Raw genomic sequence first — 45,059 nt, forward strand, 5'->3', positions numbered from 1 at the left:
CGGTACCCTTGCCAGCAGGAACGGCAAGGCCAGCTGTGACGCAGGCACAGTCAGCAGACCGCGCAGGTGCTGGAGCATCTTGATCGGCTGCCAGAGGGTGCCGGGAAGAACGCTTCCACCAGGCTCACCTGTCCCACCGCCCTGCGCACCATGATGGCCTCCCGCTCCACGCCACCAGGATCGAATCACAGCAACACGGCCAAGGCCAGGGTTTCGCGGCAGTTTCCAAGGGCTGCACAGCAAGGTCGCCAAGTCCCGATGTGCTACGAACACCTACCCCCAGATCTGCCGACTGTAGCCCCGGCACCATGGAGAACAGTCACACGGTCCGTGGCGTGCCAGGTTCATCGGTGGGCGCCAGCTGGAAGCGGGCGAAGTCCACCTGATCCACCTCGCCAGGAGACAATCGCACCTCGAACCGCCCGCCCACCGCATCTCCCGTAGAAAGCTCGTCACCGCGGTATCGCCGCCTGCCAGCCGCGCTTCCGGGAGCTTGCCCAGCAGGCAGTCGCCTCCGAGGGACAGGCCTTCGCCCGCTCAGCACGGGTAGCCCATGGAGGGATCCAGCAGGGTCGGCCCAAGCTGGCGGGGACCATCGCCCGGCGGCTCCAGACCGTGCGCGATGTAGCGGCGCACCGTCTTGCCATCGAGCCCGTACTGTCGCGTGATCGCTGACAGCCCCAGCCGGGGCAATCCAGACGTTGCCGCCACCTCTCCCAGCTCGACCACCGACGCACGCCCATCCAGCCAGAAGAGTATCGGCAAATTGCCACCGCCGGGCTTCCCGGCGCCCTCCGGAACCCCGGCAGCACGACCAACCGGAGAGATCCGCTCTGGCATCAACAGGCGCTGTCGTTCGAACGTCCCAAGTCGCCGCCATCAACGTCGCGGCCGTGGAGAGCGAAGCTGGGCGGAAGATCATCGGCCTGCACCTCGGGCCTTCCAAGGCGGAGACGTTCTGGTCGACCTTCCTCACGGGCCTTGTCGATGCGGCTTGAAGGTTGTGGAGTGGTAATCTCCATACCTATGAAGGGGGCCCTCGAAGAGGCGATCCGGCGGATGTCCGGCGACACGTGGCAACGCTGCCGCGTCCCTCTCGCCGTTCTCCTGGGCGGCATTCCTGCAGAAGCTGGACCATCGTTCCGCAGACGGAACATGGATGCGCTACGTGTTGGTACCCGTTCCCAAAGGCAGAAACATTGGCCGCAGCGGCACGGCGTCAGGCCTACCTACAGGTCGAACCGGAGGCAGCGCAGCAGACTCGGAGGCAGACCGCCCGACCAGCACCGCTGCATGCGAGTTGAGGCCATGGCCGGGCTGACGGTGGCAGCTACCGTGCCCAAAAACAGCGTGGCAGCATGCTGCCACGCTCGACCCACGCCTGTCGTGGCCGATGGAATGGAAGCCGTTGCTCGGTCATGCGTGACGTGCTGCCGCCTGCCAGAAGATGTTGCCAGATGTCACCGCTTCTTCAGGGCAAATCAGCGGTGCCGGGTTTATCGCCGAACAATGGGAAAGCGTGGGCGGCGCGGACAAGCATGCCTTCAATGTCAAGCGGCGAGTCTCCGGACATGATGCGCGTGCGCAGCCGCCAACCTGAAACGTCATAAAACACGTCCGGCTTTAGCTTGTTGTCCTCCCGACGGAGTGCCAGCCCAATTCCGCCCGCCTTGATCGCCAGTTCTGGGCGCTCGCCTGCGAGGATTTCCTGGTGAAGGCCAGTTGCAGTTCCAAGCGCCCGCTCGATAGGCCCCGGTTCTGACCGGATGTCGGCACTGGGCTGGATGCTCAGATCCAGAACACGCTGCTCTGAAGCCGCCACGCCGGCTGCCGCGCAGGTTGCGATCATCGGCACCATGAGCAACAGGGCGCATAGCCTCGACCGTCCTCCGGCGGCTGCTATCTGCCCAGGCTGCTGAAGATAGTCGTAGCGGAGCACCAACATCGAGATCTCCCGATCCGATCAGTCTCTCCGGCCTAACCCAGTACGCCTACACGTCAAGCGCTAGTCCAAAACTGCAAATCCGGCATGCGCATTCAGCTAACGATGTGACCGTAAGATCTCCATGTTCTGCCGGTCCATTCGGCCATCACTCCTTTGCCAGCTGTTCACTGAGCGCCGTTGCTTGCTCGGGTTCCATCTGCTGCATGGCAGCAGCAGCCTTGTCGTTCCGCATCAGTCGCGTGATCTGGGCTGCCTCCTCGGCGGGCAGCCCGTCGAGGATGGAAGCTGCCTTCTTCGGCTTCATTGCTTCGTACAAGCGGGCCAGTCGTTCCGTTCGCTCCGCCTGCTCCTGGTCGCGCCGCTGCTTCTCCTGGTCATGCTGAGCACGCAGATCCGCCAGTGCGGCCAGTTCCGCTTTCAGGGCCTTGGCCAGAGCGTGCAACGCGTCCTCGCTTGCCGCTACCTCCCGCTCGCGGGCCGCCAGGGCTGCTTGGCGCTCCTCTATCTCGCGTGTAGCGAGTGCGAGCAGATCAGGTGCCTGCGCTGAAGGAGAAGCTCTAAGCTCCACCTCACGTTCACCTGCACCCGGCTCGACTGAAGCCAGTTGTTCGACGACTGCAAGCTGGCCAGCATCCTCGGGCTGGCCGATGAGCAAGCCGCCCAGCGCCAGCGCCGACAGCAGAGCGAATGGCCAGAAAGGCCGGGCGAATATACCTCGAGAGCTACCTGTGCCAGTCGCCGCAGCCAGGACAGGGGTGGGCGCCATGTTGCCGAGGCGGAACGTTGCTGGAACGGCCGCGAGATTACTCTCTCCCCTTCTTGCAGGCATCACCGAAGATCCTTGATAGCTCTGCGGATCTGCTCGTGCCGACTCGCAGGCTGGACTGCCGCGGAGGGTGATTCAGCCACTGCCCTGGCCTCGAAGGCCGTTCCACGACCCGAGTCCTGCCCATCTACAACCTGCCGTGCGGATGCCAGCCTATCGTGGAGTTCCCGAAGATACATGTCGGCCTCCGCAGCGGCACGACGCAGGTCGGCGGCCAGCTGTTCACCGTCGACCCGCTGCCGTTGCCAATGACGCATCGTATCAGCAGAAGCTTCGCGCATCTGACGGATCGCGTTCTCGGCACGGGTGGTGGCGCCCGCCAGGTCGACGACGAACTTGCCGATCTCACCTCCATCCCTGCGCAAGGCCACCAACCGCCGATGCACAAGTGCACTCCAGCCAATCGAGCAGAGCAACAGAACCACCAGAACGCACTGGAGCGAGAGCTCAAGCAAGAGGATCCTCCCTCGTACGTTCGATCCTGTCCTGGACGCGAACGGCGAGGCGCTCTCCTTGCCGGCCCATGCGCCCGCTGAGCATCGGCACCGTCCCGCAGCGTAGAACGACATCGCTGTCGGGCTTGGCTGTCAGGAGCAAGAGCGAGCCTACCTTGAGCTGCATGACGTCCTGCAGGCTCATCACCTGCCCGTCGAGGACCGCGGAAAGTTCGACATTGGTCTGGCGCATCTCCCGGGCCAGATGGTTCTCCCAGATCGAATCCCGGCCGAACTTCTCACCCATGAACATCTGGAGAAGCTTGTCCCGGACCGGCTCCAACGTCGCATACGGGAGGAGGAACTCGATCATCCCGCCCCGGCTCTCCATGTCGATCCGCATCCGCACGACCACACAGGCATTGCCCGGGCGCGCGATCGCCGCAAAGCGAGGGTTGGTCTCGATCCGGTCGAACTGCATGTCGATCCTGGTCACCGGTGCGAAAGTGACCGACAGGTCCGCGAGAACCAGGCGAATGAGCCGCTCGACGAGCGTCGCTTCAATGGTAGTGTACGGTCGCCCCTCGATGCGCATGGAGGTAGCCCCTCGGCGGCCGCCCAGCAGCACGTCGACGATGCTGTAGATCATCGGACTGTCGACCGTCACCAGACCGTAATTGTCCCAGTCCACGGCGCGGAAAACCGCCAGCATCGCAGGTAGTGGTACGCTGTCGAGATAGTCTCCAAACCGGCGCGCGTAGATATTCTCGATATTGATGTCGACGTTCTCCGCGGTGAAGTTGCGAATGCTCGTGGTGAGCATCCGCTCGAGGCGATCGAAGACGATCTCCAGCATCGGCAACCGTTCATAGGTCACCTCGTCCGCGTTCAGGAGCGCGTGGATTCCCCGCCGTGCGACAGACTCCTTGGTGCTGGCAAAGCCAAGCAGATTGTCGATTTCGTCCTGATTGAGGATACGTTCCTCTCCTGGCGCAGCCCCACCGACCTCTCCGGCCTCGTCCGGGTCATCCGCGTCAGCCATCGCCGCCCAGGCGGCGGCCATGTCGTCCTCGTCCGTATCGTTCATGGAACTGGCTCCTTCGCCCAGGCGATCACTGCACCAGCATTTCCTTGAACAGCACGTCGTCGATCCGGCTCGGCTCCAAGGCCAGGTTGATGCGGGCCAGCATCTCCTGCTTCAGGCGATGCAGGGCAGCCGGGCCGCTCAGGTCGTCGACGGTCAGACCCCTCAGATAAAGTTGAAAGCTGTCCATGATGCGCGGGGTCAGTTGAACCACGGTGTCCGCCACTGGCTGGGCAGATACCTCGACCGCCAGCCTCAACTTGAGAAAGCGCATGCGTTTGCTGTCGGAGCTGAGGTTGACCAGGACGTCAGGAAGATCCACGAAGATGACCTTGGGCCCAACCGGCCCGCTCGGTAGTGCATGCCCGTCCTCGCCCGCAGGCGCATCGGCAGGCGTCTGGTGCTCTTCCGGCGACGCTGCTGCCGCCTCGGGTGCGAGCTGCTCGGATGCCTGCTCGACAGGCGGAGCGCTGCCGAACAGGCCGAGCATATAGGCGGCGGCACCTCCACCACCACCCAGCACGATCAAGCCGACCAGTGCCAAGAGGATGACCTTCTTCTTCCCGCCGGCAGGTTTCTCGGCTGCTTCAGGCCCCTTCGTCTTGTCCGCCATCCGCTGCTGTTCCCGTCATGTGCACCACGGTCCCGGTCGGACCTCGCTGTCTCGATTTCTAGCTAAACCGGGTTAACAAAGCGTTTCCCCCGCGGGCCCAAGATGGTTTGGTCGGCCCCGAGCGATGGCTTGGACGGCGCAGGGAAGGAGCCAGGATCGTGCGTGTTCAGACCGTCGAGATGCACACCGGGGGCGAGCCCGTACGAATCGTGGTCGGCGGGGCGAGCCTTCCGAGCGGGCGAACGATTCTGGACAAGCGGCGGGTTGCCCAGCAGGAACTGGACCCGTTGCGCCGGTTCCTGATGCACGAGCCTCGCGGGCACGCCGACATGTATGGCGTGCTGCTGGTGGAGCCTGATCTTCCCGATGCCGATCTGGCCGTGCTGTTCATGCACAACCAGGGCTGGTCGACCATGTGCGGCCATGCCGTGATCGCGTTGGGACGGTTCGCCGTGGACAGGGGTCTCGTGCCGCGCACCGAGCCCGAAGCCCGTCTCACCATCCAGTGTCCCTGTGGGCTGGTCGAGCTGTGGGTCGAGGTCCGGGGCGACAGGACAGGTCAGGTGCGCTTTTTGTCCGTGCCGGCCTTTGCGCATGGCCTCGACAAGGTGCTGGACGTGGCCGGAATCGGCCCGGTCGCCGTCGATGTCGGCTATGGAGGTGCATTCTATGCGGTCGCCGACGCCGGGCAGTTCGGGCTCGACATCCGTCGTTCACGCCTTCGCGAGCTGGTCGACGTGGCCGACGCGATCACCCTGGCCGGGAAGGCACAACTGGCGTTGGACCATCCGGACGATCCCGATCTTGCATTCCTGTATGGTACGATCCTGACCGACGACGGCGATGGTGAGGATGTGCCATCAGCCAATGTCTGCGTCTTCGCCGAGCGCGAGGTGGACCGGAGCCCGACCGGCTCGGGCGTCACCGCCCGGATGGCGGTCCTCCATCGTCGCCGCAAGGTCGCCCAGGGGCAGCGGCGGCAGTTTGCCAGCGTGACGGGCGCCGTGTTCAAGGCGGAGATCGTGACCACCGAACGGGTCGGTCTCCGGCCGGCGGTGCGGGTCCAGGTCAGTGGACGAGCCCATTACAGTGGCGAGAGCATATTCACGCTGGAGGACGACGACCTGATCGGCCGTGGCTTCCTGCTCACCTGATCGCCGCTTCCATCTGCCAAGTCACCGATGAACGATGCCGCTCCAGCCGCCGGCGATGAGTGCAGTGATGTCTGGCAGCACCCGGCCCAGGGAAATGCCCGGATACAGGAGATAGGCCGGCCTCCAGGTCGGATGGAACTTCGCCTTGAAGGCACGCAGGCCCTGGAAGTTGTAGAGCCGCCCGCCGTGACGGACGGCCATCCGGCCGAACTTGGACCATAGCGAGGCCAGGCGATGCTCCGGCAGGCCCGCGAGCGGTGCCATCCCCAGATCGAACCACTCGAAGCCTTCCGCCTTCGCCCATAGAAGAGTCTCGACGATCAGATAGTCCATCGTGCCGGGCGGGGCCTCGGGCACGAACCGCATCAGGTCGATGCCGACTTCCCTTCCCTTGCCGGCCTGCCAGATGTTGGCGAATGCCACGATCCGCTCACCTTGACGTACAACAGCGCAAGGTGATGTCGACAGATAGGCGGGATCGAAGCGGCCCAGCGAGAAGCGCTTCTCCCGGGTCTTGCGCTCGGCAAGCCAGGCGTCCGAGACCAGCCCCAGCTGGTCCAGATGCTCGTGGACCTGTGCCGGCGGCAATACCGCGAAGGTCAGGCCGGATCGTGGCGCCTTGTTGCGGACGTTCCGCAGCTCACCCCGCTGCTTCCCGGTCAGGTCGAAGGCAGCGAGACGTACCCTCGCATTCTCGCCGATCTTGATCGGACGCAGCCCCAGGTCGAGCAGCCAAGGCAGCGCGTCGGGACCGACCTGGTAGAACACGGTCCGTCCGCCATGGCGGTCCACCTGCGCGTGGAAGTCCCAGAGCAGCTCGGCCCAGCGCTCCTTGGGTCCTACCGGCTCGCCCATCACGACCCATGAGCGGCCCTGGACAGCATACATCAAGAACGCCTCGCCGGTCCGGTCGAAGAAGAGCGCCTTGTCGCCAGTGAACGCGAGCATCGCGGTGGCCGAGCCATGGCGTGCGATGATCGGCCGGGCGCGCTCCAGTTCCTCGGGCGTCGCTGGATGAGGCGTGGCAGGCGGCGGGCGCAGGAGCTGGGCCAGCGCCACGACAGCAGCCAGAACAAGTGCCACGGTGGCGCCGCGCAGCGATCGCGACACGTCCCCCTCGAGGGTGAAGGACGTCCACAGATGCTGATCGAAGTCCACGAAGCGGTAGGCGAAGAACAGGATCCAGATGGTTGCCGCCAGGGCCGTCGCGACCGCGATCATCCAGCTGATCGACAGGCGCTCGTCCAGCAGGGAACTCTTGCGGTAGAACTCGGACCGGCAGGGCAGCAGCAGCACCAGAACCAGCATGAGGTAGCTGGCTTCCTCGTAATCCAGACCCTTTAGCAAGGACGCCACGGCGGCAGTGGCAAGACCCAGCGCCGCCAAGAGCCAGGCGCCATAGACGCGCCGATACAGGCCGCGTGCGATGAGCAGCAGGGCCGCGCCGACCATGCTTGCCCATAGATGGGACGCCTCGATCACCGCGAGCGGCACATAGGCCTGCAGCAGATCGAGCCGCAGCTGGCGGGCCGGCGTCGCGATGGACAGCAGCAGGATGACGCCCGCGATCCCCGTGAGGATGGCGAACAGGGTCGGCGCCATCGGCCCCACCGCCCGCAGGGTGACTTGGCCGACGGCGCCGAGCCAGCCGCGGATCCGCGCCACCTCCAGCGCACCCATGATGATGGCGCCAAGCAGCAAGGGGACGAGATAGTAGCAGATCCGGAAGAGAACGAGCGCCCCCAATACGCCGACGACCATGTCCGGTGGCGGCTGCAGGAGCACCAGTACGGCTCCCTCGAACACGCCCAGGCTGCCTGGGACATGGCTCACCACGCCCACCATGATGGCTGCCGTGAAAATGGTGATCGCAGCGGGCAGCGAGAGATCGAGCTCCGGCGGGAGCAGCACCCAGAACGCCATGGCGGCAGCGCCCAGGTCGGCCAGGCCCAGGCAGATCTGGATGATCGTCACGCCCGGCGTGGGAGCGTCGATGCGATGGCCGCGGACCTCGATGCCGCGAGGCTTCAACCAGCCCCAGATGATGTAGCTGCCCACTGCCAGCAGCAGAAGGCAGCCCAGCGTGAACCACAGCGAGGTCGGGACTTGCGTGGCGTTCCCGAGCGTTTCCGGAGAGAAGACCAGCACGAGCCCGGAAAGAGTGGCCACGCCGATCGAGAAGGTGAAGGTAAAGAACGCCTGGACCTTGGCGACATCCAGCGCGCCCAAGCCCTGACCCACATAGAAGCGGTAGCGCACGCCGGCGCCCACGAACGGCGCAAAGCCGGTACAATGGGCGATCGACTGGGTCACGAAGCTGGCCGTGGCGATGTGGAGCAGGGGCAATTTCTTGCCCGCCCATCGCAGCCCGTAGATCTCGTAGCCGACCAGGGTGATGAAGCTGAAGGCGGTGAGGGCCTCGGCCAGCAGCACGCGGTCCCAGCCGATCCGGGCGATCTCATAGGTGACGTCTCGCCAGTGGAACGAGCCCACCATGCGGTGCAACACCGTCACGGCGATGATGAACAGGCAGGCACCCAGGAGGTAGGGAAGGACCGACTTCACATGGGAAAGCCAAGTCCCCTGCTTGCTCGCCGCCACCGGCTTGCCGGTCGCTGCGTCGGCCACCTGTGGTGCCCTCACCAAGCTCCTCCACTGCGTCTTGCCAATCCTGCGAGGATCGTGTCGGCGATCACCGCATAATTCCCATCGAAGTGATGCCCACCGGGCCGCTCCACCTGCTCGAATCCGGCCGCTTCGGCAGCGCGGCAGCCGGTCTGGTCGGCTTTCTCGTCCGCCCCGAAGAAGCACTGGACCCGGTCGCTGTCCATGTTGGCGAGGTCCGGCGGGATCGGCCGGCTGTCGCTTCCCTTCAGGCCGACCCAGCCAGCGACGTGGAATTCGAATGCGGCCGTGCGTCCAAGGGCCAGAAGACTGACCTGGACGACCGCCGCCCGTGTCTCCGTTGCCAGGAGCGGCCAGACCGCCGGCAGGACGTCCGCCCCGAAGCTATAGCCGACCAGGACCAGTTGATGGGCACCCCACTGTTCCCAATAGTGCCTGAAGATCCGGTCCAGGTCGTGGGCCACCTCGGAGGGAGGACGCTTGGTCCAGAAATAGCGCAGCGAATCCAGGCCGATGGTCGGCAGGCCGCGCTCCACGAACACGGAAGCCAGCCTCTTGTCGATGTCACGCCAGCCGCCGTCGCCCGACAGGATCAGAGCGACGCTGGGTGACGCCTTGTCGGTAGGCAGTTCAACGAGCGGCAGATCGGACAGGGGTCGGCCGTCCTCCGCCTGATCGATGGCGAAGGCCCGGCTGGCCGCGACGGCGTCGATCAGGGCAGCCGGCAGGTCCTGAACCGGGCCAAGGTCGATCGACTTCGTGTTCGCCAACTGCTGTGACCAGGGAAAGGCAGGGTTGTGCCGCCGCCAGCGGGCATCCACGAACCAGCCGGCCAGAGCGTCCGCACGTCCATAGGCATAGGCATAGGCATAGGCACCCGCCCCCGACGCTGTTCCGGCGCCGGGCGGGCACAGGGACCGCTTGCTGTGGACGATCTCGGTGCCGTCCAGGGAGATTGCGCCCGCGAAGGTCTCGGCCGGCGCATTGGCCAATGCCAGCATGGCGACGGTGCCACCCTCGCCAACGCCCAGGAGGATCGGGTGGCGGTAGTGCTTCGAGTTCCAGGCGCGCTGCACGATCTTTCCGGCCTCTTCCAGATCACCCGCCACATAGTGGCAGTCGCCGGAGCCGGTGGCCGACGCGTCCATCCAGACCTTCAGGTCGATGCCGGCCACGGCGTAGCCCGCTTCGGCCAGGCCATCGGCCGACCGGTCCAGTTGGCTGGTCCAGCCGCTCGTGTCCGATATCAGGAAGACGAGGTCGCGGGGCTCTCCTGCCGGTCTTGCCACATGAAGCCGGGTCAGTCCTGCGCCTGCCGACAGGTCGAATTGCTCGGCAGCCGATGCCGCAGGCCACCAGCCGGCGAACGGCAGGAGCATCAGGGCGACAGCTCTGATCAACCTCTTCATGCTTGCCCTCTGGAGCGGTGGTGCGGAACTAGCGGCATGAGAGCTTCCTGCGCAACATCCTGTGCATCTGTGCGCAGATCATCATGACGAAAGCCTTAACGACGATCCTGGATCGATCAATCGGGCGAATGGCACAAGCCCGGCCGGGCTCCGATGAACAGTCGCTCGGCTCCGCGTCTTCACCTTGCCCGCTTCTCACGCCATATGGCGGGCATGAGCGATCATGTACCAGCACGTTCACGCACTGGCGACGTCGCCGCGTTCGTGGCCCAGGCGCGGGCTGTTGCCGAGAAGGCGGCATCCGCGCCGCAACGCGCGCGGCTGATGTTCGCCATCGACGCCACGCGCTCGCGCGAGCCGACCTGGGACCTGGCCTCCGGCCTGCAGATGCAGATGTTCCAGGCTGCGGAAGCCCATGGAGGGCTGCGTGTCCAGCTGGTCTATTTCCGGGGCACCGACGAGTGCCGCGCCTCCCGATGGCATGATCAGGCGAGACCGCTGACGGATGCGATGGAACGGGTGACCTGTCGGGCGGGCCATACCCAGATCGCGCGGGTCTTCCGCCATGCGCTGCGCGAGCAGGCCGCCGGTCGGATCTCGGCCCTGGTGTTGGTGGGCGATGCCTGCGAGGAAGCCGCGGACGAGGTGATGGGGCTGGCGGGGCAGCTTGCCATGGTTTCCCTTCCCGTGTTCGCCTTTCACGAAGGTGGCGACCGACTGGCGGAAGATCTGTTTCGGGAGATTGCGCGGGTGACGCGCGGCGCGTTCCACCGCTTCGACCATCACGCGCCCAGGCTCCTGGCGGACGCCTTGCGGGCGGTTGCCGTCTACGCGTCCGGTGGACGGGAAGCCCTGCTGCGCCTGGCGGAGCGGGAAGGCGGCACCACCCGGCTGATCGCGAACCAGGTAGGCCGATGATCCTGGTCGTCTGGTTGCTGGCGGCCGCGGCCGCGGTCGCGTTCGTCTGGTGGTTGCTTCGCAGCTTCGCCAATGCGAGGCCTCATCAGATCATCAGTGCAGGCAAGCTGTTCGCCGCGAGCTTCGTCGCCATGGCAGGGATGGGCCTGCTGGCGTTCGGTCGTCTCGGGGTCGTTGGTGCCCTCATCGGTGCTTCCGTGCTGACGGCCACCCGGATGCGTGCGCAACACCGGCCGCCGGATCCCTTGCCAGGCGACGCAGCGGACGAGGGCGACCGATCGGTGGTCGAGACGCCATGGCTGTCGATGAGCCTCGACCGTGCCACCGGAGAGATGAGCGGCCAGGTCAAGCAGGGCAGGCTCGTCGGGCAGTCGCTCGCCGCCCTGTCGCTCGACCAGCTCCTGGCATTGCGCCAGGAGATCGCGGCCGCTGAACCGAGTTCGCTGCCACTTGTCGATACCTGGCTGGATCGGGCCGCACCCGACTGGCGCGAGCGGGATCGAGACCAGCGTGGCGACGAGGCCACGTTCCACAGCGGGAACATGGACGAGGCTCAGGCACTGGACATCTTGGGGTTGCGCCCCGGTGCCGGGCGGGCAGAGATCGAGGCTGCCTACCGGCGTGTCATGGCCCAGGTCCATCCGGACAAGGGGGGCTCCAACCGCTTGGCGAGCCTGGTGAATGCAGCCAGAGCGTTCCTGCTGAACCGGGGATGACGGCCTGTCGCTCGGCCGGTGGCACGGCAGAGCGCGCCGGGCGCATGCCGACACGCGAACGAGGCCAGCATGCCGGTAAACGCGGCGATCCAGTTCCATGACGACAGCTTCCGGACGGACCAGCCCAAGCTGATGGGTCGTCAGGCTGCGACCGAGAGCTTCTTTCATGCTTGGCTGGCTCATGCGGATGTCGACGTCGCGGTCGCCTATGTCGAACGTGCGGCGGACCGTGCGGCCTTCGCCGAAGCGGTTCGCAGGTTCGATGGACATGATCGGCGCCTGCTGGCGGTAGCGACGCCAGCCGACAGCACGGCCGTCCAGGCGACCGGCGCGCTGTTCCGGCCTGACCCCCAGCTGGCCGAGCTCGCTTTCCGCCGACGTCGCGGCGACACGCGCCGCTGGTCCCTGATCGGCGTGACCCACACCACCGCCTCGCTCAACGCCATGAAAGCGTTGAGCGACCTCGTTCTTGGCCCCCTGGAGCCGTGGGATGCGCTGATCTGCACCTCGAGCAGCGTCCGTGCCATGGTCAAGCGCCAGATCGACGGCATGTTCGCCTATCTGCAGGAACGTCTGGGGGCCAGCCGCCGGCCGAAACTCAACATGCCGGTCATCCCGCTCGGGATCGATACGGCGACCTTCGATCCCGCCACGGCGCAGGCGCAGGCGACGCGCGTCCGGCTGCGGGCGGAACTCGGGATTGCCGAGGACGATGTGGCCGTCCTCTATCTCGGCCGGCTCAGTGCCTATGTGAAGGCGCATCCGCTGCCGATGTTCGTGGGCCTCGAGGAAGCCGTGGCGGCGGCCGGTGGACGCTTGCACGGCAAGGTCCACCTCATCCAGGCCGGCTGGTTCACGGATGACAAGCGCGAGGCCCACTGGCGAGAAGGCCAAGAGATCCTGGCGCCATCGATCCGGCATCATGTGCTGGATGGAAGGCAGCCGGAGGTGCGCGCCGGCATCCGCTTCGCGGCGGACCTGTTTGCAAGTTTTGCCGACAACATCCAGGAGACCTTCGGCCTGACGCCGGTCGAAGCCATGGCGGCAGGACTGCCCGTCATCGCCTCGGACTGGGATGGCTACCGGGAAACCGTCACCTCGGACTGCGGCATCCTTGTGCCCACCATGATGCCTGATCCGCATGCCGGCCTCTGGCTGGCGCAGCGCTTCGAAGACAATCTGGAGACCTACGACACCTATTGCGCGACGGCAGCGCTTGCGACGTCGGTCGACGTGTCGGCTGCGCGGGAAGCCTTCACCTCTCTCCTCACGGACCGGGAACGGCGTGGCGCTATGGGCCAGGCCGGACGGGCACGGGCGCGTCAACATTACGACTGGGCACGGGTTGTCCATGCCTATCAGGAGCTGTTCAGCGACCTGCAGAAGCAGCGGAGGAAGGCCGCGGCCCAGACCATTCGTGCTGCCGTCAATCCGTGGCGGCCCAACCCCTTCGACCTGTTTCGCGGCTACTCGACCCGTACGATGCAAAAGGGCATCCGCCTGCGGGCGACGCTGCGTGCGTCGTCCGGCAGTGGGAATGGAGCAGCACTCCGCCTGATGGAACTGGACCTGAACCAGCTGCGCGGGCGCGCGCCCGGCGATGGGCCGCAGGCCCGCGCCCTGCTGGAGGAGATCATGGCCAGCGGGCCGGCCGGCGTGCCGTACGAGACATTGCTTCGCCCGGAGATCGGCGGATCCGCCTCGATGATCTGCTTTCACATCGGATGGCTGATGAAACTCGGGCTGGTCGAGCCGGTGGCCTGATCGGCCTCATCCCGGGCCTGTGCTTGCCCTGGCTGGAACGTTGCTCTTGCGCCGGGCACTCCGCATAGATGACCGGCACGCCCTGGTGATGCATCCGTTCCCACTTCGCCGACAAATGTGAGACATGCACCACGCGCCCTTGCTCGCTACGATCTGCATTGGTCTCGTCCTGGCGTTCTGCTGTGGTGCGCTGGCCCATCGGCTGAAGATCTCGCCTCTGGTCGGCTACCTCGTCGCCGGTGCCGCCATCGGCCCGTTCACGCCCGGTTTCGTGGCGGATCAGGCCCTGGCCAACCAGCTGGCGGAGATCGGCGTCATCCTGTTGATGTTCGGCGTGGGGCTGCATTTCTCGCTCAAGGATCTGCTATCGGTCCGCCTGATCGCCGTCCCGGGGGCCATCGTCCAGATCGCGGTCGCGACGCTGATGGGCCTGGGACTGGCCACATCCCTCGGCTGGACGGTCGCGGCCGGCCTGGTGTTCGGCCTGGCCTTGTCCGTCGCCAGCACGGTGGTGCTGCTGCGCGCGATGCAGGAGCGGCGACTGGTCGAGACGGAGCGCGGCCGGATCGCCGTAGGCTGGCTGATCGTGGAGGACCTGGCGATGGTGTTCGCGCTCGTCCTGATCCCCGTGATCGCCCACGCCGCGCAGGGCGGCCCGGGTGTGGAACGCGTGGAGGTCGGCGCCGGACCGCTGGTCACCCGCCTGGACCTAGGCCTCTGGGGCATGGTGCTGCTGACCCTGGGCAAGGTCACGGCCTTCGTCGCCCTGATGCTGCTGGTCGGCCGCCGCCTGATCCCCCGGCTCCTTCACTGGGTGGCCCATACCGGCTCGCGCGAACTGTTCAGGCTGTCGGTGCTCGCGATCGCGCTGGGAGTGGCGTATGGGGCGACGACGCTGTTCGACGTGTCCTTCGCACTCGGCGCCTTCCTGGCCGGCATGATCTTGAACGAGTCGCCGCTCAGCCAGCAGGCAGCGCAGGAAACGCTGCCGTTGCGCGACGCGTTCGCGGTCCTTTTCTTCATCTCGGTCGGCATGCTGTTCGACCCGGCGATCCTGATGGAGGAGCCGGCCGGGCTTCTCGGAACGCTGCTCATCATCGTGCTGGGCAAATCGATCGCCGCCTACCTGATTGTCCGCGCGTTCGGCCGGTCGGCCGGCACCGCCTGTACGATCGCCGCCAGCCTCGCCCAGATCGGCGAGTTCTCGTTCATTCTTGCCACGCTTGGCGTATCCACGGGTCTGCTGCCGGAAGCCGGCCGGGACCTGATCCTGGCTGGAGCCATCATCTCCATCCTGCTCAACCCAGTGGTTTTCGCGCTGGCGGACCGACTGGCTCCGGCCAGGCCCGACGAGCGGAAGGAGCAGGGTGGGCGCCAGGTGGACGAGGAGGAGCGCGATGCACCGGTCCCGACATCACTGTCGGGCCACACGGTGCTCGTCGGCTACGGCAGGGTCGGCAGGGTCGTGGGTGCAGGCCTGCGTGATGCCGGCGAACCGTTCCTCGTGATCGAGGACCGTGACGGACCCGCGGATGCCGCACGCGCGAACGGTGCCGAGGTCATGAGCGGCAATGCCGCCGATCCGCTGGTGCTGAAAGCCGCCAATCTCGCCAACGCACGGCGCCTGTTCGTGGCCATCGCCCAGAGCTTCGAGGCAGGACAGGTGGTGGAGCAGGCACGGGCGGCGAATCCCACCTTGGAGATCCTGGCCCGGGCCCACTCGGACGCCGAGCAGGAATACCTCCACCGTCTGGGCGCCACGCAAACCATCCTCGGCGAGAGCGAGATCGCTCGCGCGATGCTGCGGCACGCCGGCGTCGATCCCGACGCGATGGCGCCAAGCGGCGCTGCCTGACCGGCGGCATATGCCGCCTATTGATCAGAGGACGTCGGACAGGAGCTGCCGGTAGTCGTCGGCCGAGGCCGACCTCGGATTCGTCGCATGGCTGTGGTCGGCCAGTGCGCGTTCGATCACGACGTCGAAGACGTGCCGGCCGACACCCAGGTCGCTCAACCGTTGGGGGATCTTCAGCGTCCCGTTCAGCCGCGCGAAGGCCTCGCCCAGATCCTCGGACGAACCAAGTCCAAGGGCGTCCTTCAGCCGCTCGATCTTGTCGCCGACATGCTCTGCGTTGAAGCGGACCACGCCCGGCAGAAGGATGGCGTTGAGCGTTCCGTGATGGAGGTGATGGTTCTTCAGGCCACCCAGCGCATGCGACAGGGCATGGACGGCGCCCAGCCCCTTCTGGAAGCACAGTCCACCTTGCAGCGAGCCCATCATGAGCTCCCAGCGCGCCTGACGGTCCTGACCGTTCTCGACGGCACGCTGCAGGTGCCGCCAGATCCTGCCGGCACCGTCCAGGGCAATGGCATCCGCCGGAGGATTGATGCGCGGCGAGAGGAAAGTCTCGACGCAATGGGACAAGGCGTCCATGCCGGTTGCAGCGGTCAGGCCAGATGGCAGCCCAAGCGTGAGGTCGGGGTCGCAAACGGCCCGCTTGGGGATCACGTGCGGGCTGATGAATCCAAGCTTCCGTTCGTCGTCCAGCGTGATCAGGGCCGCGCGTCCCACCTCCGAGCCGGTGCCGGCCGTGGTCGGGACGGCGACCACCGGGGCGACCTTGGCCGTGATCTTGGGCAGGCCCCCGAGGATCAAGGCATAGTCGGCAAGCGGGCCAGGATGGGTCGCGAGGAGCGCCACGCCCTTGGCCAGGTCGATGGGAGATCCACCTCCCAGCGCGACCACACCATCGCAGCCCTGCTCCCGGTAGATCTCGACGGCCGCGTTGACCGCCGCTTCGGTCGGGTTGCTCGGAACGTCGAGGAAAAGGGCAGGGGTGTCGCCGAGCAGTTCGGCTACGCGTCCGACCATTCCCGCCTTCTCCAGGCCGCGGTCGCTCACCAGCAGCGGGCGACTGATGCCCAGCGCCTTCAAGTCGTCGGGAAGCCCCCCTACCGCACCGAAGTCGAAGCGGACCGAGGTCAGATAGTTGATTTCGGCCATGAGCCCGCCAAAGCCTCCCGAAGGTTCCTGTTGCCTGGACGCGGTTACTACGTCTGTCCGCCCAGCAGAACCCCAAGTGGCGGATCCGGTGCCAATCGATGTCGAGGTCGACACGATGTTTGCCTGCCGCCACGACCTGATCTGGCCGGCACCGGTTCGGCCGGCAGATGGCCTGCGGATGCCATGGCCCATCCGGTGGTGTGAAGCAGCCTGGGGATCCATTTCCCGGTTTGACATCGCACACCTCGGACAATACTCGTCTATTCTATGGTTTCCGCATCATCATCGAATAAATCGCCGACATCGAGCCCACAGCAGTAAAGACACTTGCCCCTTTGCATGGTGGAGCGAGGTGAACATGAACTGCTGTTCTGATTTCAGGCGCGATATGCGTCGGAATCTCAAGGGTTCTCTGCGGCTGTCTCGATGGGCTCTTGTGCTGGCCGTGGCCAACATGCTGGCCAGTCCCGCGGAGGCGCAGGAAGCGAATTCCAGGCACAAGCTTGGTGCCTGGTCGGACCTGGCGCCATGGCCCGTCAACCCGATCCACATGGTGCTCACGCGCGATGGCCGGGTCATGAGCTATGGCGGTACCGCCAGCGGTGCCGCGACCGCCTACTACAGCTACGACATCTGGAACTACCAGGACGGGCTGGCCGGCACCCACCTGACGCTCCTGAACGGAACCGCGACCGACATCTTCTGCAGCGCCCAGGTCCTCCTGCCGCAGGTCGGCGACATCCTCATTGCCGGCGGCGACAGCCGCACCCCGGATCCGGACGACAACGGGATCGACAGTTCGACCATCTACCGGACCAGGACCAAGACGCTCGTCAAGGGCCGGCGCATGAACCGGGAGCGCTGGTATGCGACGGCCACCACGCTGCCCAATGGGGAGACGTACATCCAGGGAGGCGACAAGGGCACGGACCGACCGGAGATCCGCGGGACGGACGGCACGTTCCGCCTTCTGGTCGACGCCGATACCAGCACCTTGTCCTATTACTACCCGCGCAACTGGGTGGCCCCGGACGGGCGCATCTTCGGCTATGCCAACCGCTCCATGTACTATGTGGACTGGCGCGGCAGCGGCTCGGTCACCATGCTGGGGAAGATGGCGACCTCGGGGCCGGGCTGGGAGACCTCGACCGAAGCCATGTATGCTCCAGGCAAGATCCTGCGCCTGGGCGGTGGCGGAACGGAGGGCGCGGCATCCAAGAACGCGATCACGATCGAGCTGAATGCGGTCCCGCCGAAGATCCAGGCGACCAGCCGCGTTCCGTTCGGGCTGCACTGGGGCACGGCCACGGTCGCCGCGGACGGCAAGGTCGTCGTCACGGGTGGCTCGGCAGGGAAGAACAAGCTGGTCGGTGTGAACAGCAATGCCCTGATCTGGAATCCGGCCACTGGCACATGGACGGCCGGCGCAGCGACAATGTCAGGGAAGGCCCGCCTCTATCATTCGAGCGCCATCCTGCTTCCCGTTGCGTCGATCCTGGTGGCAGGCGGCGGCGCGCCAGGACCGCAGACCAACCTGAACGCCGAGATCTATTATCCACCCTATCTGTACGATGCCCTGGGCGAGCCGGCTGTCCGTCCCACCATCACCGGCACCTCCACCAACCTGAAGATCAGAGGTACGGTGAGGCTGACCGTGGGAGACGGCTCCAGGATCGCCCGCGTCACCCTGGTGAAGACGGGATCGGTGACCCACAGCTTCAACATGGACCAAAAGTTCCTGGACCTGCGGTTCACGCGCTCCGGCAACACGATCACCGCGAGACTGCCGGCCAGCAACAACCTGGCACCGCCCGGCTACTACCTCCTGTTCGTCATCGACCGCGACGGGGTGCCGTCGATCGGCAAAGTTCTCCCCATGTATATCTCTTCGTCCTGAAGCAATCCGCGGTCCTGCAGCCAGGCAGCGCAATTCCAGGCTGCCCTAGGCCCGCCGCCGCCGTCGCCGGCCATCGCCCTCATCGTGGGCAAGCTCCTTGGGAGCAGGAAGGGCCACCGCCCTGGTCAGATGGACGTACTCCGCCGTCTTGTGCGGGAAGGCCATCGCCTCGACGAAGTGCTGCTGGAAGCGTGGCTCGATCGCCGTCTCGATCTTCTCGATCCGCTTGACCACCCGCTCGATCTCCCGGCGCGCCTGCTTGTTCAGGAGCGCGATGCGGGCACCCGTTCCAGCGGCGTTGCCGGCGGCCTGTACCTTCGCGAGGTCGCAGTCCGGGATGAGGCCCAGCACCATGGCGTAGGTCGTGTCGATATGGCTGCCGAACGCACCGGCCAGGGTCACGCGGTCGACCTTCTCGACGCCGAAATGCTCCATCAGCAGCTTCGACCCGGCATAGAGCGCGGCCTTGGCCAGTTGGATGGCGCGTACATCGGTCTGCGTGATGCGGATCCTCGGCTCGCCCTCCTGCAGCACGTAGGAGAACGTGCGGCCGTCGGCCTCGATCCTGGCCGTGCGGGTGGCCATGCCACCGTCGATGACGCCGTCCCTGCTGATGATCCCGGCCAGGAACATCTCGGCCAGGACCTCGATGATTCCGGACCCGCAGATCCCGGTGACGCCGGTCCTGCCTGTCGCCTCGGCAAAGCCCGACTCGTTCGACCACAGGTCCGAACCGATCACCTTGAAGCGCGGCTCCAGCGTCTCACGGTCGATCCGGACACGCTCGATGGCCCCAGGTGCCGCCCGCTGGCCACCGGAGATCTGCGCACCCTCGAAGGCCGGGCCCGTCGGCGAGGAGCAGGCCAGCAACTTGTTCCGGTCGCCCAGCACGATCTCCGCATTGGTGCCCACGTCCACCACCAGGCTGACGTCATCGCGCAGGTAGGGCGTCTCCGACAGCACCACGCCAGCCGCGTCCGCCCCGACATGCCCGGCGATGCACGGCAGCACGTAGATGCTGGCACCGCGATTCATCGCGCCGTCCAGGTCCAGATCCGAGGCTCGGAGGTTCATCGCGCTGTCCAGCGCCAGGGCAAAGGGCGCGCCCCCAAGTTCCGTCGGATCGATCCCCAGCAGCAGATGGTGCATCACGGGGTTGCCGACGAAGACCGCCTCCATGATCAGGTCGCGCTCGATCTTCGCCTCGGCGGCAACCTCGCCTGTCACCGCTGCCAGCGCCTCGCGGACAGCTTGGGTCATCTCGACTTCGCCGCCCGGGTTCATCATCACGTAGGAGACCCGGCTCATCAGATCCTCGCCGAACCTGATCTGCGGGTTCATGAGCCCGGAGGAGGCCACGACCTCACCCGTCGAAAGATCGCAAAGATGCGCCGCGATCGTCGTGGAGCCGATGTCCACGGCAAGGCCGTAGGCGCGGTCGGTGAAGCCCGGCCAGATCTCGACCAGCCGCTTGCGGTCATGGACCGCTGCGGTCACCTTCCACTCGCCCTTGCGCAGCGTCTTCTGCAGCCTCTGCAGCACATGGAGGTCCGCCGTCAGGCCTTCGAGCTGCCACTGCTCCCGCAGCGCTTCGAGCAGCCGCTCGAAGTCGCCGCGCGGGTCGTGCATGTCGGGTTCCTGCACCTCGACGAAGTGGAGCGTCGTGCTGGGATCGAGCGCGATCTCTCGCACCTCCGCCCGCTTGCGCACCACCTGCTTGTGGACCTGGCTTTCCGGCGGCACGTCGATCACGACGTCGCCTTCAAGGATCGTCTGGCAGGACAGCCGGCGGCCCTCGATCAGGCCCTTGCGGCTGCGATAGCGCTCCTCGGTCGCGGTGAACGGGCCGACATGCTCGGCCGAGGAATCGATGCCGTGCTTGGCGAAGGAGCCCTGGCCGACGGTGATCTGGCAGCGGCCGCAAAGGGCGCGCCCGCCGCAGACCGAATCGATGTCGACGCCCAGCTTGCGGGCAGCCTCCAGGAGCCTGGTGCCGACTGGAAAGCGGCCCCGTTTGCCGGACGGCGTGAAGACGACCAGGGCTTCGCTCACGCCGCAGTCCCGCCTGTTGCCACGTCGGCCACGGCCTCGCTCGGACGGCGCCGGCGCCGCTCGGTGCGATCACCCCGGCCGCCTTCGGCAGGAGGCTCCCGGAACTTCTGCAGCCAGCGGGCGCAGTGCGGATCGTTGCCGAGCATGACGTCCGCTCCCATGATCCCGTTCATCTCCTCCGGATGGAGCGGGTTCAGGATCGCCGAGGTCATGCCCGCACCGGCTGCCATGGCCAGGAAGATCGAGTTCAGCCCGTGCCGGTTCGGCAGGCCGAAGCTGACGTTCGAGGCGCCACAGGTCGTGTTGACCTTGAGCTCTTCGCGAAGGCGGCGGATGAGCCGGAACGCAGCGTTGCCCGCCCCGCCGAGCGCGCCGATCGGCATGACCAGCGGATCGACCACGATGTCGTGCGGCTTGATCCCATAGTCGGCTGCGTGGTGGACGATCTTCTTGGCGACCTCGAAGCGAACGTCCGGATCCTCGGAAATGCCGGTCTCGTCGTTCGAGATCGCCACCACGGCACAATCATATTTCTTCACCAGCGGCAGCACCGCCTCGAGCCGCTCTTCCTCCCCGGTGACGGAGTTGAGCAGGGGACGTCCCTGGTAGACGGCGAGTCCGGCTTCCAGGGCGGCCACGATCGAGCTGTCGATCGAAAGCGGCACGTCGGTCAGCGACTGTACCAGCTTGATGGTGGCGGCCAGGATGGCCGGCTCGTCGGCCAAGGGAATGCCGGCATTCACGTCGAGCATGTGTGCCCCCGCAGCCACCTGGGCCAGGGTGTCCTGCTCGACGGTGGAGAAGTCACCGGCACTCATTTCTGCCGCCAGCTTCTTGCGTCCCGTCGGGTTGATCCGCTCGCCGATCACGCAGAAGGGCTGGTCGAAACCGATGGTGACGGTCTTGGTCCTCGAGGACACGATGGTGCGGGTGGTCATGATCTGATCCGGTAGAGGGATTGCGTAAAGGCGACACGACGAAGATCAGGGGACGCCCGCGTCGTTGCCGAGATTCTTCACCAGTTCGCGCACCCGCTCTTGCGGGTAAGCGGCATCCAGCTCGTCATGGGCGCGCTGCGCTTCTGCCTCCAGATCGTCGCCGCAGGCGACCGGCGCGCTCCGGCGCCACTCCTCCAGATAGGCGTCGGTACCGGTAAGCTTCGCGCGCATCGCCGCCATGTCGATCGCCTCCGAGAACCGCGCCGGCAGCTCCCGCTTGGCCGTCTTGCGGCCCTGCTTGACGATCACCTGGGCCGGGATGTCCCGCCACAGGACGACGATACGCTCTGCCATCTTCTTCTCCACGTCCAGCGGCCGCCACGAATTCATCGAGCACGCCAAACCCCACCCGCACATGCTCGAACCGGAGGCCAATCCTGTCGGCGGCAGCTCTTGCCCGGTCCAGGCACGACGTATCGTCGCTCTGGGCCAGATAGACGAGCCGCCGGTAGTTGCCGAAATAGAGAGGCAGCAGCTCGGGATGCCGGTCGAGGCCCAGGCCCTGCCAGACGAGCGTATCGAACTGCCGCGCCAGAAAGTCGGTGAGCCAGAAGGTGCCTATTTCCTCCTCAGCCAGGGCGGCGAACCGGTCGAAGCCGCTGAAAAAGGCGTAGCAGTGCGGTCCTTCGATCCGGGCCACGCCTTCGGCCGCCAAGACCCGATCGAGCTCGCCACCCGTGCCGCAGTCGCCATAGGCCACGACGATCCGCTCGTACGAAGGCCGGTGCAGCCGGATAGCTTCCCGGACCGCCTGCGGGATCAGCTGCGGGTGGTTGTGCAGCTGAGCCGGAAGGCAGTGAAGCCGCACATGGTCGAGCCTGTTGGCCTGGATCAAGGCCAGGATCTCACGAGCGAGCGCGCCGCAGGCAAGGATCAAGGTGCGGACAGGCATCGTCACGACAGGTTGCTCGTCCAGAAGGGGCAGGTCAGGTCACCGCGCCGCGCTGGTTGTGCTTGCGTGCCATGAACTCCTTGGCGGTCTCGACGGCCACCGCGGCGTCACGGCAATAGGCATCGGCGCCGACCGCCTTGGCGAAGGCCTCGTTCAACGGTGCGCCGCCGACCAGCACGATGAAGTCGTCGCGCCGGCCGCGCTCGACCAGCGTGTCGATGACCACCTTCATGTAGGGCATCGTGGTGGTAAGCAGCGCGGACATGCCGAGGATGTCGGGCTTGTGCTCGTCGAGTGCCGCGAAATACTTGTCGACGTCGCAGTTGATGCCGAGGTCGATCACCTCGAACCCGGCACCTTCCATCATCATCCCGACCAAGTTCTTGCCGATGTCGTGGATGTCGCCCTTCACGGTTCCGACCACCATCTTGCCGACGCTGGGCGCCCCCGTCTCCACGAGCAGCGGGCGAAGAACGTACATGCCGGCCTTCATCGCGTTCGCCGCGAGCAGGACTTCCGGCACGAACAGGATGCCGTCGCGGAAATCGACGCCGACGATGGTCATGCCACCGACAAGGGCCTCGGTGAGCACCCGGTAGGGTGTCCAGCCGCGCTCCAGCAGGATGTTGACCCCTTCCACGACCTCGTCCTTGAGGCCGTCATACAGGTCGTCCTGGATCTGCTTGGTCAGCTCGTCGTCGTCGAGCTCTCGCAGGTCCAGTTCGTCGCCACCGTCGCTCATCGTTCCGTCCCGTCAGGGCTGCTCACCGCCCATTCATAGCGAGGTCATCGCCGGCCACGCTTCTCGCCCTACGACCGGAGTTCCCCGGTTCGCGACGAGCCATGGCCAAACCGCATAACGATATCTTTATACCTTTGTGTGTGCCTTGGCCAGTGCTGCCATGATCGGTTCGAGGGAGGCCGGATCATCGATCGCGCACAGGGGCGGCCGGACCTGCCGCCAAGCTGGATCCTGGAGCCGCGCAGCCAGCAGCGCCTTGATCGTCGGGATCAGCGGACCCGCTTCCTCGACGGCGCGGCGAACGGCGGTCACGACCTCCTGAGCATCCAGCGCCTCGGCCTGCCAGCCTGCCTTGAAGAGATCGAACACGGCGCGATTGCCCGGAGCGTTCAGGTTCGCCGCTGCCGAGATCGACCCGGCCCCGCCTGCGTCCAGCGTCCTCAGCAGATGCTGGTCAGCACCGGGGAATACCGACAGGTCGGGGAAGGCGCTGATCATCGTGAGCGTATGCTCGAGATCCGCCGAACTGTCCTTCAGGCCCGTGATCTTCGGCCCGAACCGTTCGCGCAGGGCCGCGATGACGGGCTGGGTGATGGGGACCGCCGACACCTTCGGAAAATGGTAAAGGATAACCCGGGCTTCGTCGGGCAACTGATCGACCACCTCGGTGAAGGCCGCGATCACGCCGGCATCCGAGACACCCTTGTAGAAGAACGGCGGCAGCATGAGCAGCTGCCGGCATCCACGCGACAGGGCATGCGTCGCCAGCGCCAATGTGTCGTCCCGCGCGGACAATCCTACACCGACCAGCAGGCGATCGGGTGAGACGCCTTCCTGGACGAGATGATCGAGCGTCGCCTGACGCTGTGCGATCGTGAACGACGCGGCCTCGCCCGTGGTGCCGAACAGGGCCACCCCATGGCACCCGCCGGCGAGGAGAGACCGGATGTGCGCGGCCGTCCGCTTGAGATCGACACCGCCATCGGCTGTTGCGGCCGTGACGCTGGCCGCGAAGATACCTTCGAGTTTCACCGGAACCCCCCGCTCTTCAGATCAGGTGCGATGCGCCACGAAGCCCGCAGGGATAGTTTCGATGTTCGGGTCGCGTGGTTCTCGAACTGGCCGGTCCTGCGGACAGTTCGGCAACACGACCTGCGGGAAGCTCTTCATGCTGCTGATCGCGTCGTTCTTGGACCGCCTGTCCGGCAAGCTCAAGATCCCGAACAAACCGCTGCTGCTCCTGCGCGTTCCACCAGCGCCCAGAGACCGGCTGCGGCCCGCCTCGTCGACGGCAATGACGCCACCCGTTCGGCCCACCACGCGCCGGTCGACCTGCATCGCCGTCGTGCTGACCCTGTTCCCGACACTCGCCGCGGCCTGGCGTGCGATCGTGCGTCCTGTCATGGCCTTGGGCGGATCACCTCCGCGGTCGCCGATCTTGCTCGTCCGCGGGATCGCCCGGCGCATGGAGCCCCGAGCGGGTCGAACTGAGATGCCAGGAGGTCACCACAAGGCCCAGGACTGCCTGGAGACCTCTGGCCGTAGTGCGCGCCGCCTGACCAGCCGCCCTACACTTCGACCTGCGTCCCCACCTCGATCACCCGGTTGGGTGGAAGGCCGAAATAGGCGGTGGGATCCGTGGCCGTGGCGGACATGCTGATGAACAGCCGCTCTTCCCACTGTCCCAGGTGATCACGCGTCGACGGCACGAGTGTTTCCCGGCCGAGGAAGTACGAGGCCCTGGCCGGATCCACGGTCAGCCCCGCCACCGACGCCGCCCGCAGCGCCGCCGGAATGTCGGGAACGTCCGTGAAGCCGAAATGGGCGGTGATCGACCAGAATCCGTCGCCAAGGTCGCGGACGAGAAGGCCCTGCTCGATCGGGACCCGCGGAACATCGTCGGTCTTGACCGTCAGAAGGACGACCTGCTCGTGCAGGACATGGTTGTGCTTGAGATTATGCAGCAGGGTGCTGGGAACGACCGACACGTCGCTGCAAAGGACGATAGCCGTGCCGGGCACGCGGTGACAGCGCGAGCTGGCCGTTGCCGACCGGATGAACAGGTCGATCGGCATGGCATCGGCGGTCCGAAGTGTCGCGAGCACCTGCCGACCTCGGAACCATGTCCGAAGCATCAGATACACCACAGCCGCCATGATCAATGGCAGCCATCCGCCATCCGGGATCTTCAGGCTGTTGGCGATGATGTAGGCGGCGTCCAGGCAGAGGAGGACGCCGAAGACCAGGCCGGACATCAAACGGCACCAGCGCCACAGCCAGACCGCGACAAGCCCGGCCAGGATGGCGTCAATGCCCATCGCACTGGTGACGGCAATGCCGTAGGCGGCAGCCAGGCCCGAGGAATTCCCGAAGGTCACGACAAGAGCCAGCACGCCCGCCATGAGCAGCCAATTGACCCGCGGGATATAGATCTGGCCCATCTCGTGCTCGGAGGTGTGGCGCATCACCATGCGGGGAAGGTAGCCCAGCCGGATCGCCTGCGAGGTCAAGGAGAACACACCGGAGATCACGGCCTGGCTGGCGACGATGGTGGCGAGCGTGGCCAGGAGAATTAGCGGCGCCAGACCCCAGGTGGGCACGAGATGGAAGAAGGGCGATTCCACCGTGGCCGGATCAGCCAGGATCAAAGCACCCTGGCCGAAATAGTTGATCAGCAGGGCCGGCATCACGATACCGAACCAGGAGACGCGGATCGCCTGGCGGCCGAAATGGCCCATGTCGGCATAGAGCGCCTCGGCGCCGGTGACGCAGAGGACGACGGCGCCCATCGCGACGAAGGCATGAAGCCCCTCGACAGCAAGGAACTGGATGGCCCAGGTCGGATCGATCGCCCGCAGCACGGACGGGTTCTGCACGATCTGGCCGATACCCAGGACCGCCAGCACGGTGAACCAGACCGCCATGATCGGCCCGAACACGCGGCCGACCATGGCTGTGCCGTGCCGCTGGAGAAGAAAGAGTCCGAGAAGGATCCCGAGCGCGATCGGCAGGACGTAATCGCCCAGGCGCGCATCCAGGGTTTCCAGACCCTCCACGGCCGAAAGCACGGAAATGGCCGGCGTGATCATGGCATCGCCGTAGAAGAGGCCGACCCCGATCATCGCGAGCGTGAGCACCAGAATCCGGCGCGCGTCGCCCCGGGCACCGCCCGAGCCCAGCGCCAGGGCGGCCAGCGCCAGGACGCCGCCCTCTCCCTTATTGTCGGCGCGCATGATCAGCACGACGTATTTCAGCGCGACGATCAGCGTGAGCGACCAGAACACCAAGGACAGCACGCCCAGGACGTGGAGTTCGTCCAGCTCCAACCGTCCGGCATGACCGAACGCCTCGCGCATCGTGTAGAGCGGGCTCGTGCCGATATCGCCGAAGACGACGCCCAGAGCGGCCAGAACCGTTCCCGCACGTACCCCACCTGGTAACGACAACGAGCGGCCAGAGGTCGAAGCGACCGAGATTTTCGCCAAACCGGCGCCTCAAGCAAGGTGAACGAAGCGCGCGGCTGCTTACACGAGCACCGCCACGATGCAATCATGTCGTGCGTGCCGCACCGGGAGGCAAGGCGGCTGCCCGATGTGCATGCCGATAAGTCGCCGGGTTGCGCCGGCTCGGGCTGGCTGGCCGCCTTGTCAGGTGGAGATCAAGGATCCTACACGATCCAGCGACTTCGGCAGCTGGTAGCCATACTTGCTGCATAACGGGACGATCAGACGCTCGACCTCCGCCCGGCCCAGCCTGTCCATCAGCGCGCAGGGGGGCTTGCCGAATTTCAAGGCTTCACGGGCACCGTGGTCGATCTCGGCCGGGCCGGCTACCCCCTCGTCCAGCTCCTGGAGGACGGGCAGGAAGGTCCCGGCGCGGAGGCGATCACGAATGAGGTCGGCCTTGGCGGGATCGATGTCGCCGGCGGGATCGATCGTCCACGACGTTTCGGCATCGCCGGTCACTGCCATGGAACGCGCTGGCGTGTAGAACGCGCCAAGCGGTGCCAGATTACGGATCGCGTGGAGATTGATCCGCGGCTTGACGATGTTCATGACCTGGAACGGACCGGCGGCCGCACCGACCGCTTCCTTGGCGACCAGATCGATCTCGCCGGGCGTGCCCAGTCCTTCGTCCACCAGCCGGGCGGCCTCGTTCGTGTAGGGGCAGAAGAACCGGTTGATGCAGAAGCCCCACTGGTCCTTGCACGCGAGCGGCTGCTTGCCGGTACGCTGCGTGAACTCCAGCGCCAGGGCGACGGCGGCGTCCGCCGTCTGCTCGCCGCGGACCACCTCGACGATCGGGTTGACCTGTGCCGGGCTGAAGTAGTGGAGACCCAGGAACCGTTCCGGTTGGGTCACGGCCTTGGCCAGTTCGGAGACCCGCAGGCAGGACGTATTGGTGCCGATCAGCGTGTCCGGCCGCACGGCGGACGCAATCTTGGCGAGCACGTCGGTCTTGAGCGCCATGTCCTCGAACACGGCCTCGATGACGAGGTCGACATCCGCGAGCGCATCAATGCTGCCGACGACATGCATCCGCTGGCGCGCCGCATCTGCCTCATCCTGGCTGAGCCGGCCCTTTTCGACCGATCGTGCGAAGAAGGTCCCGGCGAGGTCCACAGCCGCAGCCGCCGCTCCGGGCTTGGCGTCGGTCAGCAACACCTCGACGCCGGCCTGCGCGGTCGCCGTGGCAATACCGCCCCCCATCGTGCCGGCGCCCACGATGCCGATCCGCGTGATGGTCATTTCCCCAAACTACCTCGGTTCATTGCGCTGCAGCAGCCCTCTAGACCTGTGCCGGCCGAGGGGAAAGGCTCTTGCCCGCTCAAGCCGTCCCGGCGGCTCGCCGCGGATCGGCGGCGCCGGCACCGCGGCTCTTCAGAATCGTGGCAATCGAAGCCAGCGAGATCGCTGCGATCAGCCAGAATACCACCCGGCTCTCCTGTCGGTCGAGCAGATGCCCGAACACGGGTGCGATCGCCAGCGTGCCGGCATTGAATCCGATCGTCACGAAGCCGAAGACCCGGCCCGATGCTCCGCTGGGCGTGATCTGCTTGACCATCAGATCACGCGACGGACTGACGGCACCGCCGAACAGCCCTGCGACCAGGAAGAGGGTGCCGATCGTCGGCAGATGGGCCGGCGCGAGGGCAAGGATGGTGGCGACCAGGGTGAGGACGGCAAAGCAGAGCGCGACGACGAGGCCGTGCCGCTCGGTGCGGTCGGCGACCTGGCCGCCGATCAGCACGCCCAGCGCGGACGCGCCGAGATAGAGCATCACCGGCAGCCCGGCCGTCGCCACATCGACGTCTGCCAGTTGTTCCAGGGTCGCGGTGCCGAAATTGCTGAAGCCGCCCTGGCCGGCCGAGATCAGGGCGAAGAACAGGAAGGCCATCGCGATCGGCCAGCTTGCGAACAAGCGGAGGGTGCCTGCCGTCCCTGTGCTTCGGCTGGACGTCCTGGCCATGCGCTCGCTTGCGAGGAAGCGACGGCAGGGGATCAGCACCAGGGTGAAGAGCAGGCCCAGCAGCCCCGCGGACACGAGTGCGGCCTGCCAGCCGAATGCTGCCGTGATCGGCAGCAGCAGGACGGGCGCAGCCGTGAAGCCCAGATAGCCGCCGAACGTGTGGACGGAGTAGGCACGTCCGAGCCGGGTCGAGCTGACCGAACCGGCCAGGATCGCATAGTCGGCCGGATGGTAGACGGCGTTGCCGAGACCAGCCACCGCCATCATCACCAGGAACACGGCGAACGAGGGCTCGAACGCCACTGCGGCGATGCCGACGGCAAAGGCGATCTGGCCGAGCAGAAGGGGCCAGAACGCCCCATAGCGGTCGACGATCATGCCCACGGGCACCTGGGCGATGGCCGTCATGAGATTGAGGATTGCCAGTCCGATGCCGAGCTGGGTGTAGCTGAACCCGAGCCCGGCCGTGAGCACCGGAAAGAGGGGTGGCAGGGCCAGAATGTAGAAATGCGCGAAGAAATGGCCGATCCCGATCACGGAGATGACCGTCAGATCGTGCCGCCCTGCTGCCGGGACCGCCGTCGCCATGCCTGTTCCTCGAGGTCCCGTCGGTTTGTCGCGCTGGAACATGGCGTTGAAGACCCGGACATGCCAGAGGTCCAGCAGCGATGAAGACCTGGTCGATGCCTTGCGGGTTCTCATCTCTTGCAAATTCTGCGATCACGCACCGCGGTCGGGGTGGGCCCGGCCCAGCGGAAGATTAATTTCGTGAAGGTGTTGGTGTGACGACCAGGAGAGCTTTCGTCGCTGGCGCAGCCGCCCTGGCGACGCATCTTGCCACGAGCGGTGCGGAGGCCCGAGACTTGGACAATACCCTGATCATCGAACTTGCCACGGGCAAGGTGACCGTCGAACTGCAGCCCGACCTGGCACCCCTGCATGTGGCACGGATCAAGGAGCTCGCCAGCGAGGGCTTCTACGACGGAATCGTATTCCACCGGGTCATCCCGGGCTTCATGGCGCAGACTGGCGACCCGACCGGTACCGGACGCGGCAGCTCCGACAAGCCGAACCTGAAGGCCGAGTTCACCAAGACGCCGTTCGAGCGGGGCACGCTCGGCATGGCGCGCAGCCAGAGCCCGAACAGCGCCAACAGCCAGTTCTTCATCTGCTTCGACCGCAGCGACTGGCTCGACGGCCAGTACACCGTATTCGGCAAGGTGGTGGACGGCATGGATCTGGTCGATCGCATCGCCAAGGGCGAGCCGCCGTCGAACCCGGACAAGATGGTGAAGGTCTACATCGCCTCGGCCGCGCCGGCAGCGAACTGAGCAGACCCTAACGATCGTCCGACGCGGGACCTGCCGCACGGTCCCGCCGCCCATTCACGAGATCCGAACCCATGGCCGTCCTCGTCACCGGTGTTGCCGGCTTCATCGGCTTCCATGTCGCCCGTGCCCTGCTGGAGCGGGGCGAGGAGGTCGTGGGGGTGGACATCGTCAATGCCTATTATGATCCGGCATTGAAGGAGGCGCGTCTCCAGCAGCTGGCGGGGCGGGACGGCTACCGGTTCGTGAAGGCGGACATCGCCGAACTCGACCAGATGCGGGACCTGGCCGAGGAGCATGGCGACCGGATCACGGGGGTGGTGCACCTGGCGGCCCAGGCGGGGGTGCGCCATTCGCTGACGGCACCCTTCGACTATGTGCGCTCCAACCTGGTCGGGCACATGGTCATGCTGGAGGTGGCCCGCCACCACCTGCCGAACCTGCGAAGCTTCGTCTACGCGTCGAGCAGCTCGGTCTATGGCGGCAACGAGAAGACGCCGTTCTCGGTGGACGACCCGGTGGAGCGGCCGGTCTCGCTCTATGCGGCGACCAAGCGCGCCGACGAGCTGATGTCGTATGCCTATGCGCATCTCTACAGGATCCCGCAGACCGGCCTGCGCTTCTTCACCGTCTACGGGCCCTGGGGGCGGCCGGACATGGCAGCCTATATCTTCGCGGATGCGATCGCCAAGGGCCGGCCGATCACGCTGTTCAACCACGGCGAGATGAAGCGCGACTTCACCTATATCGACGACATCGTGGCGGGCACGCTGGCAGCGCTCGACCGCCCGGCCCAGCCGAACGACCAGGGCGTGCCGGCCAGGGTCTACAACCTCGGCAACCACCGGCCAAACGACCTGCGGACCTTCGTCTCGATCATCGAGCGGGAAATGGGCCGCGAGGCGGTCGTGCAGTTGGCGCCGATGCAGCCGGGCGACGTGCCGGCCACCTATGCCGATATCGAGGCCAGCACCCGCGACCTGGGCTTCATGCCGACCACCTCGCTGGAGGAGGGCCTGCCGAAGTTCATCGCCTGGTACAAAAGGTACCACGGGGTGAACTGAGGGGTGGGCGCTGCGAGAGCTAGCGCCCGGCTCTTGCTGCCTTGCGGCCAGCGAGAAGGTTCGTAGCCAGCAGGCTGGCGAGCCCCAGGCCTGCCGGAAGGACGGCGACCATACCCAGAAGATGATAGCCGGACACCGCGATCGTGTAGCCGCCGATGGCGGCACCGACCGAGGTGCCGACATAGATGCAGGAGGCGTGGAGGGCCAGGAGGATCGGCGCGCGCTCGCCATCCAGCGAGGCCAGGCGCGCCTGCTGCGGAACGTTCACCGACCAGCCGATCACGCTCCAGACCGCGACGACCAAGCCGATGCCGATCGGCGGCAGCGCCAGGAGCGTCATCGCCGGCAGGACGATCATCATGCCGATCGTCAGCACCACGAGGGACCTGACCGTGCCGATCCGGTCGGTCATGAACCCGCCCAGGATGTTGCCGGCGATCCCGCCAAGGCCAAAGATCAGGAACATCAGCGTGATGCCTGTCTGGCCAAAGCCATGGATCGTCTGCAGGAGCGAGGCCAGGTAGGTGTAGACGGTGAACGCGCTGGCCATCAGGCAGGCGATGAACAACACGGCAGTCAGCAGGGATGGCGTGCGCAGGACGCTGCCCAGAGTCGCCAGCGAGGATGGCTGGACCTTGATCTCGCTCGGCACGTAATGGCGCAGGACCATCAGGCAGATCAGGGCCAGGGCGGCCACCGCGGCGAAGGTCAGCCGCCAGCCGAACTGGTAGCCCAGCCAGACTCCGAGCGGAACGCCCAGGGCCTGGGCAATGGTGAAGCCGCCAAACACGGTGGCCAGCGCCCGGCCGCGGTGCTCCGGCAGGGTGGTCGCCACGGCAATCGCGGTGCCGACCGGCGTGATCAACCCGGCACCCAGCGCCATGGCGGTGCGGCTGGCCAGCATGACGCCAAAGGACGGAGCGGCTGCCGAGACGGCCGATCCCAGGACCAGCAGCGCCAGCCCGATCGACAGCACGCTGCGGCGGTCCATATGGCCAGTGACGGCGACCAGGACAGGCGACGAAAGCGCATACACGATGGCGTAGACCGTCATCAGCCAGCCTGCCTGCCATGGCTCGATACCGAACGTCGCGGCGATTGGCGACAGGATGCCGATCACCATGAAGGCTGCGACGCCGACCGCTACATTCGCCATGGCAAGGAGCAGATGGACGGTACGGGCGGAGGGGTGCACGGTCGGGGATGTGTTCGTGGACCTTGTCAAGCTGGCGCTGCTCCATTGCCGGCATCGTAGCCATGGCGGCCACGACATGGCCTTGCGGGCGTCCGGGATCATTGCGCCACGGGAGTAAGCCTTCTTGTCCGAGCCAACTAGCTTGTTCTTCCTGGATGACCTTCGGCTGGGCCAGCGCTTCAGGAGTGGCTCGCTTCCTGTCGAGGCCGAAGAGATCAGGACGTTCGCACGAGCCTACGATCCCCAGCCGTTCCACCTGGACGAGGTCGCGGCGCAGTCGAGCCTGTTCGGCGGGCTTGCGGCGAGCGGATGGCACACGGCGGCACTCACCATGCGCCTTCTGGTAGAGGGCGGCGCGCCGCTGGCAGGTGGCCTCATAGGAGCGGGCTGTGAGCTGACGTGGCCGAAGCCGACGCGGCCGGGCGACATCCTGACCGTGGACAGCGAGGTGGTGGAGATCAGGCCGTCACGCTCGCGTCCGGATCGCGGCATGGTCACGTTGCGGAGCGAAACCCGGAACCAGCATGGCGACATCGTCCAGACGCTGACGGCAAAGCTGGTTGTTCCGCGCCGGCCTTCCTGATGCTGGTCCGGCCGAGAGCACGTCTTCGGCGAGACTTCTCGCGACGATCCTGTTCTTCGGGAACCGCGTGCCAGACCTCCCGTTGCTGGCCCGGGTACTTTGAGGATCCACGACGATGGCACCGCGCCCGAACTGGAAAGGCTATCTGAAGCTCGCGCTGGTGACCTGCCCCGTGGCCATGTTCACGGCAGCCACCACGGCGGAGCGCATCTCGTTCCACACCCTGAACCGGGAGACCGGCAACCGGGTCCGGCGCCAGTATATCGATGCCGAAACCGGCGACGTCGTTGAGGATGACGAGCAGGTCAAGGGATACGAGCTGGAGGATGGCCAGTACGTCCAGATCGAGGAAGACGAGTACGACTCGGTAGCGCTGGAAAGCACCCACACGATCGACATCGACAAGTTCGTCCCGCGCGCCGAAGTCGACGAGATCTACATCGATACGCCCTACTACCTGGTCCCCACCGACAAGGTCGGCGAGGAAGCCTTCGTGGTCATCCGGGAGGCGATGCGGGCGCGGCGGATGGTCGGGTTGGCGCGGGTCGTCCTGTACCGGCGCGAGCGGATCCTGATGCTGGAGCCGCGCTCGAAGGGGATCATGGCGCACACCCTGCACTACGACACGGAAGTGCGGGACGACCGCGGCTATTTCGAGGACATCCGGAACATCAAGCTGTCCAGCGACCTGATCGATCTTGCGAGCCACATCATCGACACCAAGGCCAGCCGCTTCGACCCGTCCGAGTTCCGCGACCGCTACGAGGAAGCGCTGGTCGAGATGGTCAAGGCGAAGGCCAAGGGCAAGAAGCCGAAGGCGCCGCCAAAGCCGCGCGACCAGGGCAATGTCGTGAACCTGATGGAAGCCCTGCGGCGGAGCCTCGGCGCCACGAATGACAACGAGGATCAGAAACCAGCAGCACCCAGCCGGGCCAAGTCGGCAACAAAAGCCAAATCCTCCTCGTCGGGAAGCTCCACAACGGCGAAGAAGAAGGCGCCATCGAAGCCGACGACACGTAAGGCAGGGTGAACTCCGTGGCTGACCTCGCGGCTTATATCGCCAAGCGAGACTTTACGAGGACGGCGGAGCCGAAGGGAAGGAAGGCTCGCACCAAGGGCCATGGCTTCGTCATCCAGAAGCACGCTGCGCGACGGCTGCACTACGACCTCCGGCTCGAACTCGACGGGGTGCTGAAGAGCTGGGCGGTGGCGCGAGGCCCGAGTCTCGTGGCGGGCGAGAAGCGCTTGGCGGTCGAGGTCGAGGACCATCCGCTGGACTACGGTGATTTCGAGGGCACCATCCCGAAAGGCGAGTATGGCGCAGGCTCGGTCATCGTGTGGGACCGCGGGATATGGAAGCCTGAGGCGGACCCGCATCTGGGCCTGAGCAAGGGGCGTCTCTCGTTCGAGCTGGCGGGCGAGAAACTGCATGGATCCTGGCACCTCGTGCGCATGCACCGGCAGCGAGGCGAGAAACGCGACAACTGGCTGCTGATCAAGCAGCGCGATGACCACGCCCGGCCCGAGAACGCGCCAGACATCCTGGAAGAGGCGCCGAACTCGGTGCTGAGCGGCCGGTCGAACGACGAGATCGGGCAGGACGCTTCACCCAAGCCGGCGCCTGCCGGCGTGAAAGGGAAAACGGCACCCACGAGGCGTCGCGCGGCGCGTTCCAGCGCCAGAACAACCACCGCCATGCCCGACTTCGTGCCGCCATGCCTCGCGACGCTGGAGGCCAAGCCGCCCGTCGGGGACCGCTGGCTTCACGAGATCAAGTTCGACGGCTATCGGATCCAGGCAAGGATTCAGGAAGACAGTGTCGTGCTCCTGACGCGCTCCGGCCTGGACTGGACCGGCACGTTCGGCTCGGCCATCCCGGCAGCCTTCGCGGCACTTCCCGGTACCGACCATCTCATCGACGGTGAAGTGGTCGTGGAGGGCGAGGCGGGCGCTTCCGATTATGTCGCCTTGCGTGAGGATCTCTCTGCCGGCCGGACCGACCGTTTCCGCTACTATGCCTTCGACCTTCTCTTCCAGGACGGGCTGGACCTGCGGGCAGAACCGCTGGACACGCGCAAGCGCCGGCTGCGGGAGCTGCTCGCGGGCCTCGGTCATGACTCCCAGCCCCTTCGCTTCAGCGAATCGTTTCCGGAGCAGGGCGATCTCGTGCTGCAGCATGCCTGCCGGCTCAGCCTGGAAGGCATCGTCTCCAAGCTGCGCGCTGCACCCTACCGCTCGGGGCGCAGCGGCGACTGGATCAAGTCGAAGTGCGGCGACCGGCAGGAATTCGTGATCGTCGGTTGGGTACCCTCCACCGCGGCGCCGCGAGCGATCGGCTCCCTCGTGCTTGCCTATTACGACGATGGGAAGCTGGTACATGCCGGGCGGGTGGGCACCGGCTTCGGCGGTGCCATGGCGCGGGAGCTCTGGGAGCGCTTGCGCTCCCTCGACGAGACCAAGATGCCGTTCAAGGAGCGGCCCGAGCGAAGCAGCCGGGACGTGCACTGGGTCAGCCCGCAACTGGTGGCGGAAGTGGAGTTCAGGGGCTGGACCGGCGATCTGCTGCTCCGGCACGCCTCCTTCCGCGGCCTGCGCGACGATAAACCGGCGACCGAGATCGTCCGCGAGGATCCCGCGCCGGCGAGAAAGGCTTCAGCCAAGGCTCTACCCAAGGCCCCGGCCGAGCCGAAACAGGCGAGGGTGAAGCTGACCCACCCGGACAGGGTCTACTGGCCGGAGGACGGCGTCACCAAGCAGGGCCTCGTCGACTACTATGCCGACATATGGAAGTGGATGGCGCCGCATGTGGTGGCGCGTCCGCTGTCGCTGATGCGCTGCCCCGATGGCGTGGGCCAGAAATGCTTCTTCCAGAAATCGCCCTGGCGCGGCATGAACCGGGCCGTGACCGTGCTCGACAATCCGGGCAATGGTGGTGACACGGTACTGACCATCCAGGACCTGGACGGGATGGTGGCCCTGGTGCAGGGCGGTGTCCTGGAGGTCCATCCATGGGGTGTCCGCATCGATGACCTGGATCATCCCGACCAGGTGACGTTCGACCTGGACCCCGGGGATGATGTGGATTGGGAACAGGTCAAACAGGCGGCGTTCGACGTTCGCGAGCGCCTGAAGGTGCAGGGGCTGGAAAGCTACCTGAAGACGACCGGTGGAAAGGGACTCCATGTGGTCGTGCCACTCAAGCCGTCGGCGGACTGGGAGCAGGCCAAGAACTTCGCCCATGAGCTTGCGGCGGCCATGACGAAGGACAGCCCCGCCTTGTACACCGCGACGATGACCAAGAAGTTGCGGGCCGGGCGGGTCTTCGTCGACTGGCTGCGCAACGGACGCGGATCCACGGCGGTTTGCGCCTACTCGACGCGCGCCCGTGCCGGTGCGCCGGTCTCCACGCCACTGGCCTGGGATGAACTGGATGTCGACGTCCGGGGTCCGCATTTCAACGTCAACAACGTGGCGAACCGTCTGGGCCACCTCGGTAGTGACCCTTGGACCGGCTTCTTCCGCACTGAGCAGACGCTGCCGGTGCAGAAGGCCAAGCGGGCTCACGCCCGAAAGTGAGGGGCCAGGCAGCCCAGGTGTTTGACTTCGGCCGCGATCGACATCACCTTCAGAGCACCTAGGGGAGCCCCGCGAGGGGGCTGAGAGGTCATCGGCACAGCCTGCTGTGCGGCATGACGACCCTTCGAACCTGATCCAGTTCATGCTGGCGTAGGGATGGGTGACCGCTGCAATCCGGCAGAGATCGACCTCCCGCCATCAGGCTGGGGAGCGTACCGATCGATGCATATCGTGGTCATGGGAGCAGGTGTCGCCGGTTTGACCGCAGCGCTTGCGCTGGCGGAACGCGGCCACGACGTCGATGTGCTCGAGCAGGGTCCTGGGCTCGGCCTTGCGTCCTGCTCCCGCTATGCCGGTGGAATGCTGGCTCCCTGGTGCGAGCGGGAAAGTGCCGAGCAGATCGTGGCCGACCTCGGCCAGGAGGCGCTTTCCTACTGGCCTCGTGTCCACCCGCAGACCGTCCAGCGAGGCAGCCTTGTCGTGGCTCCCAGGCGCGACGAGCGGGAGCTCGACCGGTTCGCGCGGCGCACCTCGCATTTCCGGCCGCTCTCAGGCACGGAACTCGGCGAACTCGAGCCAGATCTCGGCGGGCGCTTCGGCCGGGCCTTGTTCTTTCCCGATGAGGCGCATCTCGATCCTCGCCAGGCCCTGCAGTCGCTGGCTTCGCGCTTGCAGGAGCAGGGTGTGGTGATTCGGTTCGGGGTGGATGCACGCCAGCATCTGGCCGCAGCCGACCGGGTGATCGACTGCCGCGGCCTGGCAGCCCGAGACCATCTGGCGGACCTGCGGGGCGTCAGGGGCGAGATGCTGATCCTCCGCTGCCCCGAGATCTCCCTGCAGCGGCCCGTACGGCTCCTGCACCCCCGCTTCCCCTTGTACATCGTGCCCCGCGATGACGGGCACTTCATGGTGGGGGCCACCAGCATCGAGAGCGGCGACCGGACCCGCGTGACGGTGCGATCGGCCGTGGAACTCCTCAATGCCGCCTACACGCTGCATCCGGCGTTTGGAGAAGCAGAGATCGTCGAACTCGGTGCCGATGCACGCCCGGCCTTTCCCGACAACCTCCCGCGCGTCCGGCAGATCGGCCGAACCCTCTACCTGAACGGCCTCTACCGACACGGCTTTCTGCTCGCACCGGTCCTAGCTCGTGTAGCAGATGAACTAGTCTCGGAAGGCAAGCCTAATCAATATCTTGTGGATGAAGAAAGAGAGGTGGGATGAAGTTGATCGTGAACGGAGAGCCGGTCCAGACAGACCGGGTCGTGCTCGCCGATCTGCTGGAACAGCTGGGCTACGGGAACATTGTGGTCGCGACCGCCGTGAACGGCAGCTTCGTGCCCGTGCCACGTCGTAACGAGACGAGCCTAGAGGAGGGTGACAAGGTCGAGATTCTTGCACCCATGCAAGGAGGCTGAGCAATCATGGATGTTTATGGCACGAAGCTGACGTCACGACTCCTGCTGGGCACATCGCAGTATCCCTCGCCGGCCATCCTGGCGGAGGCCGTCCGGGCGGCTGGTGCCGAGGTGGTCACGGTTTCGCTGCGGCGCGAATCCGGGGCCGGGCGAGCCGGCCAGGGGTTCTGGTCGCTGATCCGCTCGCTCGACGTGAAGGTCCTGCCGAACACGGCCGGCTGCCATACCGTGAAGGAAGCCGTCGCCACCGCGCAGATGGCGCGCGAGGTCTTCGGCACGTCGTGGGTCAAGCTGGAGGTGATCGGGCATCACGATACGCTGCAGCCGGACGTGTTCGGGCTGGTGGAAGCGGCGCGGATCCTGTCGGAGGACGGCTTCCAGGTGTTTCCGTACACGACCGACGACCTGATCGTGGCGGAAAAGCTGCTGGAGGCCGGCTGCCAGGTTCTGATGCCCTGGGGAGCGCCGATCGGCTCGGGGCGGGGACTGAACAATCTGTTCGCCCTGCGCAGCATGCGGTCCCATTTTCCGGACATACCGCTGGTCGTGGACGCCGGCATCGGTCTGCCGTCGCATGCCGCGCAGGCGATGGAGCTTGGCTACGATGCCATCCTCCTGAATACGGCCGTCGCGAAGGCGGGCGAGCCTGCCCGCATGGCTGCAGCCTTCCGGCTGGCGGTCGAGGCCGGGCGTGAAGCCTTTCTCGCGGATCCGATGGAACCGCGAGACATGGCCGCTCCGTCGACGCCGCTCCTGGGCACGGCGTTTCGGAACTGAACGATGCAACTCGATCCATTCTACCTGATCGTGGACCATCCGCGCTGGCTGGAGCGCCTCCTGCCACAGGGCGTCCGGCTAGTTCAGTTGCGCATGAAGGACATGCCTGGGGCAGAGCTCCGGCAGCTGGTGCGGACGGCACGTGACCTTGCGCGGGTTCACGGGGTCCAACTGATCGTCAACGACTACTGGCGCCTTGCGATCGAGGAAGGCTGCGACGTGGTCCATCTCGGGCAGGAGGATCTCGACGAGGCGGACCTGGATGCCATCCGGGCCGCACAGGTGAGGATCGGGATCAGCACCCACGATCATGCCGAACTGGAGCGGGCCATGGCCTGCCGGCCGGACTATATCGCGCTGGGGCCGATCTTCCCGACCATCCTGAAGAAGATGCCATGGGCGCCACAGGGCATCGCCAGGATCCAGGAGTGGAAGAAGCGGATCGGGACGATCCCGCTCGTCGCCATTGGCGGGCTGAAGCCAGAACGCGCCAGGGACGTCCTTGAGGCCGGTGCCGACAGCGCTGCCGTGGTCACGGACATCCTGCTGCATGCTGACCCGGAAGCGCGCACCCGGGAATGGATCAAGGCTGTCCAGAAGGAGGCCGCATGAACAGCCGCTACGCTCGCCAGATGGTACTGCCCGAGGTTGGAGAGGCCGGCCAAGCCAAGCTCGCGGCCGCCTCGGTCCTAGTCGTCGGCGCAGGCGGCCTGGGTTCGCCCGTTCTCCTCAATCTGGCCGGTGCCGGCATCGGAAAGCTCACCATCATCGATCATGACCGGGTGGAGATGTCGAACCTCCACCGCCAGCCCCTGTATCGGCAGTCGGACGCAGGCGCTTGGAAGGCGGAAGCTGCCAAATCGGCCATACTAGCTTACAATTCAGAGATTTCGGTCGCTTCCCTTGTCCAGAAGCTGATGCCTTCCAACGCGGCTTCACTAGTCGAAGATGCTGACTTGGTCGTCGATGCAGCTGACAGCCTGGCTGTTACCTATATCTTGAGCGACGCATGCAGGATCATCGATAAACCTTTGATATCTGCGGCCGTCTTGGGCTTGGGAGGATATGTGGGCGCCTTCTGTGGCGGCGCTCCTAGCTACCGCGCCGTCTTCCCGGACATGCCCTCGACAGTCGGCAGTTGCGCAGCCAATGGCGTCCTCGGTCCGGTCGTGGCGACCCTGGGTTCACTACAGGCCCACATGGTTCTCCAACTGGTCCTGGGACTGCAGCCGTCGCCAGCGGGGCGGCTGGTGTCGGTGGACCTGTCCAGGTTCGGGTTCGGCGGCTTCTCCTTCCTCGGCACGCCGGAGCCGGATGGACCGCCCCTGCCGTTCATCGATCCCGCCACAATCGAACCCGACGACGTCGTGGTCGACCTGCGCGGCAGCGAGGAGGCGCCGAGCCTAGTGACGGACCGCGCCCTGCGCATCCTTCCAGCCGATATTGCCTCGGCAGAGCTGCCCCGTGACCGCCGGATCGTGCTGGCCTGTTCGGCCGGGATCCGGGCACACCGCGCGGCACGATTGCTGGCATCGCGGCGGTTTCCGCGCCTCGCCGTGGTCGCGATCGGGAGCTGACGTCAGCTGACCTTGCGCCAGCGACGGCTGGCAAAGGTCACCACCAGCACCAGGAAGATCAGTGCGCCGGTCCCGACCTGCTGCCAGTAGAAGTTCCATCCGACCAACAGCAGGCCGTTGGACACCATCGCCAGCAGCAGCACGCCCAGGACGGTCCCAAGGATGTTTGGCCGACCGCTCCGGTCGATGGTCGTACCGATGAACGTGGCGCCGATGGCGTTCAGCAGGAAGGCATTGCCTGTCGAGGGCACATAGGCATTAACCGTGCTCGACAAGAGGATCCCCGCAATAGCGCTGATCGCGGCAGCCAGGATGTAGACCAGGACGAGGTTGCGGCGCACCGGAAGGCCTGAGTACCAGGCGACCGTCGACTGGACGCCGATGGCGGTGACATGACGGCCGAAGACCGTCGACCGCAGGAGCACGGCCAGCGTCGACGCCACCAGCAACACGATCCAGAGCGGTGTCGCGATTCCCAGCAGGTCGCCATGTCCGAGAAACACGCTCTCCGGCGCCACCTTGGACTTGGACAGATAGATGGGAATGCCGCCACCGGTCGTGAGCTGCTGCACGCTCCGCCCGATGAACAGCGTGCCGAGCGTCGCCAGGAACGGGGTGATGCCCAAGCCTACGATCAGGAAGGCGTTGAACAGGCCGGCCATGCTGCCGGCCAGCAGCCCGCCGAAAAGGGCGACATAGAAGTTCTGCCCGGTGGCGATCGCGCTCACGAAGACCAGGCTCGCGAAGTCCAGCGCCGTCCCGACCGACAGGTCGATGCCGCCGGACGCGACCGCCATGGTCATGGCGATCGAGATAATGGCCAGCAAGGCGAAATTGTTGACGAGAACGCTCTCGATATTGGCCGGTGCCAAGAAGCTGGGGGCCGAGAACGAGAAGAACAGCCCGACCAAGAGCAAGGTCACCGGCAGCCCGGCGCGCAGAAGGAGGTCGGCTCTGGAACCGGACCTGGCCGGTGCTGCCGCCGCGTTGGCTGCCATCTCAGGTTTCCTTGCGTCGCAGGATCGACGTCACTGCGACCACCACGAGAATGAGCGCACCCTGCACGCCGCTGACCCAGTAGCTGGAGATATTGAGGAGCTGAAAGCCGTTGCTGAGAAACCCGATGAACAGCGCGGCAAGAAGGCTTCCCGTGATGGTCGGGACGAGGCGACGGGAGAAGACCACGCCCAGCAGCGACGTCACGACGACACCCAGCAGCAGCTCCGCCGAGCCGGTGCTGCTGCCGCTCAGGTAGGCCACCGAGAGGATGGCGGCGATGGCCGCGAACAAGCCGCTCGCGAGGTAGGTGCCGACGATGTAGCGCTGGACCGGCAAGCCGGCAGCTCGAGCTGCTTCGCGGTGCTCGCCCACGGCATAGAGGCGAAGGCCTAGTGCCGAGTACTGGACGATGGCGGTCACGATGATCGCGACAATGATCACGATGTAGGCCAGGTTCGGGATGCCCAGCGGGCCGGCATCGTTGATGGCCATCAGGAACGACGACGACGCCGGAACCACCGTGTTCTCCGTCAGCACCAGCTCGAGACCTGCAGCGACGTTCATCACCGCCAGCGTCGCCAGAAGTGGAAGGATGCCGACGATGACCACGGCGAAGGCATTGGCCCCGCCAATGAGAAGCCCGGTCAGGAGCGTTGCGGCCACGGCCGTCGAGTCGCCATGGCCAGCCTGGATCAAGGAGGCGTAGACGGCAGCACTCAATCCGAGATTCGCTGCCACCGAAAGATCGATGCCTCCTGTCACCACGTTGGCGCCGCCGCCGATGATCACGATGGTCATGCCGAACGCCAGGATGGCGAGGATGGCCGACTGGGCGATCACGTTGGTGAAGTTGAAGAACGACAGGAAGAAGGGCGCTGTCGCCGAGAAGAAGATCAGCACGGCGGCGAAGGCGAGCAGAGAGCCTGCCTGAAGAACCAGTGTAGCCCAGCGATGGGGGGCAGCCTGATCATGCTCGGGCTCGGCCGAACTGGGCTGAAGCGGCAGCGTGCTCATGCGGCCTCCGCAGCACCCGTGGACCAGGCCAGCAGCGCATCGCTGCTGGCCTCACCGCCACGCAGTTCCTTCACGATGGTGCCGCGGTAGAAGACCAGGATCCGGTCCGCGATTCCGTTCAGTTCATCCAGGTCGGTCGAGACGAGGATGACGGCGGCCCCACCGGCCACCAGTTCGCCGATCAGACGGTAGATCTCCACCTTCGCGCCAATGTCCACGCCGAGCGTGGGTTCATCCAGAATGTAGACACTGCACTGCCGTGCCAGCCACTTCGCGATGACCACCTTCTGCTGGTTGCCGCCGGACAGGTCGCGGACGTTCGTGTCAGGGTGGGGCGGGTGGATCCCCAGCTCGTTGATCAGCCGATTCGCCTCGGCTTCCTCGGCACGTCGGCTAACCAGCCCACCACGCAGGTACCTCTGAAGGCTCGTCAACGTGATGTTCTCACGGATGCTGGCATCGAGCGCCACGCCCTGTCCGCGACGATCTTCGGGCACGAGGGCCAGGCGCCGTTCGACCGCGGTTGATGGCCGTCCAAGGGCGACCGCCCTGCCATCGATCTCGATGGTGCCCGAATCCGGGCGGCTCAGGCCGAACAGGATCCGCACCAGCTCCTTCACTCCCGACCCCAGCAGACCGGTCATGCCGATGATTTCGCCGGCACGCAGCTGGAGCGATACGTCGTTCAGATGCCGGGCCTGCTGCAGCCTGCTCACTTCGAGCACCGGCTGTCCCAACGGAACCCGACGTTTCGGGAACATGTCGTCGATGTCCCGTGCCACCATCATCTGGGCGATCTCGCGGATCGGCGTGGTGCGCGGCTGGACGGTGCCGACATTCTTGCCGTTGCGCAGCACCGTCACCCGGTCGCACAGCCGCTCGATCTCCTGAAGGTAGTGCGAGATGTAGATGATCGTGATGCCCTGACGGCGCAGGCGCTCGATGTTGGCGAACAGTCGGTCGACCTCGCGCTTGACAAGGGCCGCCGTCGGTTCGTCGAACACCAGGATGCGTGGCTCGTTCGACAGCGCCCGCACGATCTGGACCAGCTGCTGCTGCGCTGTCGTGAGCTCGCCGATCAGGGCGCCTTTCGGCAAGGTGATCCCGAACTGCTCGTGCAGAAGATCGCGCGCCTGCCGCTCCATCCGTCGACGCGCCAGCAGCCCGCCGAATGTCGCTTCCCTGCCCAGGAACACCGCCTCGCCGACGGTGAACGTCGGCACCAGCAGCCGGTCCTGATGGATGAACTGGATGCCCAGCTGGCCCACCCCATGCGGCGTCAGGTGATGGACGTCCCGGCCGTTCAGCTCGATCCGGCCTTCGTCCGGCTGGTAGATCCCGGCCAGGATCTTGATCAGCGTCGACTTGCCGGCACCGTTCTGCCCGACCAGGCCATGGATCTCCCCAGGTCGGAGCTCGAACGAAGCACCTGCCAGCGCCCGCACGCCGCCAAAGTCCTTCACGAGATCCCGCATCGACAGAGCAAGCTCGCTCTTCGGATCCGCCACGCGATCGCCTTCATGAAAGTATCATGGAGCCCTGACCGCGCAGGGCAGGGCTCCTGGAAGAGGCCGAGCAGGCTTGAGAACGGCGGCCGGGGCGGCCACCGTCCACGTGGGAAGTCAGCCCTGTCCCAGCTGCTTTTGTGCTTCGGCCGCGTTCTGCTTGTTGACCATGATCGACGGCAGGAAGGTAAAGCCCGGCACCGGCTGGCCGGCCAGATGGCGCGCGACGTTCTGGATCGCCGCCTTGCCGATTGCGGCCGGCTGCTGGGCGGCGACGGCCGCTGCCGGAGATTCCGGATCCTTCACCAGTTCGACGACCTCCGGGCTGCCATCGACGCCGTAGGTGCGCACCTCGTTCCGGCCGGCCGCCGCGATCGCCTGGGTGGCGCCAAGCTGCGGCACATCCCAGGCCGACCACACGGCCGCGATCGATCCCTTCTCGGGATATTTGTTCAGGACAGCCGTGATCTGGGTGTAGGCGTCCTGGACCGTGTTCGGGATGACGTCGCGCAGTTCCGGCTCCAGGATCTTCACGTCCGGGAAGTACTTCAGCACCGCACGGAGCTGGTCGTAGCGGATCGCGCAGACCGGCACGCCGTAGAAGCCGTTGAACACGACGACGTTGCCCTTGGCCCCGATGTCGGACACGAGCTGCAAGGCCAGCGACGAGCCGATCAGGAAGTTGTCCGACGTCGTGTTGTTGATCGTGTTGGACGAGGGCAGGTCGACCGTGAACAGCGGAATGCCCGCGTCCTTGATCTTCTTGAGCCACGGATCAATGACGCTGAGGGTGCCTAGCGTCTGGACGACGGCGTCGGGCTTCTGGCCGATGACGGTCTGCAGCTGGGCCACCAGCTTGGTGTCGTTGCGGCCGGCATCCAGTCCCACCGCCGTTCCGCCCAAGCGTTCGACCTCGGCGATCTGGGCCTTGTAGGCTTCCAGGTCCCAGTGGTGGTCGGTCCCGACGATGCTGATGGCGATGGTCTTGCCCTGGAGCGACGGAACGTCGCCAGCGCTTTCCTGCGCGGCGGCCGAGCTGATTCCGAACGGCGACCTTGCCGAGAACATGCCGGCCGCGGCCGCCAGCGCACTGGCACCCAGGAGCCCCCGACGCTTCAACTCCAGCAACTTTCCACCATGGTCCATGACGCTTCCTCCAGGTTCTCACCGGCCCGTTGCAGCTGTCTCTGCCCCGAATTCTCGTCATGGACAATCAAGTTAATCGAATTCCTGCCCGGAAGCTCCGGTTAAGGGCAGTCGGATGGCGCGGTCACCGGCTTGGGTTTGCCCTCGCCAGTGCGAACGAGTGGACGCTGCCAAGGGGCGCCAACAGCGCTGGTCGCTAGAGCAGTTTGAGGTTGCACGGGTTCAGCGTGTCTGGTTGGGGGATCATCTCGGGTGAGGGAGATGGTTGATGACGGCCCCGTTGTCTCGGGATCTGCGTGAGCGGCTGGTCCGTACCGTGGCGGCAGGCAGTTCGA

The 45,059-nt window shown here is 65.9% G+C and carries 39 protein-coding genes, 1 pseudogene and 1 riboswitch; of the genes and pseudogenes, 16 read left to right on the top strand and 24 right to left on the bottom strand.

Annotated elements, in window-relative coordinates; all coding sequences use genetic code 11:
* Positions 1–537: 537 nt before the first annotated feature.
* The 6 genes from VHL31_RS27130 to VHL31_RS25460 all read right to left on the bottom strand — a co-directional run bounded on the left by VHL31_RS27130 (position 538) and on the right by VHL31_RS25460 (position 4,902).
* A complete protein-coding gene (locus VHL31_RS27130; protein ID WP_414653831.1) occupies positions 538–765 on the bottom strand; it encodes a hypothetical protein in 228 nt (75 codons plus the stop codon).
* Positions 766–1,471: 706 nt separating this feature from the next.
* A complete protein-coding gene (locus VHL31_RS25445) occupies positions 1,472–1,945 on the bottom strand; it encodes a hypothetical protein (protein WP_329664051.1) in 474 nt (157 codons plus the stop codon).
* A gap of 145 nt (positions 1,946–2,090) precedes the next feature.
* A complete protein-coding gene (locus VHL31_RS25450) occupies positions 2,091–2,774 on the bottom strand; it encodes a MotE family protein (protein WP_329664052.1) in 684 nt (227 codons plus the stop codon).
* Positions 2,774–3,196, bottom strand: coding sequence for a DUF6468 domain-containing protein (locus VHL31_RS27135; RefSeq protein WP_414653832.1), 423 nt, complete (start codon positions 3,194–3,196; stop codon positions 2,774–2,776). The genes VHL31_RS25450 and VHL31_RS27135 overlap by 1 nt, the downstream gene beginning before the upstream one ends.
* 22 nt (positions 3,197–3,218) lie before the next feature.
* Entirely contained in the window at positions 3,219–4,292 is a 1,074-nt protein-coding gene (fliM, locus tag VHL31_RS25455) for a flagellar motor switch protein FliM (protein ID WP_329664053.1), read from the bottom strand.
* A 25-nt stretch (positions 4,293–4,317) separates the two neighbouring features.
* Positions 4,318–4,902 carry a flagellar basal body-associated FliL family protein gene (locus VHL31_RS25460; RefSeq protein ID WP_329664054.1) on the bottom strand — a complete coding sequence of 195 codons (585 nt, stop codon included), beginning with the start codon at positions 4,900–4,902 and terminating at the stop codon, positions 4,318–4,320.
* Positions 4,903–5,060: 158 nt separating this feature from the next.
* On the opposite strand from VHL31_RS25460, the gene VHL31_RS25465 reads away from it, so the two are divergent.
* Complete coding sequence (locus tag VHL31_RS25465; protein WP_329664055.1) at positions 5,061–6,056, top strand: proline racemase family protein; 996 nt, start codon at positions 5,061–5,063, stop codon at positions 6,054–6,056.
* A gap of 21 nt (positions 6,057–6,077) precedes the next feature.
* Here VHL31_RS25465 and mprF read toward each other — a convergent pair whose 3' ends face one another.
* Positions 6,078–8,699, bottom strand: a complete 2,622-nt coding sequence (gene mprF / locus VHL31_RS25470) for a bifunctional lysylphosphatidylglycerol flippase/synthetase MprF (RefSeq protein ID WP_329664056.1) — start codon at positions 8,697–8,699, stop codon at positions 6,078–6,080.
* Positions 8,696–10,090 (bottom strand): AcvB/VirJ family lysyl-phosphatidylglycerol hydrolase, encoded by a 1,395-nt coding sequence (locus VHL31_RS25475; protein WP_329664057.1) that lies wholly within the window; start codon positions 10,088–10,090, stop codon positions 8,696–8,698. The genes mprF and VHL31_RS25475 overlap by 4 nt, the downstream gene beginning before the upstream one ends.
* 213 nt (positions 10,091–10,303) lie before the next feature.
* Here VHL31_RS25475 and VHL31_RS25480 point away from each other — a divergent pair, with 213 nt between their 5' ends.
* The 4 genes from VHL31_RS25480 to ybaL all read left to right on the top strand — a co-directional run bounded on the left by VHL31_RS25480 (position 10,304) and on the right by ybaL (position 15,343).
* A complete protein-coding gene (locus VHL31_RS25480) occupies positions 10,304–11,008 on the top strand; it encodes a VWA domain-containing protein (protein WP_329664058.1) in 705 nt (234 codons plus the stop codon).
* The gene (locus tag VHL31_RS25485) at positions 11,005–11,724 is read left to right on the top strand and encodes a DnaJ domain-containing protein (protein WP_329664059.1); all 720 of its coding nucleotides are present in this window, start codon (positions 11,005–11,007) and stop codon (positions 11,722–11,724) included. The genes VHL31_RS25480 and VHL31_RS25485 overlap by 4 nt, the downstream gene beginning before the upstream one ends.
* Positions 11,725–11,793: 69 nt before the next feature.
* The gene (locus VHL31_RS25490) at positions 11,794–13,488 is read left to right on the top strand and encodes a glycosyltransferase family 4 protein (protein WP_329664060.1); all 1,695 of its coding nucleotides are present in this window, start codon (positions 11,794–11,796) and stop codon (positions 13,486–13,488) included.
* A 124-nt stretch (positions 13,489–13,612) separates the two neighbouring features.
* Positions 13,613–15,343, top strand: coding sequence for a YbaL family putative K(+) efflux transporter (ybaL, locus tag VHL31_RS25495; RefSeq protein ID WP_349262552.1), 1,731 nt, complete (start codon positions 13,613–13,615; stop codon positions 15,341–15,343).
* Positions 15,344–15,367: 24 nt separating this feature from the next.
* On the opposite strand, the gene VHL31_RS25500 is transcribed toward ybaL, so the two are convergent.
* Positions 15,368–16,492 (bottom strand): iron-containing alcohol dehydrogenase, encoded by a 1,125-nt coding sequence (locus VHL31_RS25500; RefSeq protein ID WP_329664062.1) that lies wholly within the window; start codon positions 16,490–16,492, stop codon positions 15,368–15,370.
* Between the two features lie 454 nt (positions 16,493–16,946).
* Here VHL31_RS25500 and VHL31_RS25505 point away from each other — a divergent pair, with 454 nt between their 5' ends.
* Complete coding sequence (locus VHL31_RS25505) at positions 16,947–18,389, top strand: galactose oxidase early set domain-containing protein (protein WP_329664063.1); 1,443 nt, start codon at positions 16,947–16,949, stop codon at positions 18,387–18,389.
* Between the two features lie 45 nt (positions 18,390–18,434).
* Here VHL31_RS25505 and VHL31_RS25510 read toward each other — a convergent pair whose 3' ends face one another.
* The 10 genes and pseudogenes from VHL31_RS25510 to VHL31_RS25555 form a co-directional block, all read right to left on the bottom strand.
* Positions 18,435–20,441 (bottom strand): ASKHA domain-containing protein, encoded by a 2,007-nt coding sequence (locus tag VHL31_RS25510; protein ID WP_329664064.1) that lies wholly within the window; start codon positions 20,439–20,441, stop codon positions 18,435–18,437.
* On the bottom strand, positions 20,438–21,379 hold the full coding sequence (locus VHL31_RS25515; RefSeq protein ID WP_329664065.1) for a methyltetrahydrofolate cobalamin methyltransferase: 942 nt from the start codon (positions 21,377–21,379) through the stop codon (positions 20,438–20,440). Before VHL31_RS25515 ends, VHL31_RS25510 begins: the two co-directional genes overlap by 4 nt.
* 45 nt (positions 21,380–21,424) lie before the next feature.
* The gene (locus tag VHL31_RS25520; RefSeq protein WP_329664066.1) at positions 21,425–21,733 is read right to left on the bottom strand and encodes a virulence factor; all 309 of its coding nucleotides are present in this window, start codon (positions 21,731–21,733) and stop codon (positions 21,425–21,427) included.
* Positions 21,734–21,824: 91 nt separating this feature from the next.
* A pseudogene (locus VHL31_RS26790) lies at positions 21,825–22,331 on the bottom strand (DUF1638 domain-containing protein); the annotation flags it as partial.
* A 34-nt stretch (positions 22,332–22,365) separates the two neighbouring features.
* Entirely contained in the window at positions 22,366–23,073 is a 708-nt protein-coding gene (locus VHL31_RS25530) for a B12-binding domain-containing protein (protein WP_329664068.1), read from the bottom strand.
* A 126-nt stretch (positions 23,074–23,199) separates the two neighbouring features.
* On the bottom strand, positions 23,200–24,105 hold the full coding sequence (locus tag VHL31_RS25535; RefSeq protein WP_329664069.1) for a dihydrodipicolinate synthase family protein: 906 nt from the start codon (positions 24,103–24,105) through the stop codon (positions 23,200–23,202).
* A gap of 21 nt (positions 24,106–24,126) precedes the next feature.
* Entirely contained in the window at positions 24,127–24,477 is a 351-nt protein-coding gene (locus VHL31_RS25540; RefSeq protein WP_329664070.1) for a hypothetical protein, read from the bottom strand.
* Between the two features lie 164 nt (positions 24,478–24,641).
* Positions 24,642–26,519 (bottom strand): potassium transporter Kup, encoded by a 1,878-nt coding sequence (locus VHL31_RS25545; RefSeq protein ID WP_329664071.1) that lies wholly within the window; start codon positions 26,517–26,519, stop codon positions 24,642–24,644.
* A 201-nt stretch (positions 26,520–26,720) separates the two neighbouring features.
* Entirely contained in the window at positions 26,721–27,821 is a 1,101-nt protein-coding gene (locus VHL31_RS25550) for a 3-hydroxyacyl-CoA dehydrogenase family protein (protein ID WP_329664072.1), read from the bottom strand.
* A 79-nt stretch (positions 27,822–27,900) separates the two neighbouring features.
* The gene (locus tag VHL31_RS25555; RefSeq protein ID WP_329664073.1) at positions 27,901–29,130 is read right to left on the bottom strand and encodes an MFS transporter; all 1,230 of its coding nucleotides are present in this window, start codon (positions 29,128–29,130) and stop codon (positions 27,901–27,903) included.
* 233 nt (positions 29,131–29,363) lie between these two features.
* Here VHL31_RS25555 and VHL31_RS25560 point away from each other — a divergent pair, with 233 nt between their 5' ends.
* Together VHL31_RS25560 and VHL31_RS25565 are read left to right on the top strand one after the other, a co-directional pair.
* Positions 29,364–29,873, top strand: coding sequence for a peptidylprolyl isomerase (locus VHL31_RS25560; protein WP_349262553.1), 510 nt, complete (start codon positions 29,364–29,366; stop codon positions 29,871–29,873).
* Positions 29,874–29,944: 71 nt separating this feature from the next.
* Positions 29,945–30,934, top strand: coding sequence for an SDR family NAD(P)-dependent oxidoreductase (locus tag VHL31_RS25565; protein ID WP_329664075.1), 990 nt, complete (start codon positions 29,945–29,947; stop codon positions 30,932–30,934).
* A 19-nt stretch (positions 30,935–30,953) separates the two neighbouring features.
* On the opposite strand, the gene VHL31_RS25570 is transcribed toward VHL31_RS25565, so the two are convergent.
* Positions 30,954–32,159 (bottom strand): MFS transporter, encoded by a 1,206-nt coding sequence (locus VHL31_RS25570; protein ID WP_329664076.1) that lies wholly within the window; start codon positions 32,157–32,159, stop codon positions 30,954–30,956.
* A gap of 94 nt (positions 32,160–32,253) precedes the next feature.
* Between VHL31_RS25570 and VHL31_RS25575 the strand changes: the two genes are divergently transcribed.
* The 8 genes from VHL31_RS25575 (at position 32,254) to VHL31_RS25610 (ending at position 40,060) form a co-directional block, all read left to right on the top strand.
* The gene (locus tag VHL31_RS25575) at positions 32,254–32,712 is read left to right on the top strand and encodes a MaoC family dehydratase (RefSeq protein ID WP_329664077.1); all 459 of its coding nucleotides are present in this window, start codon (positions 32,254–32,256) and stop codon (positions 32,710–32,712) included.
* 115 nt (positions 32,713–32,827) lie between these two features.
* Complete coding sequence (locus VHL31_RS25580) at positions 32,828–33,742, top strand: Ku protein (RefSeq protein ID WP_329664078.1); 915 nt, start codon at positions 32,828–32,830, stop codon at positions 33,740–33,742.
* 5 nt (positions 33,743–33,747) lie between these two features.
* Positions 33,748–36,288, top strand: coding sequence for a DNA ligase D (ligD, locus tag VHL31_RS25585; RefSeq protein ID WP_329664079.1), 2,541 nt, complete (start codon positions 33,748–33,750; stop codon positions 36,286–36,288).
* 50 nt (positions 36,289–36,338) lie between these two features.
* A riboswitch (TPP riboswitch) is annotated at positions 36,339–36,463 on the top strand.
* Positions 36,464–36,510: 47 nt separating this feature from the next.
* Positions 36,511–37,512 carry a glycine oxidase ThiO gene (gene thiO / locus VHL31_RS25590; protein ID WP_329664080.1) on the top strand — a complete coding sequence of 334 codons (1,002 nt, stop codon included), beginning with the start codon at positions 36,511–36,513 and terminating at the stop codon, positions 37,510–37,512.
* On the top strand, positions 37,509–37,706 hold the full coding sequence (thiS, locus tag VHL31_RS25595) for a sulfur carrier protein ThiS (RefSeq protein ID WP_329664081.1): 198 nt from the start codon (positions 37,509–37,511) through the stop codon (positions 37,704–37,706). The genes thiO and thiS overlap by 4 nt, the downstream gene beginning before the upstream one ends.
* Before the next feature lie 6 nt (positions 37,707–37,712).
* Complete coding sequence (locus VHL31_RS25600) at positions 37,713–38,483, top strand: thiazole synthase (RefSeq protein ID WP_329664082.1); 771 nt, start codon at positions 37,713–37,715, stop codon at positions 38,481–38,483.
* Positions 38,484–38,486: 3 nt separating this feature from the next.
* Complete coding sequence (locus VHL31_RS25605) at positions 38,487–39,095, top strand: thiamine phosphate synthase (RefSeq protein ID WP_329664083.1); 609 nt, start codon at positions 38,487–38,489, stop codon at positions 39,093–39,095.
* Entirely contained in the window at positions 39,092–40,060 is a 969-nt protein-coding gene (locus tag VHL31_RS25610) for a HesA/MoeB/ThiF family protein (protein ID WP_329664084.1), read from the top strand. Before VHL31_RS25605 ends, VHL31_RS25610 begins: the two co-directional genes overlap by 4 nt.
* A gap of 2 nt (positions 40,061–40,062) precedes the next feature.
* Here the strand turns inward: VHL31_RS25610 and VHL31_RS25615 are convergent, their stop codons facing one another.
* From VHL31_RS25615 to VHL31_RS25630, 4 genes are all read right to left on the bottom strand, one after another.
* Positions 40,063–41,058 (bottom strand): ABC transporter permease, encoded by a 996-nt coding sequence (locus tag VHL31_RS25615; RefSeq protein ID WP_329664085.1) that lies wholly within the window; start codon positions 41,056–41,058, stop codon positions 40,063–40,065.
* A 1-nt stretch (position 41,059) separates the two neighbouring features.
* Positions 41,060–42,073, bottom strand: coding sequence for an ABC transporter permease (locus VHL31_RS25620; RefSeq protein WP_329664086.1), 1,014 nt, complete (start codon positions 42,071–42,073; stop codon positions 41,060–41,062).
* Complete coding sequence (locus tag VHL31_RS25625) at positions 42,070–43,581, bottom strand: sugar ABC transporter ATP-binding protein (protein WP_329664087.1); 1,512 nt, start codon at positions 43,579–43,581, stop codon at positions 42,070–42,072. The genes VHL31_RS25620 and VHL31_RS25625 overlap by 4 nt, the downstream gene beginning before the upstream one ends.
* Before the next feature lie 114 nt (positions 43,582–43,695).
* Positions 43,696–44,724 (bottom strand): sugar ABC transporter substrate-binding protein, encoded by a 1,029-nt coding sequence (locus tag VHL31_RS25630; RefSeq protein ID WP_329664088.1) that lies wholly within the window; start codon positions 44,722–44,724, stop codon positions 43,696–43,698.
* Positions 44,725–45,059 lie beyond the last annotated feature (335 nt).

It is taken from the genome of Geminicoccus sp. (assembly GCF_036263595.1).
Lineage (GTDB): Bacteria > Pseudomonadota > Alphaproteobacteria > Geminicoccales > Geminicoccaceae > Geminicoccus.

What these genes read in the sequence shown, in the direction of transcription:
- VHL31_RS25515 (WP_329664065.1), bottom strand. Translation starts at nt 21,379, where the DNA reads ATGACCACCCGCACCATCGTGTCCTCGAGGACCAAGACCGTCACCATC.
- ybaL (WP_349262552.1), top strand. Translation starts at nt 13,613, where the DNA reads ATGCACCACGCGCCCTTGCTCGCTACGATCTGCATTGGTCTCGTCCTG.
- VHL31_RS25520 (WP_329664066.1), bottom strand. Translation starts at nt 21,733, where the DNA reads ATGGCAGAGCGTATCGTCGTCCTGTGGCGGGACATCCCGGCCCAGGTG.
- VHL31_RS25615 (WP_329664085.1), bottom strand. Translation starts at nt 41,058, where the DNA reads ATGGCAGCCAACGCGGCGGCAGCACCGGCCAGGTCCGGTTCCAGAGCC.
- VHL31_RS25485 (WP_329664059.1), top strand. Translation starts at nt 11,005, where the DNA reads ATGATCCTGGTCGTCTGGTTGCTGGCGGCCGCGGCCGCGGTCGCGTTC.
- VHL31_RS25530 (WP_329664068.1), bottom strand. Translation starts at nt 23,073, where the DNA reads ATGAGCGACGGTGGCGACGAACTGGACCTGCGAGAGCTCGACGACGAC.
- VHL31_RS25460 (WP_329664054.1), bottom strand. Translation starts at nt 4,902, where the DNA reads ATGGCGGACAAGACGAAGGGGCCTGAAGCAGCCGAGAAACCTGCCGGC.
- VHL31_RS25480 (WP_329664058.1), top strand. Translation starts at nt 10,304, where the DNA reads ATGAGCGATCATGTACCAGCACGTTCACGCACTGGCGACGTCGCCGCG.
- VHL31_RS25605 (WP_329664083.1), top strand. Translation starts at nt 38,487, where the DNA reads ATGCAACTCGATCCATTCTACCTGATCGTGGACCATCCGCGCTGGCTG.
- VHL31_RS25620 (WP_329664086.1), bottom strand. Translation starts at nt 42,073, where the DNA reads ATGAGCACGCTGCCGCTTCAGCCCAGTTCGGCCGAGCCCGAGCATGAT.
- VHL31_RS25490 (WP_329664060.1), top strand. Translation starts at nt 11,794, where the DNA reads ATGCCGGTAAACGCGGCGATCCAGTTCCATGACGACAGCTTCCGGACG.
- VHL31_RS25610 (WP_329664084.1), top strand. Translation starts at nt 39,092, where the DNA reads ATGAACAGCCGCTACGCTCGCCAGATGGTACTGCCCGAGGTTGGAGAG.
- fliM (WP_329664053.1), bottom strand. Translation starts at nt 4,292, where the DNA reads ATGAACGATACGGACGAGGACGACATGGCCGCCGCCTGGGCGGCGATG.
- VHL31_RS25450 (WP_329664052.1), bottom strand. Translation starts at nt 2,774, where the DNA reads ATGCCTGCAAGAAGGGGAGAGAGTAATCTCGCGGCCGTTCCAGCAACG.
- VHL31_RS25445 (WP_329664051.1), bottom strand. Translation starts at nt 1,945, where the DNA reads ATGTTGGTGCTCCGCTACGACTATCTTCAGCAGCCTGGGCAGATAGCA.
- VHL31_RS25500 (WP_329664062.1), bottom strand. Translation starts at nt 16,492, where the DNA reads ATGGCCGAAATCAACTATCTGACCTCGGTCCGCTTCGACTTCGGTGCG.
- VHL31_RS25540 (WP_329664070.1), bottom strand. Translation starts at nt 24,477, where the DNA reads ATGACAGGACGCACGATCGCACGCCAGGCCGCGGCGAGTGTCGGGAAC.
- thiO (WP_329664080.1), top strand. Translation starts at nt 36,511, where the DNA reads ATGCATATCGTGGTCATGGGAGCAGGTGTCGCCGGTTTGACCGCAGCG.
- VHL31_RS25505 (WP_329664063.1), top strand. Translation starts at nt 16,947, where the DNA reads ATGCTGGCCAGTCCCGCGGAGGCGCAGGAAGCGAATTCCAGGCACAAG.
- VHL31_RS25475 (WP_329664057.1), bottom strand. Translation starts at nt 10,090, where the DNA reads ATGAAGAGGTTGATCAGAGCTGTCGCCCTGATGCTCCTGCCGTTCGCC.
- VHL31_RS25580 (WP_329664078.1), top strand. Translation starts at nt 32,828, where the DNA reads ATGGCACCGCGCCCGAACTGGAAAGGCTATCTGAAGCTCGCGCTGGTG.
- VHL31_RS25600 (WP_329664082.1), top strand. Translation starts at nt 37,713, where the DNA reads ATGGATGTTTATGGCACGAAGCTGACGTCACGACTCCTGCTGGGCACA.
- thiS (WP_329664081.1), top strand. Translation starts at nt 37,509, where the DNA reads ATGAAGTTGATCGTGAACGGAGAGCCGGTCCAGACAGACCGGGTCGTG.
- VHL31_RS25565 (WP_329664075.1), top strand. Translation starts at nt 29,945, where the DNA reads ATGGCCGTCCTCGTCACCGGTGTTGCCGGCTTCATCGGCTTCCATGTC.
- VHL31_RS25630 (WP_329664088.1), bottom strand. Translation starts at nt 44,724, where the DNA reads ATGGACCATGGTGGAAAGTTGCTGGAGTTGAAGCGTCGGGGGCTCCTG.
- VHL31_RS25555 (WP_329664073.1), bottom strand. Translation starts at nt 29,130, where the DNA reads ATGGCGACGGCGGTCCCGGCAGCAGGGCGGCACGATCTGACGGTCATC.
- VHL31_RS25550 (WP_329664072.1), bottom strand. Translation starts at nt 27,821, where the DNA reads ATGACCATCACGCGGATCGGCATCGTGGGCGCCGGCACGATGGGGGGC.